The sequence below is a fragment of the Rhodococcus sp. Ni2 genome, from assembly GCF_021352185.1.
GTDB classification, from domain to species: domain Bacteria; phylum Actinomycetota; class Actinomycetes; order Mycobacteriales; family Mycobacteriaceae; genus Rhodococcus_F; species Rhodococcus_F qingshengii.
Window position 1 is genome coordinate 1,762,414 of the sequence record NZ_WOXZ01000001.1, and the last position, 57,671, is coordinate 1,820,084.

Annotated in this window: 52 protein-coding genes (2 of these 52 only partly in view); 31 read left to right on the forward strand and 21 right to left on the reverse strand. The window is 61.5% G+C overall.

Going from position 1 to position 57,671, the window contains the following annotated elements; genetic code table 11:
- A protein-coding gene (locus tag GN300_RS08710) for a patatin-like phospholipase family protein (RefSeq protein ID WP_047269365.1) crosses the window boundary here: on the reverse strand, positions 1-456 show its 5' portion. 408 nt of this gene lie to the left of the window's left edge; only the first 456 of its 864 coding nucleotides appear in the window; the start codon lies at positions 454-456; its stop codon lies beyond the left edge, outside the window.
- Between the two features lie 54 nt (positions 457-510).
- Between GN300_RS08710 and GN300_RS08715 the strand changes: the two genes are divergently transcribed.
- Together GN300_RS08715 and GN300_RS08720 are read left to right on the forward strand one after the other, a co-directional pair.
- Complete coding sequence (locus GN300_RS08715; RefSeq protein ID WP_039973156.1) at positions 511-2,196, forward strand: dihydroxyacetone kinase family protein; 1,686 nt, start codon at positions 511-513, stop codon at positions 2,194-2,196.
- Between the two features lie 101 nt (positions 2,197-2,297).
- Positions 2,298-3,920 (forward strand): long-chain fatty acid--CoA ligase, encoded by a 1,623-nt coding sequence (locus GN300_RS08720; RefSeq protein WP_003943212.1) that lies wholly within the window; start codon positions 2,298-2,300, stop codon positions 3,918-3,920.
- 87 nt (positions 3,921-4,007) lie between these two features.
- Here GN300_RS08720 and GN300_RS08725 read toward each other — a convergent pair whose 3' ends face one another.
- Genes GN300_RS08725 through GN300_RS08735 form a run of 3 tightly spaced genes read right to left on the reverse strand, consistent with a single transcriptional unit; the run spans position 4,008 to position 6,631 of the window.
- The gene (locus tag GN300_RS08725; RefSeq protein WP_063315515.1) at positions 4,008-4,634 is read right to left on the reverse strand and encodes a TetR/AcrR family transcriptional regulator; all 627 of its coding nucleotides are present in this window, start codon (positions 4,632-4,634) and stop codon (positions 4,008-4,010) included.
- Positions 4,635-4,647: 13 nt separating this feature from the next.
- On the reverse strand, positions 4,648-5,409 hold the full coding sequence (locus GN300_RS08730) for a 3-hydroxyacyl-CoA dehydrogenase (RefSeq protein WP_003942978.1): 762 nt from the start codon (positions 5,407-5,409) through the stop codon (positions 4,648-4,650).
- Between the two features lie 28 nt (positions 5,410-5,437).
- On the reverse strand, positions 5,438-6,631 hold the full coding sequence (locus tag GN300_RS08735) for an acetyl-CoA C-acyltransferase (protein ID WP_063315514.1): 1,194 nt from the start codon (positions 6,629-6,631) through the stop codon (positions 5,438-5,440).
- 368 nt (positions 6,632-6,999) lie between these two features.
- On the opposite strand from GN300_RS08735, the gene lanKC reads away from it, so the two are divergent.
- Positions 7,000-9,582, forward strand: a complete 2,583-nt coding sequence (gene lanKC / locus GN300_RS08740; RefSeq protein WP_063315513.1) for a class III lanthionine synthetase LanKC — start codon at positions 7,000-7,002, stop codon at positions 9,580-9,582.
- 671 nt (positions 9,583-10,253) lie between these two features.
- Here the strand turns inward: lanKC and GN300_RS08745 are convergent.
- Complete coding sequence (locus GN300_RS08745; protein ID WP_063315512.1) at positions 10,254-10,877, reverse strand: hypothetical protein; 624 nt, start codon at positions 10,875-10,877, stop codon at positions 10,254-10,256.
- Positions 10,878-11,403: 526 nt separating this feature from the next.
- Here GN300_RS08745 and GN300_RS08750 point away from each other — a divergent pair.
- The gene (locus GN300_RS08750) at positions 11,404-11,523 is read left to right on the forward strand and encodes an LPXTG cell wall anchor domain-containing protein (RefSeq protein WP_117435002.1); all 120 of its coding nucleotides are present in this window, start codon (positions 11,404-11,406) and stop codon (positions 11,521-11,523) included.
- Positions 11,524-11,980: 457 nt separating this feature from the next.
- Positions 11,981-13,219, forward strand: coding sequence for an HNH endonuclease signature motif containing protein (locus GN300_RS08755; protein WP_063316009.1), 1,239 nt, complete (start codon positions 11,981-11,983; stop codon positions 13,217-13,219).
- A gap of 96 nt (positions 13,220-13,315) precedes the next feature.
- Here the strand turns inward: GN300_RS08755 and GN300_RS08760 are convergent, their stop codons facing one another.
- A complete protein-coding gene (locus GN300_RS08760; RefSeq protein WP_374229149.1) occupies positions 13,316-14,158 on the reverse strand; it encodes an SDR family oxidoreductase in 843 nt (280 codons plus the stop codon).
- A gap of 277 nt (positions 14,159-14,435) precedes the next feature.
- On the opposite strand from GN300_RS08760, the gene GN300_RS08765 reads away from it, so the two are divergent.
- From GN300_RS08765 to GN300_RS08780, 4 genes are all read left to right on the forward strand, one after another.
- Positions 14,436-15,443 carry a diiron oxygenase gene (locus tag GN300_RS08765; protein WP_003943163.1) on the forward strand — a complete coding sequence of 336 codons (1,008 nt, stop codon included), beginning with the start codon at positions 14,436-14,438 and terminating at the stop codon, positions 15,441-15,443.
- A 33-nt stretch (positions 15,444-15,476) separates the two neighbouring features.
- On the forward strand, positions 15,477-17,204 hold the full coding sequence (locus GN300_RS08770; protein WP_003943176.1) for an FAD-dependent oxidoreductase: 1,728 nt from the start codon (positions 15,477-15,479) through the stop codon (positions 17,202-17,204).
- 212 nt (positions 17,205-17,416) lie between these two features.
- Positions 17,417-17,893 carry a Zn-ribbon domain-containing OB-fold protein gene (locus GN300_RS08775; protein WP_019745839.1) on the forward strand — a complete coding sequence of 159 codons (477 nt, stop codon included), beginning with the start codon at positions 17,417-17,419 and terminating at the stop codon, positions 17,891-17,893.
- Entirely contained in the window at positions 17,890-19,080 is a 1,191-nt protein-coding gene (locus tag GN300_RS08780) for a lipid-transfer protein (RefSeq protein WP_030536146.1), read from the forward strand. The genes GN300_RS08775 and GN300_RS08780 overlap by 4 nt, the downstream gene beginning before the upstream one ends.
- A gap of 30 nt (positions 19,081-19,110) precedes the next feature.
- Here the strand turns inward: GN300_RS08780 and GN300_RS08785 are convergent, their stop codons facing one another.
- Positions 19,111-19,917, reverse strand: a complete 807-nt coding sequence (locus GN300_RS08785; RefSeq protein ID WP_063315511.1) for an alpha/beta fold hydrolase — start codon at positions 19,915-19,917, stop codon at positions 19,111-19,113.
- Between the two features lie 99 nt (positions 19,918-20,016).
- On the opposite strand from GN300_RS08785, the gene GN300_RS08790 reads away from it, so the two are divergent.
- Complete coding sequence (locus GN300_RS08790; RefSeq protein WP_233405599.1) at positions 20,017-21,033, forward strand: helix-turn-helix domain-containing protein; 1,017 nt, start codon at positions 20,017-20,019, stop codon at positions 21,031-21,033.
- Here GN300_RS08790 and GN300_RS08795 read toward each other — a convergent pair.
- Positions 21,018-21,725 carry an ankyrin repeat domain-containing protein gene (locus GN300_RS08795; protein WP_233405600.1) on the reverse strand — a complete coding sequence of 236 codons (708 nt, stop codon included), beginning with the start codon at positions 21,723-21,725 and terminating at the stop codon, positions 21,018-21,020. The genes GN300_RS08790 and GN300_RS08795 overlap by 16 nt on opposite strands.
- A gap of 50 nt (positions 21,726-21,775) precedes the next feature.
- Positions 21,776-22,486: a FadR/GntR family transcriptional regulator gene (locus GN300_RS08800; protein ID WP_047272293.1), complete on the reverse strand. Its 711-nt coding sequence runs from the start codon at positions 22,484-22,486 to the stop codon at positions 21,776-21,778.
- Positions 22,487-22,702: 216 nt separating this feature from the next.
- On the opposite strand from GN300_RS08800, the gene GN300_RS08805 reads away from it, so the two are divergent.
- From GN300_RS08805 to GN300_RS08825, 5 genes are all read left to right on the forward strand, one after another.
- Positions 22,703-24,142, forward strand: a complete 1,440-nt coding sequence (locus GN300_RS08805; protein WP_058038379.1) for an aspartate ammonia-lyase — start codon at positions 22,703-22,705, stop codon at positions 24,140-24,142.
- On the forward strand, positions 24,142-25,587 hold the full coding sequence (locus tag GN300_RS08810; protein ID WP_063315510.1) for an amino acid permease: 1,446 nt from the start codon (positions 24,142-24,144) through the stop codon (positions 25,585-25,587). The genes GN300_RS08805 and GN300_RS08810 overlap by 1 nt, the downstream gene beginning before the upstream one ends.
- Positions 25,588-25,602: 15 nt before the next feature.
- Positions 25,603-26,565, forward strand: a complete 963-nt coding sequence (locus GN300_RS08815) for an asparaginase (protein ID WP_063315509.1) — start codon at positions 25,603-25,605, stop codon at positions 26,563-26,565.
- 175 nt (positions 26,566-26,740) lie between these two features.
- Positions 26,741-29,440: a LuxR C-terminal-related transcriptional regulator gene (locus tag GN300_RS08820; protein WP_063315508.1), complete on the forward strand. Its 2,700-nt coding sequence runs from the start codon at positions 26,741-26,743 to the stop codon at positions 29,438-29,440.
- 14 nt (positions 29,441-29,454) lie between these two features.
- The gene (locus GN300_RS08825) at positions 29,455-30,276 is read left to right on the forward strand and encodes a hypothetical protein (protein ID WP_003942972.1); all 822 of its coding nucleotides are present in this window, start codon (positions 29,455-29,457) and stop codon (positions 30,274-30,276) included.
- On the opposite strand, the gene GN300_RS08830 is transcribed toward GN300_RS08825, so the two are convergent.
- Genes GN300_RS08830 through GN300_RS08840 form a run of 3 tightly spaced genes read right to left on the reverse strand, consistent with a single transcriptional unit; the run spans position 30,268 to position 33,353 of the window.
- The gene (locus GN300_RS08830) at positions 30,268-31,968 is read right to left on the reverse strand and encodes a SulP family inorganic anion transporter (protein WP_063315507.1); all 1,701 of its coding nucleotides are present in this window, start codon (positions 31,966-31,968) and stop codon (positions 30,268-30,270) included. The genes GN300_RS08825 and GN300_RS08830 overlap by 9 nt on opposite strands.
- A complete protein-coding gene (locus tag GN300_RS08835; RefSeq protein WP_042451601.1) occupies positions 31,965-32,678 on the reverse strand; it encodes a GAP family protein in 714 nt (237 codons plus the stop codon). Before GN300_RS08835 ends, GN300_RS08830 begins: the two co-directional genes overlap by 4 nt.
- 15 nt (positions 32,679-32,693) lie before the next feature.
- On the reverse strand, positions 32,694-33,353 hold the full coding sequence (locus tag GN300_RS08840; RefSeq protein WP_007730384.1) for a GAP family protein: 660 nt from the start codon (positions 33,351-33,353) through the stop codon (positions 32,694-32,696).
- Between the two features lie 258 nt (positions 33,354-33,611).
- Here GN300_RS08840 and GN300_RS08845 point away from each other — a divergent pair, with 258 nt between their 5' ends.
- Positions 33,612-33,824: a hypothetical protein gene (locus tag GN300_RS08845; protein WP_003943015.1), complete on the forward strand. Its 213-nt coding sequence runs from the start codon at positions 33,612-33,614 to the stop codon at positions 33,822-33,824.
- A gap of 95 nt (positions 33,825-33,919) precedes the next feature.
- On the opposite strand, the gene GN300_RS08850 is transcribed toward GN300_RS08845, so the two are convergent.
- On the reverse strand, positions 33,920-34,336 hold the full coding sequence (locus GN300_RS08850) for a hypothetical protein (protein ID WP_003943077.1): 417 nt from the start codon (positions 34,334-34,336) through the stop codon (positions 33,920-33,922).
- A 275-nt stretch (positions 34,337-34,611) separates the two neighbouring features.
- Here GN300_RS08850 and GN300_RS08855 point away from each other — a divergent pair, with 275 nt between their 5' ends.
- Complete coding sequence (locus GN300_RS08855) at positions 34,612-34,764, forward strand: hypothetical protein (RefSeq protein ID WP_063315506.1); 153 nt, start codon at positions 34,612-34,614, stop codon at positions 34,762-34,764.
- Positions 34,765-34,818: 54 nt separating this feature from the next.
- On the opposite strand, the gene GN300_RS08860 is transcribed toward GN300_RS08855, so the two are convergent.
- Both GN300_RS08860 and GN300_RS08865 read right to left on the reverse strand, forming a co-directional pair.
- Positions 34,819-35,490, reverse strand: coding sequence for a cation transporter (locus tag GN300_RS08860; protein ID WP_218959823.1), 672 nt, complete (start codon positions 35,488-35,490; stop codon positions 34,819-34,821).
- Positions 35,490-35,834, reverse strand: coding sequence for a helix-turn-helix transcriptional regulator (locus GN300_RS08865; protein ID WP_063315505.1), 345 nt, complete (start codon positions 35,832-35,834; stop codon positions 35,490-35,492). The genes GN300_RS08860 and GN300_RS08865 overlap by 1 nt, the downstream gene beginning before the upstream one ends.
- 124 nt (positions 35,835-35,958) lie before the next feature.
- Between GN300_RS08865 and GN300_RS08870 the strand changes: the two genes are divergently transcribed.
- Entirely contained in the window at positions 35,959-36,729 is a 771-nt protein-coding gene (locus tag GN300_RS08870) for an acyl-[acyl-carrier-protein] thioesterase (protein WP_003943026.1), read from the forward strand.
- Here the strand turns inward: GN300_RS08870 and GN300_RS08875 are convergent.
- Entirely contained in the window at positions 36,720-37,316 is a 597-nt protein-coding gene (locus GN300_RS08875) for a CHAP domain-containing protein (protein WP_030536161.1), read from the reverse strand. The two genes, GN300_RS08870 and GN300_RS08875, sit on opposite strands and share 10 nt — an antisense overlap.
- A 131-nt stretch (positions 37,317-37,447) precedes the next feature.
- On the opposite strand from GN300_RS08875, the gene GN300_RS08880 reads away from it, so the two are divergent.
- The 4 genes from GN300_RS08880 (at position 37,448) to GN300_RS08895 (ending at position 40,648) form a co-directional block, all read left to right on the forward strand.
- Complete coding sequence (locus tag GN300_RS08880) at positions 37,448-37,963, forward strand: toxin-antitoxin system HicB family antitoxin (protein ID WP_007730367.1); 516 nt, start codon at positions 37,448-37,450, stop codon at positions 37,961-37,963.
- 65 nt (positions 37,964-38,028) lie between these two features.
- A complete protein-coding gene (locus tag GN300_RS08885) occupies positions 38,029-38,904 on the forward strand; it encodes a DUF4097 family beta strand repeat-containing protein (protein ID WP_063315504.1) in 876 nt (291 codons plus the stop codon).
- 14 nt (positions 38,905-38,918) lie between these two features.
- Entirely contained in the window at positions 38,919-39,860 is a 942-nt protein-coding gene (locus GN300_RS08890) for an ATP-binding cassette domain-containing protein (RefSeq protein ID WP_063315503.1), read from the forward strand.
- A complete protein-coding gene (locus GN300_RS08895; protein WP_063315502.1) occupies positions 39,857-40,648 on the forward strand; it encodes an ABC transporter permease in 792 nt (263 codons plus the stop codon). The genes GN300_RS08890 and GN300_RS08895 overlap by 4 nt, the downstream gene beginning before the upstream one ends.
- Here GN300_RS08895 and GN300_RS08900 read toward each other — a convergent pair.
- Both GN300_RS08900 and GN300_RS08905 read right to left on the reverse strand, forming a co-directional pair.
- Positions 40,603-41,397: a 2-phosphosulfolactate phosphatase gene (locus GN300_RS08900; RefSeq protein WP_063315501.1), complete on the reverse strand. Its 795-nt coding sequence runs from the start codon at positions 41,395-41,397 to the stop codon at positions 40,603-40,605. The two genes, GN300_RS08895 and GN300_RS08900, sit on opposite strands and share 46 nt — an antisense overlap.
- A 12-nt stretch (positions 41,398-41,409) precedes the next feature.
- On the reverse strand, positions 41,410-42,237 hold the full coding sequence (locus tag GN300_RS08905) for a transglutaminase domain-containing protein (protein WP_030536164.1): 828 nt from the start codon (positions 42,235-42,237) through the stop codon (positions 41,410-41,412).
- An 88-nt stretch (positions 42,238-42,325) separates the two neighbouring features.
- Between GN300_RS08905 and GN300_RS08910 the strand changes: the two genes are divergently transcribed.
- A complete protein-coding gene (locus tag GN300_RS08910; protein ID WP_231917411.1) occupies positions 42,326-43,339 on the forward strand; it encodes an ABC transporter substrate-binding protein in 1,014 nt (337 codons plus the stop codon).
- Here GN300_RS08910 and GN300_RS08915 read toward each other — a convergent pair.
- Entirely contained in the window at positions 43,314-44,606 is a 1,293-nt protein-coding gene (locus GN300_RS08915) for an MFS transporter (RefSeq protein ID WP_007730351.1), read from the reverse strand. The two genes, GN300_RS08910 and GN300_RS08915, sit on opposite strands and share 26 nt — an antisense overlap.
- A 132-nt stretch (positions 44,607-44,738) precedes the next feature.
- Between GN300_RS08915 and GN300_RS08920 the strand changes: the two genes are divergently transcribed.
- Complete coding sequence (locus GN300_RS08920; RefSeq protein ID WP_063315499.1) at positions 44,739-45,860, forward strand: endonuclease/exonuclease/phosphatase family protein; 1,122 nt, start codon at positions 44,739-44,741, stop codon at positions 45,858-45,860.
- Here GN300_RS08920 and GN300_RS08925 read toward each other — a convergent pair.
- Positions 45,831-46,910 (reverse strand): alpha/beta fold hydrolase, encoded by a 1,080-nt coding sequence (locus tag GN300_RS08925; protein ID WP_063315498.1) that lies wholly within the window; start codon positions 46,908-46,910, stop codon positions 45,831-45,833. The genes GN300_RS08920 and GN300_RS08925 overlap by 30 nt on opposite strands.
- A gap of 106 nt (positions 46,911-47,016) precedes the next feature.
- Here GN300_RS08925 and GN300_RS08930 point away from each other — a divergent pair, with 106 nt between their 5' ends.
- The gene (locus GN300_RS08930) at positions 47,017-47,619 is read left to right on the forward strand and encodes a TetR/AcrR family transcriptional regulator (protein ID WP_003942861.1); all 603 of its coding nucleotides are present in this window, start codon (positions 47,017-47,019) and stop codon (positions 47,617-47,619) included.
- On the opposite strand, the gene pip is transcribed toward GN300_RS08930, so the two are convergent.
- The gene (pip, locus tag GN300_RS08935; RefSeq protein ID WP_007730337.1) at positions 47,607-48,566 is read right to left on the reverse strand and encodes a prolyl aminopeptidase; all 960 of its coding nucleotides are present in this window, start codon (positions 48,564-48,566) and stop codon (positions 47,607-47,609) included. The two genes, GN300_RS08930 and pip, sit on opposite strands and share 13 nt — an antisense overlap.
- Positions 48,567-48,667: 101 nt before the next feature.
- Between pip and GN300_RS08940 the strand changes: the two genes are divergently transcribed.
- The 6 genes from GN300_RS08940 to GN300_RS08965 all read left to right on the forward strand — a co-directional run.
- Positions 48,668-49,126 (forward strand): hypothetical protein, encoded by a 459-nt coding sequence (locus GN300_RS08940; protein WP_003942982.1) that lies wholly within the window; start codon positions 48,668-48,670, stop codon positions 49,124-49,126.
- A gap of 4 nt (positions 49,127-49,130) precedes the next feature.
- Positions 49,131-49,727, forward strand: coding sequence for a hypothetical protein (locus GN300_RS08945; RefSeq protein ID WP_063315497.1), 597 nt, complete (start codon positions 49,131-49,133; stop codon positions 49,725-49,727).
- An 84-nt stretch (positions 49,728-49,811) separates the two neighbouring features.
- A complete protein-coding gene (locus GN300_RS08950) occupies positions 49,812-50,426 on the forward strand; it encodes a TetR/AcrR family transcriptional regulator (protein ID WP_030536169.1) in 615 nt (204 codons plus the stop codon).
- 15 nt (positions 50,427-50,441) lie between these two features.
- A complete protein-coding gene (locus GN300_RS08955; protein ID WP_063315496.1) occupies positions 50,442-51,302 on the forward strand; it encodes a 3-hydroxyacyl-CoA dehydrogenase in 861 nt (286 codons plus the stop codon).
- 184 nt (positions 51,303-51,486) lie between these two features.
- Complete coding sequence (locus GN300_RS08960) at positions 51,487-52,530, forward strand: ParB/Srx family N-terminal domain-containing protein (RefSeq protein ID WP_063315495.1); 1,044 nt, start codon at positions 51,487-51,489, stop codon at positions 52,528-52,530.
- A gap of 182 nt (positions 52,531-52,712) precedes the next feature.
- On the forward strand, positions 52,713-57,671 hold the 5' portion of the coding sequence (locus tag GN300_RS08965) for a glutamate synthase-related protein (protein ID WP_063315494.1). The gene runs 510 nt beyond the window's last position; only the first 4,959 of its 5,469 coding nucleotides appear in the window; the start codon lies at positions 52,713-52,715; the stop codon falls past the right edge of the window.

A 57,671-nucleotide genomic window follows, 5' to 3' on the forward strand; every position in this document is an offset into this window, starting at 1 on the left:
ACCGGTCTGTGCGTTGATCGCCGGGATGCGCAACTCCCGGTCGGGCCACAACCGATTGGGCAGCCTCGCCTCGATGACCGCGCGACGCACGGCAGGTTCGACGGTATCGGCTCTCATCGCTGCTTCGCCGAGCAAACGGAGCTGCTCGGCCCGGTCCTGCGATCCTGCGATCGCGTCGACGAACATCTGACCGAGTACCTCGACATCGACCTTCGGGTCGATTTCGCCGGTCGCCTCCGCTGTTTGTGCGTCGAAAAGCTCTTGCAGTGTCACGCCGCTCGCTATCTGAGCGCTCACCGTGGAACCTGCGGAAGTGCCGATCAACACGTCCGCCGTCAGCAGCGCAGCGGCAGTGTCCGGTGATTTGTCCTGAAGGCCCAACAGAAAACCTGTTTCCCAGGCGATTCCCGCAACGCCGCCACCGGCAAGTACCAACCCCAATTTCACGCCGTCCACCTCTCGTCGATCGTGATCCGTGCCCGAAGTCGACGTTAGACCTACTCTGAAGTGATGTTCATGCGCAGCGCAAAGACATTTGTTCCCGACGCACTCCGTGGTTTGATCGCATCCACCGACGACATCGCGTGGAATCCCGACCCTGGGTACCTCACACGCGCAAGGCCACTTCCCCGCGGACGGGTCGCGCTCGTCTCCGGCGGCGGTTCAGGCCACGAACCCATGCACGCCGGATTCATCGGCGAAGGAATGCTCACAGCCGTCTGCCCCGGATTGGTCTTCAGCTCACCCAATGCACTTCAGATCCACGAGGGGTCCAAGGCTGCCGACGCCGGCGGCGGCGTCCTTCACATCGTGAAGAACTACACCGGCGACGTGATGAACTTCGGTATCGCCCGAGAGTTGCTACGCGAGGACAAGATCGATACGGACGTCGTCCTGGTCGACGACGACGTCGCGACCGAACGCGCAGACGGCAGTGGCCCGGGGCGACGCGGTACTGCGGCAACCATCGTGGTGGAGAAGGTCTGCGGCGCATCCGCCGCCCGCGGCGACGACCTGGCCGAGGTGACCCGGATCGGACAACACGTCGCGCACTCCGCTCGGAGCATGGCCGTCGCCCTTCGCCCATGCACTTTGCCGGGGGCTGACGAGCCGTCGTTCGACTTGCCGGCGGGTCAGATGGAACTCGGTATCGGCATCCACGGCGAACGCGGCACAGAACGCGTGGACGCCCTGCCCGCACCGGAATTGGTGCGGCGGCTGACGGACCCGATCATCAAGTCCCTGAGTCTCGCTGAAGGCGACCGCGTCATCGCCGTCGTCAACGGTCTCGGCGCCACCCACCCGCTGGAGTTGCAACTTCTGTTCGCCGAACTCGGAGATTATCTGGACGAACAGGGAATTCACATCGAGCGGACACTGATCGGAACCTTCGTCACTGCATTGAACATGGCAGGCGCGTCCATCACCCTTGTTCGCACAGACAAAGAAATCCTCGAATTATGGGACGCACCAACAAAAGCGCCCGCCTGGCCGAATGCTATAGCGCGTGAGTACACCGGCATGGGCACGCGCGAATCTTTCGGTCCCACATTCACACCCGACACCTCACGCACCGCCGAAAGCAGCTTCGTCGGAAGCTGGATTGCGGACTGGGCCGAGAAGGTACTGGATCAGGAACCGGCACTGACCGATCTCGACCGACGAGCGGGCGACGGCGATTTCGGGACCAACATGGTGGCCGCACTGGATCAACTCGACATCTCGGCGATCCGTGACACGTACTCCACCGCAACGATATTCGATGCAGTCTCACAGGCGTACCTCGGCCACGCCGGTGGCACCTCCGGCGCATTGTTCGGCATCTGGTTCCGGCATTTCTTCCGCGTTGCCGCAGACTCGGCGGACTCCGAACTCGACCTCGGCGCGATCGCGGCTGCAGCGCGAGCGGGACTCGACAACATCACCTCGCTCGGCGGCGCACGCGTCGGCGACAAGACGATGGTCGACGCGATAGTTCCGGCGGTCGAGTCGTTGGAGCAATCCGTGAGCTCGGAAGCCGATCGAGATGCTGCGCTGGCGAGCGCAGCGGAAGCCGCAGCGGCCGGGGCGGAGTCGACCGAAACCATGCTCGCGAACCGCGGACGTGCAAGTTATGTGGGCGAAGCCGCTCGCGGAGTAGTCGATCCGGGAGCGCTACTCATAGCGTGGTTCTTCGCCAGTGCAGTGGGTCACTAGCGAGCACTTCGGGGCTGTGACTAATCTGGCAGCCACAGCACATCGTTTGTGACGACCCGTGGGCAAAAGCACCGGTCTCACACACCACACAGGAGCAGCCCATGCTGAGCACCATGCAAGACGCCCCCCTCTCCATTGCTCAACTTCTCCGCCACGGTGCCTCCGTTCACGGCGCCTCCGAGGTTGTCACGTGGACCGAGTCCGGCCCGCGCCGTGTGTCCTACGCTGACGTCGGCAAGCGCTGTGCTCAGCTCGCGCACGCCCTGCGCGGGCTCGGCGTCGAGGGCGACGAGCGAGTCGCCACGTTCATGTGGAACAACTCCGAGCACCTCGAGGCGTACCTGGCGATCCCCTCGATGGGCGCTGTGCTCCACACCCTGAACATTCGTCTGTTCCCCGAGCAGTTGATCCATGTCGCCAATCACGCCGAGGACCGCGTGATCATCGTCGACCCGTCCCTGATTCCGCTTCTCTCTCCGCAGCTTCCGTCGCTGACCACCGTCAAACACATCGTCGTCACCGGCTCCTCCACTGCAGGACTCGAAGCTCCCGAGGGAGTGCAGGTTCACACCTACGAGGGCTTGATCGCCGATCAGCCCACCGAGTTCGACTGGCCCGAGGTCGACGAACTGAGCGCTGCCGCAATGTGTTACACGTCCGGCACCACGGGTGACCCCAAGGGCGTCGTCTACTCCCACCGTTCGATCTACCTGCACTCCATGCAGGTCTGCATGAGCGACGGCCCCAACCTCGCGCAGGGCGATCGTGCACTCGCCGTGGTGCCTCAGTTCCACGCCATGTCGTGGGGACTTCCCTACGCCGCATTCATGATCGGTGCTTCGCTGATCATGCCCGACCGCTTCCTCCAGCCTGCCCCGTTGGCTGCGATCATCGCCAGCGAGAAGCCGACGTTCGCCGCAGCCGTCCCCACCATCTGGCAGGGCCTGCACCTCTACCTCGAGCAGAACCCGCAGGACATCTCCTCGATGCGCGAGGTTCTGATCGGTGGGTCCGCGGTACCGCCGGCCCTCATGCACGCATTCGAAGCCGACCACAACGTCTCCGTCCTGCACGCCTGGGGCATGACCGAAACCTCCCCACTCGGATCCGTCGCCCGCCCGCCGGCCGGTGTCACCGGCGACGCGATGTGGAAGTACCGCTACTCTCAGGGCCGCTTCCCGGCATCCGTCGAGGCACGTCTCATCGACGATGACGGCAAAGTTGTTGCACACGACGGCGTTTCCGTCGGCGAGCTCGAAGTGCGCGGCCCCTGGATCACCGGGTCGTACTACGGCGTCGATGCGGAAGACAAGTTCAACGACGGCTGGCTCAAGACCGGTGACGTCGGATCCATCACGGCCGACGGCTTCCTGAGCCTGTCCGACCGCTCCAAGGACATCATCAAGTCCGGCGGCGAATGGATCTCCTCGGTCGACCTCGAGAACGCCGTCATGGGTCACCCTGACGTCACCGAAGCTGCCGTCATCGGCGTGCCGGACGAGAAGTGGGACGAGCGCCCGTTGGTCGCGGTTGTTCTGCGCGCCGGATCCGAGACCACGATGTCCGAACTCCAGCAATATCTTTCGGACAAGGTAGCCAAGTGGCAGCTCCCCGAGAACTGGGCTGTGGTTCAGGAAGTTCCGAAGACGAGCGTCGGCAAGTTCGACAAGAAACGCCTTCGCGCCGACTACCACGAGGGCGGACTCGAAGTCACTCGCCTCTGACACGGAGTGAATGCCGAAGTATGAATACTGAAGGTGGGCAACAGGTTTTCACTCTGTTGCCCACCTTCATTTAACGAGCAATGCACTTTACGGACGATAACCGACCGTGCGAAAAGCGATGTCGACGTACTTCTGCGCCAATTGCGACGGCGACATCGGACCGCCGGTCTGGAACCAACGCGGCAGTGACTGCGCCATACCGAGTATTGCCCGGACGGTCTCTTCGGTATCGGTGACCGCGAAATCTCCCGATGCCACACCGTCGTCGACGATCCTGCGCATCAGCAACTCGAGCCGCTTACGACTGGCGGCGTATCGACTTCGGCTTTCCGGTGAGACATGCCGGATCTCGGTGTCCAACGCAGCATGCCGCGACCGGTGGGTCATATAGAGAACTATCGCCTCCACCACCAAGGCGAAGCGTCGTACCGGATTTTCGCCGGCCTCCGCTTCTGCCGCTTCGGTTCTGGTATTCAGCTCACTCATCGAGACCTCGAACAAAGCGACGAGAATTGCCTCTTTGTTCGCGTGGTGATAGTAGAGCGCGGGAACGGTTACCCCGACACGATTGGCAATCTGGCGCACCGTCGTGCCGTGGTAACCATTCTCGTCGAAAAGCTCGAGCGAAGCCGTCAGGATGTCGGTCATCACCAGCGGCGGGAAGGACCTCCAGTCCACTGCCACCGAGCTCACCGACTCCACCTCGCCAGTCATGTGATAGCCGAAATTACCGCGGTGCCATACGGATTGCACCGTCGAGGCGGATCGTCTCACCATTGAGCATGGGGTTGGAAACGATGTGCGCAGCAAGCGCGCCGTACTCGCTGGGATCACCCAGGCGAGAGGGGTGAGGCACCTGCTGACCCAACGACGCCTGGGCTGCTTCGGGCAGTCCAGCCAGCAACGGGGTCTTGAACAAGCCGGGTGCAATGGTGTTGACGCGGATCAGCAGCGACGCGAGGTCACGGGCGATGGGAAGCGTCATACCGACGACGCCGCCCTTCGACGCGGAGTACGCAGCCTGCCCGATCTGGCCGTCATACGCTGCGACCGAAGCGGTGTTGATGATGACGCCGCGTTCACCGTCGATCGGCTCGGTCTTCGAAATACGTTCCGCAGCAAGACGAAGGACGTTGAAGGTGCCGATCAGATTGACGTCGATGACCTTCTTGAACGCGTCGAGCGGGAAAGCGCCCTTCTTGCTGACCGTCTTGACTGCGTTGCCGATTCCGGCGCAGTTGACTGCCACGCGCAGGGGTCCGAGGGACTCGGCCACGTCGAGTGCCGCGGTGACCGCAGCCTCGTCGGTGACGTCTGCAGCCGCGAAGCGGACCCGGTCGCCAAGTTCCTTGGCGATGGCTTCACCGTTGGACGACGGAAGGTCGATAATGACGACGCTGGCACCGTCGGCAAGAAGGGCTTTGGTCGTAGCCAGGCCGAGGCCGGATGCTCCACCGGTGACGACGGCGACGCTGTCGTTGACGATCATGAGAGTTCCTTTCGAAAGGTTATGTGTTTCAGATGCGTTCGATGATGGTGGCGTTGGCCATGCCGGCGCCCTCGCACATGGTCTGCAATCCGTAGCGTCCGCCGGTGGCCTCGAGGTGGTTGACCATAGTGGTCAGCAGACGAGTACCCGAGGACCCCAGGGCATGGCCGAGTGCAATCGCGCCGCCCCACGGGTTGAGCTTTGCCGGGTCGGCGCCGAACTCGTGAGCCCAGGCGAGTGGAACGGGAGCGAAGGCTTCGTTGACCTCGTAGGTGTCGATGTCGTCGATGCTCAGACCCGCGCGAGCGAGCACCTTGTGGGTGGCTGGGATGGGTGCGGTGAGCATGAAGATCGGGTCATCGCCCGCAACGGAGAAGGAATGGAAACGAGCTCGCGGCGTCAGCCCCAGCTTCGACGCCATTTCTTCGCTCATGATCAGTGCTGCGGACGCGCCGTCGGTGAGCGGCGACGAGTTACCGGGAGTGATCGACCACTGCGCCTCGGGGAAGCGCTGCGCGTACTTCTCCGAGTAGAACGACGGCTTCAAACCGGCGAGTCCCTCGGCGGTAGTAGACGCGCGAACCGTCTCGTCGACGATATGCGAGACGGTCTCACCGGCGGCGTTGGTCACCGGGATCGGCAGAATCTCCTTGTCGAAGAGCCCCTTCGCCGCTGCCTCTGCTGCCCGCTGGTGGGACTGCGCGGAGAATGCGTCGAGAGCGTCGCGGTCAAGCTTCCACTTGGCGGCGATCAATTCTGCAGAGATTCCCTGGTTGACCAGGCCTTCGGGGTAGCGAGTCGCGACGCCCGGACCGGAAGCGTCCTTCCCCATCGTCGTGGTACCCATCGGGACACGACTCATGGATTCGACGCCTGCCGCGATCACGATGTCGTAGGCCCCGGCGATCACGCCCTGCGCCGCAAAGTGCGCAGCTTGCTGACTTGATCCGCACTGGCGATCAATCGTGGTGGCGGGTACCGACTCGGGGAACCCTGCCGACAGGACCGCGCTGCGGGTGATGTTGAGCGCCTGCTCACCGGCCTGGCCGACGCAACCGCCGATCACGTCGTCCACCAGGGCGGGGTCGAGGCCGTTTCGCGAGGTGATGGAACGCAGAACGTGGGCCATCAGTTCGACAGGGTGCGTCCCGGACAGTGCTCCGCCCGGCTTTCCCTTGCCGGACGCGATCCGGACTACATCGACGATCACTGCCTTGGTCATCTTCGTTCCCTTCGAGGACGTGCATTGCTGGGGCGGTCCGGCACCCGTGTTTCGTGGCGCCGGGTACCGGACCGAGATCGAGGGAGCACCCTGACTTAGCGCTCGCTAAAGAACTACCACCGACTTGATCCTCTCGTCAAGAGGGGGCCTCCGAACTCGAAACAAATGCGGCCGACTAAAAGCTGGGCGATCAGTGACCTCGCCTGGCCCACGCCATTCATTAGTACTTTCGAATGATAGGTTTTCAATCTTCGCCCGAAATGTCCGGAATCGGATAACCTTCCGCCACAAGCAATCCAAGCCACAGGGGATTCGGGGCGTGGCACCAATCGATGACAACCGCAGGGGGACTGACTGGGAGGTTTGGCGTGGACCTGCGATACGTTGCCTTCACGCGTGCCGACCCGCATTTCTACGACCGAATCAGAACGGTCACCCGACCAGATACATCAACTGACCAGCACTTTATCCCCGCGAAGTCGGTGGATTGGTCGCTCTGGCGGCGCGGTCCCCAAAGTGGACCGTGGAACTACTTCCAACCGCCCGACGGTCTGCTGCCAGAACAAGGATGGAAGATTCACTGCTCCGCTACCCAAGCCAACGCGCAGGAGCTGCTCGATACCGTTTCCGTGTATTGCGGTCACAATCATGTGCCGTTCAAATTTCTTCGGACGGCAGCAGACCTCATGTTGTCCAACAGCAAGCAGGCCAATCGAACTTCCAGCGGAAAATTCATCACGATCTATCCGGCGGATGGTGTTGCCACACAACGTGTCATCACCGAACTGGACAAGCTTGTCACCGGTGCCGACGGGCCGTACATCCTCAGCGATGTGCGATGGAACCGGGGACCGCTCTACTTACGGTACGGCGCGTATCTGCCCATGCAGACCTACGATTCATTCGGCGATCGCGTCCCCGCAATTCGGCGTCCTGACGGATCGCTCGAACCCGATGTGCGCGGCACTTCCTTCAGAACTCCGGACTGGGTACAAATCCCGGACTTCGTTCGCGCGCAGCAAGACAAGCTGAAATCACATGACGAATTCCCCTATTCGATCAATGAAGCCCTGCACTTCAGCAACAGCGGGGGGATCTACTCCGCGTTCGACGACGCCGGCATCGATCTGGTCATCAAAGAAGGCCGTCCCTTTACCGCCCCGGACGCCAACGGCCGGTACGCAATCGACCGCATCCGTAACGAGTACGACAAGTTGACCCACCTTGCCGACAACCCGTACGCACCTTCTGCGATCAGGTTGTTCGAGCGCGAGGGACACCACTTCCTTGTCACCGAGCGCGCTGCCGGCACTCCCCTGAATCAGGAAGTTGCGCTCCGCCACCCACTGATACGCGCGGACCAGACACTCAGTTCCCGAACGGAATACAGAACCTGGGCACTCGACATTGCACAACAGTTGACTACCGCAGTCGAGAGCTTCCACAACGCCGGAATCGTTCATGCCGATCTTCACCCTGGCAACGTCATGTGCTCACCGTCCGGTATTCGGATCATCGACTTCGAGATGGCCCACAACATCGACGAGCATCCGCCCCGGTCCACCGGAGCCCCCGGATACACAGCACCTCGACAGTTGACAGGAATCGCGGCGGATCGATACTCGTTGGGCTGCATCGAGCTGGGACTCTTTGTTCCACTTACTACATTGTTCCCTCTCGATCGCAACAAGATTCCCGAACTCATCGACTATGCGGTGTCTCGATTCGATCTTCCCCGCGCCTTCGGTGCCTCGCTCTATTCGATGCTCGACGTACAGGCGCCGGCGCCGAAGAATCGCCCGCATCGTTGGGACACGTCGTCGAACGAAACCTTGCAACGCACGGCCGCTCTATTGCGCTGCGGCATCCTCGCCTCGCTTGATCTCGCCCGCGCTGATCGACTCTTTCCCGGCGACATCGCCCAGTTCGAGGTGAACGGCTACGGCATTGCGCACGGCTCGTGCGGAAACCTGCTCGCCGATGTACTTCCCGCAGACACCTTGGAGTCAGTTCTGGAATGGACTGAACATCAAGTTGATTCGGATACTCAACCAAAGTTCGGCTTCTTCGACGGGCTCGCGGGTGCGGTGCACACCTTTCGGCATCACGGGCGACATTCGACAGCCGACAGGTGGGTCGAGACTTTGCGTCGAGCCCCACTCGACGACATCGACTCCAGCCTTTTCAGCGGCCTTTCCGGAATCGGTTGCCTCCTACTCGAGGAATCGGTTTCACGACCGACTGTGTCACCCACTCTCGCTGTCGTGACCGAGACTCTGCGCGAACGAATTTCAGCTGCTCGCTTGCATGTCCGCGACGCCGGCGGAACACCTTGGGCAGTGGCCGGCCGAGGTGGGCTGATGCGGGGACCGAGCGGACAAGCACTGTTCTGGACTCGCCACTACGAACTGAGTGGTGATCCTCGATCGCTGGAACACGCACGCCAGCTCGTCGACATCGATCTGTCTGTGATGTCGATGTGCCCTGACGGGTCGATGCAGCTGAGAGAGGAGCGCCGGACGATGCCGTATCTCGGATCCGGGTCTGTCGGTGTGGGCCTGGTACTTCTTCAACTTGTTCGACATGTCGACGAGCCGCGCTACGCGTCTGCGCTACTTGCCATATCCCGCGCTGCCGCCGTCGAATTCACTGCCCAAGCCGGACTACTCAACGGGCGAGCCGGGCTGATTCTGTTTCTCAGCGAACTCTCCAAGACTCCATACGCCGGCGCCGATTGTGAACAGACGCTTGCACAGCAGTTTCAGCTTCTGGGCTTGCACAGCCTCAATCACGCAGGAGGCCTGCACTTTCCAGGTGAACAGAACCTGAGACTCTCGACAGACTGGGCAACCGGATCTGCAGGAATACTGGCGTTGCTCCGATATACCCGATCGGCAACTGCCCGACAGTCGTTTCCACTGATGTGCGCGTCGAACTGCCACATCGCCTAATTGTTCGGAAGTTATCACCCACGGCAGATTGGAGCACAGAAGTACCAGGCGAAAAACCTGGAATTAAATCAACACCGCAAGCAAACTCGATCGATCAAATCCATCGGCAAGAACGCCGATCAACAAAGGAAATGACAATGGACGCTATTCTCTCCCTTCAAGATCTGTCAGTCGCCGCCGGCAACGTCGGAGATGCCGGCCAACTCGAGCAGAACGCGGCAATCAGTTCCCTCAGTTTCTTCTGCCTCTGACCTCAGGCCGATACCTCGGAGCAAGTCCGGGGTATCGGCTTTCGGAATCCGTGCGGATCATCAGACGAACAATATTGTTTCATCATGAGACGCATCCGCACTTCACCGAGCTGTATTCGCCGATGATGTGTGCGGCCTGGCGGGCAATGCCGAGGGTAGATCGCATGGTCACTGGCGACGATATTCCTACTGATCCTGACAGCCGCACTTTCGGGCTGGTTCGTTCAGCGTTGGGGCGAGAGTTGGGACTTCAGGGACATCTGCTCGCGCTGGTACGACGGGGGGTGGCGGTTGCCGCGCCGCCACCGCCTTGACCTTCACGACGCTTTTCGTACTCCTACTTCCCTTCGCCTCAGGAATGCTGGTCGGCGTCACCACATTCGCCCGAGACTTCGAGCGGAGGGTCTGGTGGTTTGAGTTTCAATAGCTGTCAACGACAAGATGAGGGAATCGGTACCATCCGCCCCCGATGTCTTCCAGCCGGAGCTGATTGAAGGTCTTGTCGGACACACCATCGGGTGCATACACCCAGCCGGGATTGTCCAAGATGTCCAATCCATCTCGTGCGTCATAGAAATAGACGTGGGCTTCACTGCTGACGTTGGCATAGGAGATATCGAATCTGCCGATTCGTAGATCACGATGATACCCATCGGAATAGGGATCGTCAGGTTCTTGAAGTAGTTGCTGTGCAACGGTTTCGAAGTCTGCCCGATACTGATCGAAATGTGGCTGCCCCGCGGCCGCGATCCCGAGTGCGATCACCACGAGAACCGGAACAGCGACATCGGACCACAACCATGGGCGTCGCTGCCACCAGCACACTCCGAGCAGCACGATTGCAACACTCGCCGTGAGGACCCAGAGAACGACCGCACCGGCGATCGAGAGTGCACTATCCGCAGGTTCGGGCCAGGTGAGATGGCATTTCGCTGCGACATACATCGCCGACGCCGACGCTGCGATAAGTGCGTTTACCAAAACAACCCAACGAAGAGCACCGGACCTTCTCGTTGCCTGCGAGTTCGACACTGCCTGATCCATTCGATGAGAATAGCGAGCTGTTTGTCGCGGACTAGCAGTAACCACTTCCCCGATCTCACGATCGATTGTTTCTCGGCACGGAGAAAGTGTCCACGGTGCTATCTTTGCTGACTATGGGAGGCAGGGCTGCGAGGATGGTCGATTTGAACTACCGATGTCAGGAGAGCTCGGCGACTCCCAAAGTCGACAGGTCAATTTTGAGCACGGCTGGATTCGGTGGATCGCAGCAACCAATACCATCGTCACCTCATGATGACGTGACTGTTGCGGGCGAGTCGTGAAGATTCGATTATTACGAGCAAGCCAAGCGTCTTTAGCAATATCGCTGATCGCACTAACCTTGGTCTATTTGTTGGACGCATTTTCTTTGCGCCTCCAACATCAGCCCAGCTGGTGCATTGATCACTATGGAATCCCATCACGATTCAATTATCTCCTTCCCGACCGGGCGGAGAGGGTAGCGGCAGGAATTACAGACTTCTGGGGATGGTTCCCTCCAGGCATAAGCTGTACATTCACTGATGCAGTGACCAAAGAAAGCGAAACGGTGGCACCGGCCGCGGACAGGTCGCACATCGTCGTCGTTCTTGTGGCGCTGATCATGATCTCGGCTGTCGGCGTATTGTTCGGCCGCCGGAAGCGCTGAAGATTGGTTTTGGCTCGGGACTGCAGATGCGCACTCGACACCAGACCGATGAGTAATAAATCGGTGTCCGTCGTGTCCGGCGCTTCCACTACTCGTCGATCTTCGCGAATCCACCAGCCTTGTTCGAGGGCATTTCTTGCGGGTCCTGGTGGTCTTCGTTCCCATCACGCTGGCGATGACACTCCTGGGCCTGGTGCTCGGCTGGACCCATGCGCTTGCCGGGGACAGGCGGCAACATGATCGACGCCGATTACACAATGTGCTGGGGCTCAGACAATTCCGACGTGATGCTGTTGCGCTCCGGGTTGATGGTGGCGCTCGCACTCGTCGGCGCACGTGGACTACGTCGGCGACCCGCCTATAGCCGACTGTCCGAAATGTCGAAATCGATTTGATAGCAGCAATTTTCGATCCACATTCTCTTGTGTTCGAAACTTTGTTCGATTATGCTTTCGGCATGGACAGTCGGGATGCGTGGCAGCTGGATGGTGAGGGCCTCAAGGGTGAGGTTCTGGCTCTGGTGCGTGTCCGGCACGAGTTGCAGTCGCGGTTGGTGTTGTTGATCGTGGAGATGTTTTCCCGGGAAGTTCTCGGCGGGAAGGGTTTTCGGGCGATCGCGCAGTGGTTGCATGGTTCGACGAATCTGGAGATCGGTGAGTGCAGTCTGCTGGTCGGGTTGGCGCGGTTGTTGATGCTCGAACCTGTTGTCGCGGATGCGTTTCATCGCGGTGACGTGGATGCGTTGAAGGCGCGGCAGGTGGCGTCGTTTTGTCAGCATCCGCCGAAGAACATGACCCTGGCGGATGTGGACAAGGCTCGCGGGATTTTGTTGTCGTTGGCGTCGAAGAACATTGCGGATTGCGATGCAGTGCGGGCGGCGATCCGGCGGATCGAGAAGCAGTTCGGCAAGCGTGAGGACGGGGTTCCGGTGGGTGAGGATTCGGAGCGTAACGAGTTCTACGCGTCGAAAGGTTTGTACGGGCGGGTCACTGTGAAGGGGGATCTGGATGCGATCAACGGGGCCCGGTTGATCACGTTGTTGTCGAGCCTGTCTGCGCCGACGCCGGAGAAGGACGGCGTGAAGGACACCCGTACGCCGGCGCTACGACGGGCGGACGGGTTCTGCGAGTTGTTGCGGCGGTACGAGCGGGCGGGGTTGGGTCCGATCGAGGGCGGGGTGAAACCGCACATCACGGTGACTGCGTCGGCGAAAGACATGACGGACCTGCAAGCGTTGAAAGACCTCTTGCCGTCGACTCAGGAACTGGGTTTCGCGTGGACGGATTGGGTGGGCCCCATCAGTATCGATACCGCGCGGATGTTGGCGTGCGACTGCACCGTGACGCGAATTTTGTTGGATGAGAACGGGGTTCCGCTCGACTGCGGCAAGGAAGCGAGAACAGCGACGGTTCCGCAAAGGCGAGCACTGGCCGTCCGGGATGGCGGGTGCGCGTTTCCGGGGTGCGGGACTCCGTCGGGGTGGTGCGATGCCCATCATATTGTTCACTGGAACGATGGTGGCCCAACAGATCTCGACAACCTGATCTTGTTGTGCGGTCATCACCACCGGACGATGCACCACACCGAGTGGCGTGTCGAGATCGGCCCGGATCGAAAGACGGTGTTCTATCCACCCATGTCGATCGATCCGTATCAACAGCCGATCGGCGGGAACAGCCCACCCACAGCAGCCTGAACCGCGACAATCGAATACATCAGCACCGGGGACGAACCATGCCCCGGTGCTGGTGCACGTTTCTGGTCAGATCCCAACCCCTCAAATCCCAGCCCCTCAGATCCCGGCCCTTCGCACGAGAGCGTCAGTGGCAGAAGGGGATACAACGTCAATCGCTCGTAACAGCCCCGCGTACCGCGGATACAGCTCGACGGGACGCGTATTGATCGCCCTCAAGATCCACGATGCAGCTTGATCGGCCGTCAGCGCCGGCTGGCTCACGTAATCCGCCGTCGGCGCGATCATCGGTGTTCGTATGAGTGGGAATTGCACTGTGGTGACATCGACACCGGTGCCGTGACATTCCGCGCCGAGGCTTCGGCCGAATGCACTGAGAGCAGACTTCGACGCGTGATAGGCGCTGAACCTGGGCATCACGCCCGCAGTGACTCCCCAGGTTCCGACGTTGATGATGTGTCCGGACTTCGCCTCGAGCATCGCGGGCAGTAGCCGCAACGTCAGTCTTGTCGGCCCGAAGTAGTTGAGTGCCATGGTGCGCTCGTAGTCGTGGAATCGGTCGACCGAATCCAACGCGGTGCGCCGGATCGAGCGACCCGCATTGTTGACGAGGATGTCGACCGACCCGAATCGATCCGCGATCGTCTCCGCGAGTTCGTCAACGGCTTCACCGCGGGAGAGGTCCGCAGGCACGATGTGTGCCCATCCTCCCCTGCGGTGAATCTCGTCCCGTACGTGTTCGAGGTTTTCCTCACAGCGCGCGACCAGGATCATCTCGGCTCCCCGACGAGCCAATAGATGAGCTGTCGCCTCACCGATCCCCGACGAGGCTCCCGTCAGGACGATGGTCTTGTCGGAAAGCGTGACGCCGCGAGACGGAACAAGGGAGCGCAGACGCGTCGGCGGTCTCAATGCAAGATTGCTGAGAATCGATCTGATCACGTCGGCCTCGGTTCGATCTTCGCGTGCGATTCGGTGCGAACCCGTCCCTGAACAGCCCACTTCGGACGCACCGCGGAAATTACTCAAAAGTAAGTTATGGCGCCGTTTCGGCCGTGTCAAGAATTCGTCGGGATTCAGGAGTATCTGCCACTAGCTTTTCCTGATACCTCGGGTTACATTAAATCCAGACCGAGTGCCAGCGATCACACAACCGGCCCTCGATTCCACCGAACACCGCGAGAAATACCAGCGGTGACCGAAACGAAGAGGAGACGCCATGACGCTCACATCGCCGCTCGACAAGCGCGGAGAAGCATCCGACGACTCGTACAACGAGACGCTTCGACTCCTGTCCGAGGGCTCGGTGCACAAGCACTTCGACCCGTACCTCGACATCGACTGGGACTCCCCCGAGTTTGCCGTCGTCCCGAACGATCGCCGCTGGATCCTCCCGGCCGAGACTGACCCGCTGGGTGCACACCCGTGGTACCAGTCGCAGTCCGAGGCCAGGCAGATCGAAATCGGCATGTGGCGCCAGGCCAATGTCGCGAAGGTCGGTCTCCAGTTCGAGAACATTCTGATCCGCGGCATGATGCAGTACGTCTTCTCACTGCCCAACGATTCGGCCGAGGCGCGCTACTGCACGCACGAGTCGGTCGAAGAGTGCAACCACACGATGATGTTCCAGGAGATGGTCAACCGCATCGGTGCCGACGCTCCCGGGATGAGCCGTCCGATGAAGATGCTTGCGCCCTTCATTCCCCTCGCTGCGGGTCCGTTCCCCGAACTGTTCTTCGTCGGTGTCCTCGCCGGTGAAGAGCCGATCGACCACATTCAGAAGAGCATCCTGCGCGCCGGCGGCCAGATCCACCCGATCATGCAGTCGGTCATGGCCATCCACGTAGCCGAGGAAGCGCGTCACATCTCGTTCGCGCACAAGCTTCTGAGCCGTCGCATCCCGCTGATGTCACGCCCGAACCGGTTCGTCCTCTCGCTGCTGTTCCCGATCGTCATGCGCATTCTCTGTGACGCCATCGTCATCCCGCCGAAGTCCTTCTGGAAGCAGTTCGACATCCCGAAGTCCGTGAAGAAGGACCTGTTCTGGGATCTGCCCGAGTCGCGCCAGACCCTGCGCAACTACTTCGGTGACGTCCGCATGCTGGCCACCGACACCGGCCTGATGAACCGTGCCTCGCGCCTGGTGTGGAAGGCCTGCAAGATGGACGGCCGCGCATCACGCTTCCGTAGCGAACCTCACCGCAGCTCGCACAACGCCGCCGCGTAGCTCCCGGACAGTCGAGATCGGACTCATAGCGCCATGCCACACGTAGTCACGCAGTCCTGTTGCAGCGACGCCTCGTGCGTCTACGCCTGCCCGGTCAACTGCATCCATCCGACGCCGGACGAGCCGGACTTCCTCACCGCCGAGATGCTGCACATCGATCCGCAGGCCTGCGTCGACTGTGGCGCATGCGTCTCGGCCTGCCCGGTCGACGCCATCGTCCCCGAGTCGAAGCTGACCGACCCGCAGCGAGTCTTCCTGTCCATCAATGCGGACTTCTACAAGGAAGAGCGACCCAGGCCGCTTCTCGCCAAGGTCATCCCGGCAGCCCACGTCGACAAGGGCCGACCGCCGTTGCGCGTTGCCATCGTCGGTTCCGGACCGTCGGCGATGTACGCCGCGGACGAGTTACTGACTCAGCCTGACGTGCAGGTCAACGTCTTCGATCGCCTTCCTGTGCCTTACGGCTTGGTTCGCGCCGGCGTTGCTCCGGACCATCAGAAGACCAAGCAGGTCACTCGCTTGTTCGACAAGATCGCCGCACAAAAGGGTTTCGAGTTCTACCTCAACGTCGAGATCGGCAAGCACATCTCGCACAGCGAACTGCTCGAAAATCACCATGCGGTGCTCTACGCAGTCGGCGCTTCGTCCGACCGTGGTCTCGGCATTCCGGGCGCTGATCTGCCTGGCACGGCCTCGGCCACCGACTTCGTAGCCTGGTACAACGGCCACCCCGATCACGCCGACGACGTCTTCGACCTCTCACATCGCCGCGCGGTCATCATCGGAAACGGAAATGTCGCGCTCGACGTCGCTCGCATTCTGACGGCCGATCCCGAGAAGTTGGCCGGTACCGACATCTCCGCTCACGCACTCGCCGCTCTGCGGAAGAGTCGCGTCGAAGAAGTTGTCATCGTGGGTCGACGCGGAATCGCGCAGTCCGCGTTCACGGTCCCCGAGTTCACCGGCCTGATGGCACTGCCGGACATCGAACTCTCTGTCGGACCCGACGACATGGTTCTCGACTCGGCCACCGAAGAACTGGCAAAACGCGGCGAACTCCCGCATGCCGTCGAGCAGAAGTTGCGTCTCCTCGAAGCCCTGAAGAACCGCGATCACGTCGACGTCGGCAACAAGCGCATCACGTTGCGCTACCTGCTCACGCCGACCTCGATCACCGGCGACGATCAGGTCAGCGGAATCGAGTTCGCTCGCAACGCTCTTGTCGACGCCAACGGAACCGTGCAGATCGAAGCAACCGGCGATACCGAGACCATCGATACCGGCTTGGTCCTCACCTCGATCGGCTACCGCGGAGTGCCCATCCCCGGCGTCCCGTTCGACGAGCGTGCGTCGGTCATTCCGAACGAGAACGGCCGAGTCCTCGAAGCTCCGAACGGTGATCCCGCCACCGGGGTCTACGCGACCGGTTGGATCAAACGCGGACCGAGTGGGTTCATCGGCACCAACAAGTCCTGCGCGCAGGAAACGATCAGGATGCTCGTCGACGACTTCAACGACGGACGCCTGACCAACCCGGTCGCAGACGACTCCGCAGTCGATCGTCTGGTCCGGGCGCGACAGTCCGACGTCGTCGACCGCGAGGGCTGGCATGCCATCGACAAGGCGGAACTGGAACGCGGCGCTGCGCACGATCGTGCCCGCGAAAAGGTTCTGGATCAGGTCGAGATCACCTCCATCCTCGACGCTGCGGCCCGGGTGAAACCGACGCGTCGATTCGGTCGACCTGTACGCGTTCGCTGATCCGCTACAGGTAAACAGCTACTTTCACGCACACGGCCCCGCCTGCAGACTCGTCTGCCCGGCGGGGCCGTCTGCGTTCCGGCAGCGTCCCACTCAGCGAAAATTTTTGCCCGTCAGCAGCCGAAATCGTGTAATACTGCAACCTGTTCCAGTAAGCGGCACAGCGGGCCCACGATCCCCCGGATCACGCTCGCCAACCAGATGAGGATTGCATGAGCGAGACTGCAACGCCGGCGCCGAACGGGAGTGTGACACCTGCAGTAGAGGGTTGGTTCACCACCGGCGACGAACCTGCTCTGATCGGCACGAAGTGCCAATCCTGCGGCACCATTTCCTTCCCTCGTGAGGCGACGTTCTGCAAGAACCCGAGCTGCTTCAGCGAGGAGTTCGACGACGTGGAACTCTCCCGCCGCGGCACTGTCTGGTCGTACACCGACGCGCAATACCAGCCCCCGCCGCCATACATCCCGCGCTCGGATCCGTACGAGCCTTTTGCTCTCGCAGCAGTCGAACTGCCCGAGGGCATCGTCATCCTCGGCCAGGTGGCCGACGGATTCGGCGTCGACGATCTCAAGGTCGGCAATACCGTCGAATTGGTTGTCGAGCCGCTGTACACCGACGAAACCGGAGTACGTACGACGTGGCGATGGAAGCCTGTCGCCGCAGCTGATCAGGAGTCGCAGTCATGAGCAAGGACGTCGCAGTACTCGGTGTCGGTATGCACCCCTGGGGCAAGTGGGGGCAGTCGTTCGTGAAATACGGCGTTGCCGCCGCTCGCGCCGCGCTCGCCGATTCGGGTGTGAATTGGCAGGACGTCGACTTCATCGTCGGCGGCGAGACCGTCCGCAACGGGTACGGCGGATACGTCGCCGGAGCCACCTTCGCGCAGGCACTCGGCTGGAACGGCGCTCGCGTCGCCACGTCGTATGCAGCGTGTGCGACGGGAGCCCAGGCACTCGACACCGCTCGCGCACGAATCCTGGCCGGCCTCAGCGAAGTTGCCCTGGTCGTCGGCGCCGACACCACGCCGAAGGGCTTCCTCGCTCCCGTCGCCGGTGAGCGTTGGGACGACCCGGACTGGCTGCGCTTCCGCCTCATGGGTATGACCAACCCGGCGTACTTCGCGCTCAACGCGCGTCGTCGCATCGACCTCTACGGCGCCACCGCGGAGGATTTCGCCAACGTGAAGGTCAAGAACGCCAGGCACGGGCTGAGCAATCCGAATGCGCGCTACCGCAAGGAAGTCACCGTCGAGAACGTGTTGGCCTCCCCCGTGGTGTCCAATCCCCTTCACCTGCTCGACATCTGCGCGACGTCCGACGGCGGCGCCGCAATCTTGCTGACGTCGATGGAATACGCCCGCAAGATGGGCATCGCGGAACCTGTTCGCATCAAGGCTATTTCGACGGTCACGCCGACGTTCCCCCAGACGATCATGGACATGCCGAACTTCTCCACCGATTCCAGCTCCGCCGTTCCCGCTCCGGAGCGCACGTTCAAGGAATCCATCGGCTACGCCGCATACGAAGAGGCCGGGATCTCTCCCGAGGACGTCGACGTCGCCGAAGTCTACGACCTCGCTACCTCCGTGGAACTGGACTGGATCGAAGACCTTGCCCTCTGCAAGCGGGGCGAGGCCGAGCACCTCCTGCGTGCGGGTGACACCAGTATCGGAGGCCGCATCCCGGTCAATCCGTCCGGCGGTCTCGCGTGCTTCGGCGAAGCCGTTCCCGCACAGGCACTTGCGCAGGTGTGCGAGCTCACTTGGCAGCTTCGTGGACAGGCCGAAGGCCGTCAGGTCGAAGGCGCCCGCATCGGTATCACCGCCAACCAAGGTCTGTTCGGACACGGCTCCTCGGTAATCGTTTCCGCCTGACCCTGTTCCACTTTCGTGGCGGTCGCACACTCACCCGTGAGCGGCCGCCACGATCACGTCTGCCACTGCCCCTGGCTGTGAGACCAGCGATGCGTGCGAGGTCGGGAGTTCGCTGGTGTTCGCGCCCATCCGGTTTGCCATGAATCGCTGCGCCGATGCGGGGATCACGCGATCCTCACCGGCAACCAGATACCAGCTCGGTGTGTTCGCCCACGACGGTGGCCCGCCGAGCTCGAGGTTCGCCCACAAAGCCGCAGACTTCTGATGCGCCAACATCGTTGCCGCTGTCTCGTCGGAAACATCCTGAGCGAAGACGGAATGGAAATACTCGTCCGTGACGTAGCCGTCGACGTTCTTCCCGCCGATCGCGTGAGGATCGTCGACGATCTTCAATCCCAGAGCCGGAGGAAGCAATTGGCTGCCAGGAAACCTGATGGGATCGATCGTGATCTGCACCGGCTCACCCTGAACCGGAGCAAACGCCGCGATGTACACCAACGACTGCACCTTCGGGTCGTGAACATTGGTGATCACCGCGCCGCCGTAAGAGTGTCCGACGAGCACGACAGGTCCGTCGATGTCCGCAACCGTCTTCTCGATCACGGACGCGTCGTAAGCGGGCCCGCGTAGAGGATTGTCCGGCCCCACGACGCGATAGCCACGCGAACGTAGGTCGGCGGCAACGCCGTCCCAACTGGTCGCGTCGGCAAAAGCGCCGTGGACGAGAACGACGGTTGGCTTGGGGCTCGCCACCGCAGCGCCGGAGCCGAAGATCACTCCAGCCGCGACTGTCATGAGTAACGCCAGAACTGCGGTGAATACACGTGAGATCTTCATGCGTTTCCTTCACTCTCGTCGAAAAGCGAGAAACTGCGGTAGGCCGGGACACGCCCGTTTCGATCCTAGAAATACCTGCTGCGACGGACGTGACTGTCCGTGCAGACTTTTGAGCTCACACTGCACAACTTCTGGTTGAGCGTCCGCATCGCGGGGTATCAGGGCTGCATGGCTTTGCTCCTGGATACTTCCGTGTTGGAGCCTGACCAACGCGCGGACGCCTTTGTCGACGCGATGGGTCGTGCCTCGGTCCCGTGTGCAATCCACTTGGAGAACCCGGAACGGGTGAGCGCGAGAATGAACGTGTGGAACCTCGGTGCAGCATCACTGTTCCGCTCCGAGTCGACCGGTATGCGGTTGACCCGAACACCACGTCACGTCCGGTCCGCGTCGATGCCCGTCCTTGCGATTGCCCTGCAGGAGATCGGGATCGGCCATCTAGATCAGCACGACGAACAACGCAGAGTGCCCGCCGGTGAGCTGTTGATGACGGACCTGACGTCGACCTACGATTTCTCCTGGCCGGGAACGGGCGCTTCCCAGTGCCTCTACGTTCCGATGGATCGGCTGGGACTGCCGATCGACACCGTGCGGGACGCAGCTACCCGGCCTCATCACAGCAATCTGTACCCCGTGATGATCGCGCACGTTCGTGAATTGTTCCGCAGCGCCGCTCTGTTGGAGACCGATCCTGCCGCCGAACAATTGGGCGAGGCCTCGATCGAACTCGCGCGTGCTTTGGTCGCTTCGATCGCACATGCGAATCCTGACGCACCCGCTCCGAGATCGGCCCTAGCCATGACTTCGATCCGTCGATACATCCGTGAACACCTTCACGATCCGACACTGAATCCCGCACGAATTGCTCAAGCCCGCAACATCTCACTGCGACAGCTGTACAAGATCTGCTCGGACAACGAATTCCGGCTCGAACAGTGGATCATCACCCAGCGCCTGCAGAAGGCTCGGGACGAACTGGCTCGACCCGCTACCGTCGACCTGCCGATCGCGACCGTTGCGCACCGGGCGGGGTTTGTCGACGCCGGACACTTCAGCCGACGCTTTCGACAGACCTACGGGCTGAGCCCGACTCGTTGGCGTCAGCTCCGCGATTGAAGCAGCTCCACAACGTCTGACTGACCACGACTTTCGGCATTGTCCAACGCGGTCTTCCCCGATGCATCCCGGATCGAGGGATCTGCCCCCGCGTCGAGAAGCTGAGTGATCACGTCGATGTAGCGCGCCGAACCATCGCCGTACACAACGGCTTCGAGTAGCGCCGTCCACCCGGGATCGTTGACGTGATTGACCGGAACCCCGGCAGCGATCAGCATCCGGACGCTCTCGACATGCGCGTGTTCACTCGCGGGAATCAGCGCCGTACCGCCGTAACGGTTCACGCTGTCGACGTCCGCGCCGTGGGCGAGCGTGAGCGCCAGAATCTCGTTCAAACCCTCGGCTCCGGAATACAGGAAGGCCGAATCCTGCATGGAATCCTTCGCGTTCACGTCTGCTCCGGCAAGAATCAACGTAGAAGCCGCAGCGACAGCGTCGTTCTTGGTGGCCTCGACGAGTGGAGTCCGTTCGCCCTCGCCGCGAGCTTCGATGTTCGCGCCCGAAGCCAGGGCCGCGGTGATCGCTGCCGGATCATTGCGGTCCACCGCATCGAAGAGTGCCCGTTCGGATTCCGGCGTCGATGGCGGCTTAACGCCCGTAATCGATACAGCTGCCGCTGTCGTCGCTGACGCGGCGATCGTCGACGTCACCGCGGTGTCGGACGAACTGCAGCCGGCCAACGCCCCGGTCACTGATACCGCGAGGATAACGCAGACGAGGACAGACCTACCCGGAAGCGCCGTCACAGCGGATTACTTTCTTGGACAAGAGTTTCAAGCGTCATCCTGACGGCGTCCAGATGTTCGGCCATCGCTCTGGAGGCGTGGTCGTAACTGCCGGATGCGATTCCTTCGACTATTCGTTCGTGTTCCTCGTTCGACCTTTCCTGGCGACCGGCAACAAGATTGAGTGTCTCGGACTGCCTTGTCAACGCTTCACGAATATCGACGATTACCGACTCGAAGACCCGATTCCTACTGGCTTTCGCGATCAGTCCGTGGAACTGCGCATCGAGTGCGACCCATACGAGCGGATCATCCTCGTCACGCATCTGCTGGACCAGTCCGCGGAGGGCCGTCAGCTCCTCCCCTGTGTGCCGTTGGGCAGCCCATCCTGCGGCCGGAATTTCGACATGCGGCCGCGCTTCGACCAACTCGTTGGCCGCGTAGCTGCCGAAGTCGAGGTCTCGCGCTATCGAATCGCTGACGACGAAGGTGCCGAGCCCGGATTTCGTCTCGGTGAGCCCGAGGGCATGGCACGAGCGCAGGGCTTCACGGATGACCGATCGACTGACCCCGTGTCTTTCGGCCAGGGACGCCTCGGACGGGAGACGCTCTCCGACTGCCAGTTCGCCGGAGGTTATTGCGGCACGGAGGTCGGCGAGAACCGCCTCGGCAGCACTCACCCGCGAGGCGACGGGTCGCCTGGTGGCCCAGCTGTCTGACAGGTTCATGCCGTCATTGTTGCGACTGCCGAAGACCCGCGTCAAACATCGCACCTGATGAAGGGTTGACGTGCCGGAGTGAGCGAGGTAACAATTACACCTGTCAGACAGCCTGATAGCCCGATAGCTGGGCGGGACTATAACTCGACCGTCAGCGCTGCGATCCCGAAATACACCCACCGCGCAGAGTGATGCTTGCGCGAAGAGACACGAGGAATTGATCAAGTGCTCGAAACGCGAACAGAACACGATCTGCTCGGCGATCGCGAGGTTCCAGCCGATTCGTACTGGGGTATCCACACCTTGCGCGCAATGGAGAACTTCCCGATCACTGGTCGAACAATCTCCACGAACCCGCATCTGATCCGCGGCATCGCTTACGTCAAGTGGGCCGCAGCCAGCGCAAACGAAAAGCTGGGCATCCTCGACCGCCCGCGCGCGGAGGCCATCTCACAGGCATGCAAGGAGATCGTGGACGGGCGGTGGCACGAACAGTTCGTGGTGGACGTCATCCAGGGTGGCGCCGGCACGTCGACGAACATGAATGCGAACGAGGTCATCGCCAATCGCGCGTTGGAAATCCTCGGCCACCAGCGCGGCGACTACGAACGGCTTCACCCCAATGAACACGTGAACCTGAGCCAATCGACCAACGACGTCTACCCCACGGCCGTGAATATCTCGACGATCTTCGCGATCGATGACCTGCTGGATGCACTTCTTACACTCCAGAACGCATTCACGACCAAATCTCTTCAGTTCGCCGACACAGTGAAGATGGGACGCACCCAACTGCAGGACGCCGTGCCGATGACTCTGGGTCAGGAGTTCGGGACCTACGCGGTCATGATCGAGGAGGATCGGGCGCGTCTGGCTGAGGCCGCTCTTCTCGTTCACGAGATCAACCTCGGCGCGACTGCTATCGGCACTGGCCTCAACGCACCCGCCGGCTACGCCGAGGTGGCCTGTTCCGACCTGGGCGCACTGACCGGACTGCCGCTGGTGTTGGCAACGGATCTGGTCGAAGCGACCCAAGACGTGGGCCAGTTCGTCCACCTCTCCGGCGTCCTCAAGCGGGTCGCTGTGAAGTTGTCCAAGGTGTGCAACGATCTCCGACTGCTCTCTTCGGGCCCGCGAGCGGGATTGAACGAGATCAATCTTCCACCGGTGCAGGCAGGTTCGTCGATCATGCCGGGCAAGGTCAACCCTGTCATTCCCGAAGTCCTCAATCAGGTCGCGTACGAAGTCATCGGCAACGACGTGACGATCACGATGGCTGCGGAATCCGGTCAGCTCCAACTCAACGCTTTCGAGCCGATCATCGTGCACTCACTGTCCGAAGGAATGCGACACCTCGGTGCGGCTTGCCGCATTTTGGCGGACCGGTGCGTACTCGGCATCACGGCTAACACTGAACTGCTGCGCGCCCGAGTCGAAGACTCCATCGGCCTCGTCACCGCGCTCAACCCCTACATCGGATATACCGCGTCCACTCGGATCGCCCAGGAGGCGTTGATTTCCGGGCGTCGCGTCGCCGATCTCGTAATCGAAGCCGGCCTGCTCGACCGCGAGGAACTCGATCGGTTGCTCAGCCCCGAACATCTCGCCAATCTCCGCGTTTCGGGCGAGAAGCCTCATGCCACCGCTGTTGCGGAGGAGGTTTGATGACCGTCGAACGGGAAGAGACAGGCCGCGCCGAAGTTGCCACTGAGGAGGATCTCGGATATCAGAAGGCGCTCGGCCCCAGACAAATTCAGATGATCGCGATCGGTGGCGCGATCGGAACCGGCCTTTTCATGGGGGCGGGAGGGCGACTACAACAGGCGGGCCCGGCCTTGGTTCTCGTGTACGCGCTGTGCGGATTCTTCGCGTTCCTGATCCTGAGGGCGCTCGGCGAACTGGTGATGCACCGACCGACTTCCGGATCCTTCGTTTCCTACGCACGCGAATTCTTCGGCGAAAAGATGGCTTTCGCTGCGGGCTGGTTGTACTGGATGAACTGGGCAATGACTGCCGTGGTCGACGTCACGGCTGTGGCGTTGTACATGAACTTCTTCAAAAAGTACTGGGCGCCACTGGGACACATCGATCAGTGGATGTTCGCTCTGATCGCGGTGTTGCTGGTTCTCGGACTGAATCTCGTGTCCGTGAAAGTCTTCGGAGAGTTGGAGTTCTGGTTCGCGTTGATCAAGGTCGTGGCCTTGACCGCATTCCTCGGGTTCGGTGTCTATTTCGTACTCTTCGGCACGCCCATCGAAGGGCATTCCTCCGGATTCAGCCTGATCGCCGACAACGGTGGGCTGTTCCCCAACGGAATACTGCCGGCAGTCGTGGTGATTCAGGGCGTCGTGTTCGCTTACGCTTCAATTGAACTCGTGGGGACCACGGCTGGAGAGACCGAAAATCCCCGGAAGGTGATACCCAAGGCGATCAACACAGTGATCATTCGGATCCTCGTCTTCTACGTGGGGTCGGTCCTGCTGCTCTCGCTGTTGCTCCCCTACACCGAATACCACGCCGGTGAAAGTCCATTCGTCACATTCTTCGGTTCGATCAACATCCAAGGCGCAGATGCGATCATGAATCTGGTCGTTCTCACGGCGGCGTTGTCTTCCCTCAATGCCGGATTGTATTCGACCGGACGAATACTCCATTCGATGGCGGCGGCCGGTTCGGCGCCTGCCTTCGCTGCCAGAATGAACAAATCCGGAGTGCCGTACGGGGGAATCGCACTCACCGGCGTGGTCATCCTGTTCGGCGTCGGGCTCAATGCTGTTGTCCCAGCGCAGGCCTTCGAAATAGTCCTCAATCTTGCGGCACTGGGCATCATCAGTGCATGGGCGGTAATTGTGCTGTGCCAGTTGAGGCTCTGGCAACTTGCGAAACAAGGCAAAGTCACTCGCCCTTCCTTCCGCATATTCGGCGCACCGTACACCGGGATCGCGACACTGGTCTTTCTTGCGGTCGTTATCGTGTTGATGGCATTCGACAACCCCGTTGGAACGTGGACCGTCGGATCCATCGCGATCATCGCACCGCTCTTGATGATTGGTTGGTACGCCGCCAGGAATCGTATTCGCGAGTTGGCCATCCACCACCCCGCAGCTTGACGTGAAAGGACCACAGTGTCGAAAGTCGCAGTTGTCACTACCGGTGGCACCATCGCCAGCACCCGGGATGCGCATGGAATCAGCCGGCCCGCAATCACCGGTGCAGATCTGGTCGGCAACGAGCAGGCCGACATCGAGCTTCGAGTCGTCGACGTGATGTCGAAGGACAGCTCGAGCATGACCTTCGCGGACATGGATCGTGTTCGCGACGCCGTAGCCGATCAATTGAAAGATCCCGGACTCGACTCGGTGGTCGTGCTTCACGGCACCGACACGATGGAGGAAACTGCGTTCTTGTTGGACCTGCACCACGACGACCAACGCCCGGTGGTCTTCACCGGCGCGCAGCGCACTTTCGACCATCCCGAATCCGACGCTCGTTCGAATCTCGCCGCGGCGATCTCAGCCGGACTGGACATCTCGTCACACGGGCGTGGTGTCCTTATCGCCTTCGGCGGTTCGGTCCATCCAGCCGCAGGTACGCGAAAGTCCGATACGACGGCACTCGATGCCTTCCGCCGCGTGCACATCGATCCGCTCCTGCTGCGTACTCCCGAACCATTGCCGTGGCATCCGATTTCGGACACCCGCGTCGACATCATCGCCGTGTATCCCGGGGCAGACCGCGTACAGATCGACGCCTGCGTGCACGCCGGGGCGCAGGGACTTGTTCTCGACGGACTCGGTTCGGGAAATGCCAATCCGACGATAGTCGAGGCCGTACGAGACTGCGTAGGCGCTCACATTCCGGTAGCCGTGACAACTCGGGTGCCCTCGGGGCCAATCTCCCCGGTTTACGGTGGCGGTGGTGGCGGGCACGACTTGATCGCCGCAGGCGCTGTATTTTCCACCGATCTTCGAGCCGGGCAGGCACGTGTACTTCTGGCAGCCTTGTTGTCAGATCCGGATCTCGTGGGCCTGGAAAAGGTATTCGACCGCTATTCGAGGTTTGCTCGCACCCCGCCGTTCGGGCGGTAGAACTGGCGACACCCTTCATTGTTCGAAATTCACTCCGCTAAATCAGGGACTTTGGTCCGAATATTCGACTTGGACGCTTATTAGGTGTCCGAATTGGGTAGTTTCACATCATCTAACTCGTTCAAAATTTCGATCCAGCGGTCACGTCCAGTGCAGCCAGTCGAACAGGAGTCGGATGAGCAGCCCATTTCGTGATGCCGCTGCAGTAACGCTCGACGCGTCTCACCGCGTCGGGCAAGCGCACGTGCCAGGCGCCGCACTCAACGGTCGTTTTCACCCGCCAACTGCCGTGAAAGGACTGGTCGCGCGTCCGCGCCTGCACCGCAAACTCACCGCATCCACTGCCACCAAAGGCTCAGGCCCCGGGCCTGTCGGGTTGCTCTCGGCTCCGGCCGGTGCGGGGAAGACCCTACTTCTGGCCGATTGGGCTCGCGAATATTCCCGAGCCTCCCCTGATGTTGCGCTGGCCTGGCTGACGTTGGCCGAGCGCGACAACAACGTGTCGATACTGTGTGAATCCCTCGCCGAGGCGATCGCGTCCTCCGTCGATGCGGCCGGCCAGAGGCTCCCCGTGCAGACCGGATCCAGGCCGCCCGTCGAGCAGTGGCTCGCGCACTTTGCGGAAACCCTCGAAACGCACGAGCGCCGAACAACGTTGATCCTCGACGACGTTCACACCCTCCACGATCCGATGTCGATCGGTCTCCTCGATCGGATACTCACACAGACCCCGGGCAACCTGTCGATTATCGTTGCCGCCCGCTACGAACCACCGCTCACGTGGCATCGTCTGGCTCTCGACGGCCGACTCACCCGCTTTGCATCCACCGATCTCGCTTTCGATCGCTCCGAGATCACCGCGATATTCGGCGAGTACGACATCACGCTGCGCGACGACGAACTCGCAATCGTCGAGAACTTCACCAAGGGGTGGGGCGCCGTCGTTCGCCTGACCGCCGCGTTTCTGGCCGGCCGCAGTGACATCGGCGATGCACTGGACGAGTTCACGCACACACCCCGCCCGATCGCCGACTTTCTCGTCGACGAGGTACTGACGTCCTTGCCCGAACATGTCACCTCGTTCATGTTGCGAACATCGGTAGTCGATTCTTTCTCCGCCCAACTGGCGGAAACTCTGACGGACTCGAACGCTCGATCCGAGATCGACTCGCTGATTCAGTTCAACTTCCCCGTGACCCGTACCGATTCCGCCGACCACACAACGTGGTTCAGCTATCACCCTCTCTTGCGCGAGCACCTTCGGGCAGAGTTCCGTCGCGTCGATCACGTCGAGAGAAACCGCGTACACCTGCGAGCAGCAAGCTGGTTCGAAAGCAATCACTTCGAACTCGAGGCACTCGAACTCGAGGTGTCGATCGGAGACCCATGCCGCATTCTCGCGTTTCTCGAACGCTGCGGGCTGGGCCTCGTACTCGACGGGCACTGCGGGGACGTCGTGCGAGTCCTGGAATCCGTGTCGACGCAGGTCTCGGAATCCCCGATCACCCGACTGGTGCTGGCGGCGGCCGCCCTCCACTCCGGTGACGTGACCTCGGCGACCACCTGCCTCGATCTTCTCGAGGCAACTCATCCACCGATTGCAGAAGATCCATTGTTCCTGGCGATGAGCCTGGAAATCTCCTGCGTTACGGCGACTTCCGACAACGAGCCGCTGGCGGCACGTCTGGAGCGGCGTCAGAAAAGCACCCACTCCGACATCGAAGCCTACGCACACATGGAATTGGCGACGGCACACTTACTGCGACGTGAGTTCGACAGGGCGACTGTCGAATACACTCAAGCCGTCGCACTCGGGACAATACGGGGCAGGGCGCGATTCGTCTTGAAGTCGCTGACCGGACTGGGCTACGTAGCTTCTCTCAGCGGAGACATCGGGGCGATGAGGGCTCACTCCGTCTACGCTCTCGACTACGCGGTCGAACATCGCATCACGACGACTGCGGAGTACGAGTTGTCCGCGTCGGTGGCCGCCTTTGCCACATATCTCTGCGCTTCGAGCGAACTCCCGTACCGCATCCCGACAATCGGAAACTACCGGAGCACAGACGTTCTCGGCGCCAGCGCGCCGGTGTTCGGGTGGCACTCCGTCGTAACCTTCGGCCTTCACAGTCTCGACAGCTCGACCGACCGACGCTCGACCGCCGCCGATGTTCGCGACGCGATGCTCAGCGCGATCGAATTACGTACCTTCGCGTTCGCGACCTTGGCTCTTCTACCACCCGTCGTCCACGCATGCCTTTCCGTCGGCGAAGTGGAATGGGCAGCGAGACTCGTGCGTGACGCAGCCGATCAATTCGGAGAAACGTCGGAGATACATCTCGCACGGGGTGCCGTCGCCTTCTCGTCCAACAAGTTCGCGGAAGCACTCGTCGAAGTTTCCGAAGCTCTCGGGTCCTCCGAAATCCCGTTGCTCGCACATCACGTCTACGCCTGGACACTCGAAGCCGGGATCCATGCTGCAACAGGTCACGAGCGCAAGTCGTTTCGCTCCCTCCACAAAGCGCTGCGCGCCGCGGAAGCCGGTAGCCTGCTACGCCCCTTCCTCGACTACGGCGCATCCCTGCGGCCGGTGTTCGACGAGTTCAGTGGACATTTCGGCGATCAGGAAGCATTTGCCGAACAGGTACGTAGCCGCATTCGCCCACAAGAATTGGTGAGTGCACCGATCCTCACGCCAGGCGAATACACCGTGCTCCGTGAACTGGCTTCCGGAGACACCACCGAGTCCATTGCCGACACGCTGTTCCTTTCCGTCAACACCATCAAGACGCATCTTCGCGGGATCTATCGCAAGTTGGAAGTGAGCAACCGACGCGACGCGCTCAAGGCTGCGCGACGCGGCGGACTCATCTGAGCAAGACTGCTTCCATGCCCCCGAAGCTGTATTCCGATACGCGCGATCGATTGACCGTGTGGGCGAGACGTACACCCAGTCGACGGTTGGCGACTGATGCAACCATCGGGGTCTTCGAAGTCGGGCTCGTGGACAGCGCCATGACTTTGGCGGCCCAGGCCTTTACGTCATTGCTCCCGGTCATGATTGCAGCGTCGACCTTGGAGAAGCTGAAGCCGTTGGCTGATGCCGCCAAAGACGACCTCGGCGTCCAACTCCCCGACACCGTATTGACCAGTACCTCTACCGCGGCAGCGTTCGGGATTGTCGGCTTGCTCATGCTGCTGATCAGTTCCACCTCCTACGCTCGCGCTCTCGGCCGGATGTACGGACGGATCTGGAGCGTGCCGACGGCGACACTCCGTCAGGCGTGGCGGTGGTTCGCGGTAGTGTGCGTCGTGGCCGCGTCGGTGGTCGGTGCGGCCCTGTGCCGTGAACTGAATGGTGTTCCGGGAGTAGGCAGAGTCCTGGAATTCACAGCGGTCTACGTCGTGTGGGCACTCGTGTGGACAGCCGTGCCCATGCTGCTGACGGCCAATCGCATGACCACTCGAATGTGCGTCGGGTCGGGATTGCTCACCGCGACGGGCCTGACCGGACTGCACGTGGCCGGCACTCTTTTCCTCCCCCGAATGACAAAGACGTCGCAGGACGAGTTCGGTCTTCTGGGCGTGATGTTCACCGTCATCGGCTGGCTGTTCATCTTCTCGGCCATCGTGGTTGTCGCGTCGTCGATCGTCGGATCAGTGGCCAAAGATTCCGGTCCCCTGGGAATCTGGCTACGGACATCACGCTGAGGTGTTGTCTCGACCTGCAAGCGCTTGCGAGACGGTCGGATAGACGTCGACCTTCAGCGCGCCCTGGTCGGCACCGGACAGAACGTCGCGGAACTGCCCGATGTCGCGTGCCACTCGGAAGCTCACATTCCTGCGTGCCAACGAATCTCGAAGCTGAGCCAACATCTGCGCAGCGCTGACGTCGATGAACGGTGACGTCTCGGCGTCGAGAACGACCATGGTGGTGCCGGCGGTCACCAGACCGGTGATCTGATCACGCACGTGATCGGCATTGGCGAAGAACATCCCCGCTTCGACCCTGACCACTACGACGCCGTCGAGTGTCTTCAGATCAGGATGCCCACTGATGTCGACCCAGCGCGTGCCGTCCTTGGCCAGAGCGGCCACGTGCGGTTTGGAGACCCGATACAGGAGCAGCAACATCGAGACGGCGATTCCGATGATCAGACCGGGCAACGTGTCGAAGAGGAGAACCCCGAACATCGCCGCGATCGCCGCCGCGAAATCGGCCCGGGCAGCGTGCCCGTAGATACTGCCCAACCTCTTCGTCCACACCCGGTACAGCGCTGCGAGGGAGGAGAAATCGACCAGTTCGATCACTGCTGCGATGACCACAGCCGAGAGCGTCGCCTCTGGCAACTTCTCGAACAGGCCGGTGAGAAACAGCAGTGTCACCAGCGTCAGCGCCGCGACCACCAGTCCGCTGACCTGAGATTTGGCGCCCGCTCCTCCGTTGACGGCGGTCTTCGACAGGCTGCCGTTGACCACCATTCCCGAGCAGAGACCCGATCCGAGATTGGCCGCACCCAGTCCTGCCAGTTCACGATTGGCGTCGATGGTGTAGCCGGCTTTGGCCGCGTATGTCTTTGCAGCGCCAAGACCTTCGGCGAAACCGATGAGCAGAACGCCGACCGCCGGTCCGAGAAGGTCGAGGTAGTCCTCGGCTCCCACACCACTCGGCAGACCCATCGACGGCAGGCCCGCGTCGATGTGTCCGACAATGTCGATGCCACGATCGTCGAGGCCGAACAACGCTACTGCGGTAATGCCCAGCAGCACGACGAGGAGCGAACCCGGTACGAGCGGAAGCGATCGCTTGACGCCCAGGACCATTGCCAGGCTGAGCAATCCGATGATCACGGTCGGTAGGTCGACCTCACCCAGTTCCTTCACCACTGTCCACGTCTGGACGAAGAAGTTTCCCTCCCCCTTGTCCACGCCCAGGAGTTTGGGTACTTGACCGATGATGATCGTGAGCGCCAGACCGACGATGAATCCCTTGAGAACCGGCTCGGAGATGAAGGACGCGATGAATCCGAGGCGCATGAATCCTGCGAGCAATCCGACGAGCCCGGTCACGATCGCCAATGCCGCCGACAGCGCGATGAATCGGCCGTCGTTTCCTGAAGCCAATGGCGCGATCATCGCCGCGGACAACGCTGCGGTCGCCGACATCGGCCCGACGATCAGATGGCGCGAACTGCCGGCTGCTGCATACAGAATCAATGACGGAACCGCAGCATAAAGCCCGACCACCGGCGGAACTCCGGCGATGGTGGCGTACGCGAGCGCTTCCGGAACAAGGACAGCCCACACCGTAAGGCCCGCAATGATGTCGGGGCGAAGCCAAGCGCGTTGATAGTCGGACAACGATCCGAAGACCCACCAGGTCCGCGTGTGCGGAGCACTCATAGTCCTTGCACCCCTTTACTGATCTGCATCGCCGCGATCAGGACGAGGAGCCCGACGTTCAGCAAGTGCGTGTTGGTGGCTATCCAGGTGCGGATCTTCAGCAGCGGTTCGGTTGCCTCGTCCTTCTTGATCAGCAGGAGGGCAACAGGTACCGCGACCGAGGTCACGGACACCAACGAGAAGATCACGGCCGAGACGATCTGCGACGTCGGTGCCACGGTGCTGAGACGAAGGTTCATCGCTGCTGCGATGGCACACGACATGTCGATGGGGTTGAGAACGAACAGCGCGAAACCGAGCACACCGGATCGCATTGGTTGGAAGTGCTCAACCGATTGCAGCATCTTCGGCAGCTGAGGGGCCGCAGCCACAACGTCGCCAGGGGCAACTGCAGCCGCCATCGCCTGAACCCCGCGACGACTGCGTGAGTAGACGAACCAGGCACCCGCCAGCAGAGTTGCCCCGAGAACGAGATGGATGATGGGCACCCACAGCGGAGGGTGTGTGCGCTGATGAACCTGGAGTGCGGTCAAGATGACGTACGAACCGGCCAGCGCGACAACTATTCCGAGATACCACCCGATCAGGTACGCAATGCTGTTGATACGCGCTCGTTCGGAAAACAGTACGGCCACAACGGCGACAACCGCCAGCGGGCTCATGATGATCCCGAGCGCCAGCGGGATCTGTTGCAGTAGCAGCGATCCCATAACTACCTCCAGTTGTCAGAGACCGCCGATGCCCTTGCCGATGAGAACAACACCGATAACCAGGATCAACACACTCATCACCGTGGCGTTGTTTTCCTGCAACCACACCTTCAGCTTGGCCAGCGGACCACGCAGTCGCTCCGCGGCAACGAGGTAGCCGATCACGGGCACGCACACTGTGCAGGCCGCGATGATCGTGAAAACCAGAATGGCGACAACAACTTCTCCGGAGCCCAATGACGCGGATCCGATCGAGATTCCGGCCGCGATACACATCATCAGATTCTTCGGATTGATCGCAGCCAGAGCGAAGCCCAAGCCGAGGCCTTTGACAGCGGTCATGTCATCGATGGCGTGCATCCACTTCGGGGTTTCGTGCTCGCCTCCGCGTCCGCGCCATTGCTTGACTCCGAACGCAAGAAGCAATACACCCAACGCCAGCTTGATCCACGACACTGTCGCTGACGGATCACCTTCGGAGTCACCGAGCTTGCTGGACAGAAGCACGAAGATCACGGTGGCGACGACGATTCCCAGTATCCAGCCCAGCGCGAACCCGACGCTCGTGCTGCCGGCACGCTTGGACAACAACATCAAGATTGCCGCGATGATCGGGATCGGCGATACCGCAACGCCGACCGCGAGGGGTAACAGATCCCCGATGACAGATCCCATGCCGACCTCTTCTCTCTCCCGGTCGACACTAGGGGTGGCGACTCTGCGGAGCCTCACACAAAAGGGATGAACGGGCCCGCGACGACATTCACCCGTAGGGGATGACGCCCCGAGCGCGTACGCGAGTAAGACTGGATCCCACGGATGCGGAGTCCTGGATCGGGCAGCGACGCCGATTGCACTTGACGACATGCGATTTCGAGGCTCGGAGCGGCGCCTTCTCGAACCTCATGGCCCTACGAAATGGAGCGGATACTGATGAATGCTCCCACTCGGTATCAATTCCTCATCGACGGCGAAGTGTCGGACCGCGTCAAGGCCGCATTTCCTGAACTCAGTGTCGCCAGTGCGGCCGGCGGGTTCACCAGTTTGTACGGACCCGTCGCGGACCACACGGCTATGCGGAGCATCATGGCCCGTCTCGATTCCCTCGGCCTGACCGTCGCCGAAATGCGTCGACTCCCAGACTGATCCGAGCCACACACTGTCGAAATGTCCCACGCACGAGCGATGGTCCCGACCGAGTCGACTCGGTCGGGACCAACTGCTCTCGGGTTGTTCGGTGCCTAGACTCTGTCCCTGTCCCAGGTCGCGACCGCCCAGATCACAACGACATCGAGCGCGATGACCAGGATCGACCACAGTGGGTAATACGGCATCCACAAGAAGTTGGCGATGATCGAGAGCGACGCAATGACGATTGCCGCCGCCCTGGCCCACACTGCACCGGTGAAGAGGCCGAGGGCCACCACGATCCCGATGATGCCCAAGATGATGTGGATCCAACCCCACGTCGTGATGTCAAACTTGTACGTGTAGTTGATACCCACGACAAACAGATTGTTGTCGGCAACGGCCGCGATGCCCTGAAGCAGAGCGACAATGCCTGCGGTGAGCAGCAGAATTGCTGCTGCAAACGTCGTACCTACCGCGAAACCCTGCCGGACAGGGTGATTCGCGGGTTCCCGCGGTGGAGCAGTCATCAGCGTTCCTTTCGACAGAATGCACTTCCCTTACTCAGTCTCGAGGGGCTGGAAGGCGAAAACATCACCCGTCGCGGATGAACCGCAGGTCACCGACCCGTACCCGTTTGCCGGGATCGCAAACCAGGCCTGACACCCTTTTCCTCGACTGAACACAGGCTGTGGCGTACTTGTGGGGGTGTTCACTCAGCTGAACCTGTGCCCACTCAGCAGTAGTCGCACTCGTCATCGCTCTCCGGCACGTCTTCGACGTTCAGCCGGGTGGGTGGACGCGGATGCATGACCGCTTCACGGTTACGGCCCCCTTCGGAGTGCTCGGACACCTGGCACTGAGGTTGGCTGTCGGCCCGTATCTGCGGCGCCTTCTCGAGCAACGCGCCGCGCACGTCAAGGGCCGCGCAGAAGTCGGCACGCCTTTCATCGAGTGAACACCCGCTCTGACGCACCGCAGGGGGTGCTCACTCGACAAAACCTGTGTTCACTCAGCAGCAGTCGCACTCGTCACCGCTCTCGGGCACAGCCACAACCGGGCAGCACGGATCACCCTTCCACGCGTTGATGCCTTCCTTCACCGCGATGACGGCGATGACCAGTGCAGCAATCGGATCCGCCCACGACCAGCCGAGCAGCGAGTTGAGCAGCAAACCGACCAACAAGACAGCAGAGAGGTAAGTGCAGAGCAGCGTCTGCTTCGAATCCGCGACCGCCGACAGCGAACCCAACTCCCGACCGGCTCGGCGTTGCGCATAGGACAGGGCCGGCATGATCGCCAAACTCACCGCAGCCAAGAGTATTCCGACGCTCGTGTGCCGAGCTTCCCCCAGACCGAACAGCGACCGAATCGCGTCGAACGAGACATACGCAGCGAGCCCGAAGAACGAGAATGCGATCACTCGCAGTGCCGTCTTCTCACGGCTCGTCGGATCCGGCGCCGAGAACTGCCAGGCAACCGCTGCCGCCGAGGACACTTCGATCACCGAATCGAGGCCGAAACCGAACAGTGCTGCGGACGACACCCGTGTGCCCTCCGCCAGCGCGATGATCGCTTCGACGACGTTGTAGCTGATCGTGATCGCCACGAAGATGCGAATTCTTCTCGACAAGAGCGCACGCCGGTCAGTCGAGAGCCCGACACCGTCAACGGGCGCAACCATCAGCAGCACCCCTCTGATTCGCTGTCCGGGCAGTACGACGGATCCACCGCGAGTACGACCCCGAGCAGGTCGTCGAGGGCCCGACCGATATGTACATCGGCGAGTTCGTATCTGGTCCGGCGCCCTTCCGGGACGGCCACCACCAAGCCGCAACCGCGCAGGCAAGCCAGATGATTGGACAGCTTCTGCCTGGTCACAGCCAGTGTTTCAGCGAGGTCGGACGGATACCGGGGCGCGGTCTTCAGTTCGAGCAGTATCCGTGTCCGAGTCTCGTCGGACAGTGCATGCCCGAACCTCGCAAGCACCGCCACGTTGGTCACCACATCTACGCCCGCGATATCCATACGTGCGACAGTACATCGAAAACTGGATTCAGAAAACGATGAACTCCGATGGTTCAAGATCCCACCATCGGGTAACGCAAGCGTGAAGCCACCCAACCAGGCGAACACCGGGAGCTCACATCCGATGAACCGTACAAAAGTCGACGACCACGTAGCGATGGCCGAACTACCGACAACCGGAAGCATCTTCCAGGCCTCGTGGCCGGTGCGTACGGGTGACATCCACACCGACAAACAACTGCGCCTCGACGCGATCGCGCGCTACCTCCAAGACGCGGGCTTCGACAATCTCGTCGACCGCGGCGCCATGGATACACACCCGCTGTGGATGGTACGAAGAACGGTGATCGATGTACTCGAACCGGTCGTCTGGCCGGATCGAGTTCATCTACAGCGCTGGTGTTCAGGCCTGTCGAACAAGTGGTGTTCGATGCGAGTTCGCATCAGATCCGATGGCGGCGGGTTGATCGAAACCGAGGCGTTCTGGATCAACATCGACCCGAAGACGGGAATGCCGGCATCCATCAGTGAGAAGTTCACCGCTGCCCTGGCATCAACGGCCGTGGACCAGCATCTTCACTGGCGTCGGTGGATCGACCCGACCCCGGACACGACGCCGTCAGCGGATACGCCGTTCCCGTTGCGCTCGAGCGATTTCGACCCCTTCGATCACGTGAACAACGCAATCTACTGGCAGCCCGTGGAAGATGCGCTGCCCGACAGATTACGAAGCGGGCCCTTTCGCGCGATCCTCGAGTACACCCAGCCCATCAAGAGAGGTGAGCAGGTGAGCGTGCGAACCGGCACGAACACGCTGCACATCGACGCAGGCGACGAGGCACGTGCGTCGGCGCGGTGGTTCGCCTTGTCTCCGAAGAGCAACGATCAGGGGTGAAGTTTTCCGAATCCCACGACGGCAGAGTCGGATTGCCAGTCCAGGTCATGAACCCGCACCTTGCCGAACTCGTTGCCGCCAACCGTGATCGCAGAGTTGCCGTCCACTGCCACAACGATGTTGGTGTGCTGACCGACCCATCTCGAACTGTCGTAGATCACCACATCACCCACATTCGGGGTGTACCCGCTGCCGTTCTCGGCGTACGCGCCGATCCCTTGGTAATACTCCTGCAAGGTGTACACCCCCGGGATGCGCCAACTTCCGGAGTTCGGGTTGGACAACGGTCGACCCGCTTCCCTCATGATCCAGCTGACGAAGTCGGCGCACCACTCTTCGTCGATGCCGTCGGAATAGAAGGTGCCCGGACGGTCCTGCTCATGCTCGGATTGCAGTAGCTCGAGCACCCGACCTTGATCAGACGTGAGCGCACTCGCGTCCACCGCCGGGAACTCAGCCGTGTCCCAGGGCAGGTACCGCGATGGTGCGATCGCGACGACCACCACCCCAACCACGATCACGACGCCGAGCACCCCGGCAATCCAGAGCACGATGCGGCGTCGGCGGTTCGATTCGGCAGGACTCACCCTTACGAGTGTGCCAGCCTGCCGCGGACCGAATCGCCAACCACCCCGATGACCTGGCAATTCTCACCAAATTCACACGAATGTGCCACCAAACTATTGCGGTGGCACCAAAGTGGTGCCATAGTGATGCCATGGACTTGACACCGTACGTAGACAACCTTCGCCACGAACTCGCGGTGGCGGCCGAAGCAGGCGGAGAAGACGCAAAGGCACTCGCCGATCGTTTGACCGCACCGCTGGAATCAGCAGTGCGACTCACCCTTCTCGACGCATTGTCTGCGGCAGCCGCCGAGATCACGCGTGACCTCGCCCCGGGTTCGGTGGACCTGCGTCTGCGGGGACGCGAACCCGAATTCGTGGTGGCACCAGCCATCAGTGAACCGGTTCCAGCCCCCGTCGAAGAGGACCCGACTCCTGCACCGCGCCCCGTCACGGAGTCCGACGATGCCTCGATGACTCGAATCAACTTGCGGCTGGGGCAAGACCTCAAAGACCGGATCGAGGCGGCGGCCCGGGAAGCCGGTATCTCCGTCAACGCGTGGCTGGTTCGCTCGGCTGCAACGGCTCTGGAAGGCGGCGCGAACAGAAGCACTCCGAGACAGCGCACGTCCCAAGGTTCCGAAAGCTTCAGCGGCTGGGTGCACTGACACCGGCTTCATCTTTCGCACCACCCTCTTTCATCAACCGAGACAACCTCATCGGGAGTATCACCATGCCTACATTCAGCACACCTGACCCCATCACCTTGAACTTCGACGTGGCAGTCGGACACATCCGGATCACGGCGAGCAGCCGCAACGACACTGTCGTGGAAGTGTTGCCCAGCAACTCGTCTCGCGAGGTCGACGTTCGAGTCGCCGAACAAACACGCGTCGAATTCGCAGGTGGCCGGCTGCAGATCAAGACTCCGAAACAGCGCGGCCTCGGCATCTTCGGGAAGACAGGATCTGTGGACATCTCCGTTCAGCTTCCCTCCGGCTCGGAACTCGAAGGCACTGCCGCAGTTGCCAACCTCCGTAGCGAAGGCACTCTCGGACGAACACGGGTGAAGGTTTCCGCGGGCGATTGCACACTGGAAACCACCGGGCCGCTCAACGTCAGCACCGGGGCCGGCGCGATCATCGTCGAGCACGTGGCCGGTGACATCGACACGAGCACCGGGTCCGGAAGCATCCGCATCGGCCGCGTCGACGGCAACGCGGAGGTCAAGAACTCCAACGGCGACATCAACATCGGCACGATCACCGGCGCACTGAAGGCGAAGACCGCCAACGGCAGTGTCGCCGTCGAGCACGCCGAATCCGACGCGAGCGCCGCAACCGCCAACGGCGACATCCGTTTCGAGACCATCGAGAGTGGAGTCGTATCCGCCAAGACGGCCGCCGGGCGAATCCATATCGGCGTTCGATCCGGAACCGCCGCACGATTCGACGCTCATACGTCCTTCGGCCGCGTCGACAACCAGATGAATGCCACGCACGGTCCGGCTTCCACTGAACGCCGGGTAGACGTCCGGGCACACACCAGTTACGGCGACATCGTCATTCGACGTTCGGAGCCCCGAGAAGAATCCAACAAGAAGATCTAGCGAAAGGAACGCTGATGTCCCGTAAACCAGCCATCACCGCGACGGGCCTGAAGAAGGCCTACGACGACAAGACGGTACTGGACGGAATCGACATCTCCGTCGACCGCGGAACCGTCTTTGCGCTCCTCGGCCCCAACGGCGCCGGCAAGACCACCATCGTGGAAATTCTCTCGACCCTCGTTCCGGCAGACGGCGGCAACATCCGCATCGCCGGGTACAACCCTTCCGACGATCCCGACGCGGTGCGTTCGCGCATCGGCGTCACCGGGCAGTTCTCAGCAGTCGACGACTATCTGTCCGGTGAGGAAAACCTTCTCCTCATGGCCGATCTTCACCACCTCGGCAAGGACGAACGACGCACTCGCACTGACGAACTCCTGGAGAAGTTCGATCTGATCGACTCCGCGGACAAGCTGGCGTCGACCTACTCGGGCGGCATGCGTCGACGGCTCGACCTGGCAATGACGTTGATCGGGCGGCCGGAGATCATCTTCCTGGACGAACCCACCACCGGTCTCGACCCCCGGAGTCGACGCACCATGTGGCAGATCATCCGGGAGTTGGTCAAGGGCGGTGTCACCATCTTCCTCACGACGCAATACCTCGAGGAAGCCGATCAGCTGGCCGACCACATCGCCGTCCTCGATCAGGGACGGATCGTCGCCCAAGGTACGGCAGCGGAACTCAAACGGCACATTCCCGGCGGCCACATTCGTCTTCACTTCTTCGACCGAGATCAGCTCGATTCTGCTGCAGCTGTTTTCGACGAATCATCACGTGACGATGCCGCCTATGTCCTCCAGGTCCCCAGCGACGGGGGTGTCCGCTCGCTGCGCTCTCTTCTCGACCAACTCGACGCTCACTCGATCGACGTCAAGGAACTCTCCGTGCACACACCCGACCTGGACGACGTGTTCCTGACTCTGACCGCCACCGAAAGGACCGACGCGCGATGACCACCATGACGCTTGCCTATCAGGACTCGAAAACCATGCTGCGTCGCAGTATTCGACACATCCTTCGATATCCGTCGACGACGGTGATGCTCGTCGGAATGCCAGTCGTTTTCCTACTGCTGTTCGTCTACGTGCTCGGCGGAACGCTCGGGAACGGCCTCGGCCCCGGCGGTGGCGGTCGAGCCGAGTACGTCAATTACGTTGCACCGGCGATCATTCTGATGACCGTGGCATCAGCGGCACAAGGTACTGCCATCTCCGTCGCAACCGATATGACCGCCGGGATCATTGCACGATTCCGAACGATGGCGATCACGCGCACGTCCGTCCTGACCGGTCACGTTCTCGGCAGCCTCCTTCAGACGATCGTGAGCCTCGTTGTCGTCATCGCCGTAGCGATAGCCGTCGGCTTCCGGCCCACTGCAGGCTTCGTGGAGTGGGCCGCGACATTTGCACTCCTCGTCCTGGTCTCCATCGCCATGATCTGGTTGTCGGTCGCCTTCGGCCTCGTCAGCAAGAGTGTCGAGACGGCCAGCAACCTTCCAATGGTGTTGATCCTCCTGCCGTTCCTGGGAAGCGGCTTTGTCCCCACCGACTCGATGCCGACCGTGTTGCGATGGTTTGCCGAGTATCAGCCGTTCACTCCGATCATCGAGACTCTTCGAGGACTTCTTCTCGGCGAAGCCATCGGAAACAACGCGATACTCGCGATCGGATGGTGCGTCGCAATCACCTTCCTCTCCTACCTCTGGGCACGGAGTTTGTTCAACCGACGCCCGGTGCGCTGACCTCGAAACACACGATCTTCGAGAACGGGTACGGTGTCGCTGTCGTCGAGTTCCGAGGCGATGGCGACGTCGTGTGGAAACCCCATGACGATCAACTCGCGCCCTGAGGCGCAGTCCCGTAACCATTCCTCGTACGAATCCGACACCGCCGTCCAGGCAGTCGCCGCCATCTGCGCCTCGGGCGATGGGGACCCTTCCCAACCAGTCACGGTCAACGCCGTGACAACCGCACCGGCGCCCCACAGATCCTCCACCGCCGGACGCAACTCTCCACCGGGCCACTTTTCACCGGACGCGACTATCGCAACCCTCGATCTCGAACCATGTTCGTGCACAATCCAATCAGCGACGGCGGAAGCGTTCCTCAACGAAGCGCCGACACACACCGCAACCTGAGATGCCAACGCAAACGCGATAGTCGACCCGTTCGGCGACGGCAGCACCAGCCGACTCGGCACCTCGGCTTCGCGAATCGTCTTGGGAGACAGACTGATCTGACCCTCCGCGGCTACGCTTCGCCTCACCGCCAGGACCGCATCGGCATCACGCGCGTAATCGAACGCGCGCTCGTCGTTCCAGGAAAAGGGAAGTACGTCGATTCCCGCGTCGGCGGCAACGCTCAGCGTCGTCGTGAACGAGAGAACGTCTACCACCACTGCCACATCGACGCCGGCAGCAATCGCTTCGGCGCCGCGCAACCCCCAGTCGAATCGAAGTCCGTAATCGAGTTGGCGATGCTCCGGATTCATCGCACCAGCATCTCAGAAACGAATCAGCTTGTCCGGCACGCGCAAGTCATCGTGCTCGTACAGTGCTCGCACGGCAACGGGATCGTCGGCGGCGCACACCGCGGCGACATCGTCCAACAGTAGGTCGTAGTCGGCGCCTGTCTTTCCGTCGTAGGCGTCCGTCATACGACCCCACTCGTCCCACGGCAGAGTTTCGACCTTGTTCATCGCGGCAAGATCCTTCACTGCGTTGCCGCGGATCTCGGCAGGCCCCCAGTTCTCGGTGCCGTACACCCCGAACTGGGACCCGTCGATCACGCCGCGTCGATACGCCAGCCACGCCTCACCACCACTGAGGAATTCTCCCGGCTGCAGGTTATGGGCGTGAGGAAGGACGTTTTGTCCGAGGATCTCCGAATCGATGCGGATCCACCGCTTGCCGGCGTCGTCCCAGTACTCGGTGATCCAGTGGTCCACGCCCTGTCCCGGTTGAAAGTAGGTGGCAAAACCACAGCGGACGCGAGCGGCAATTCCGCGATAGCGCAGAAACGCACAACTCAAAACAGCAAAGTGCCGACAGGTTCCGACGAGCCGCTTGTCGGGTTCTCGGGCGGAGGTCACCGGTGCCGGATCGAGCGCAAGCAGGCGTTGGAGCAGAACGCTTGCCGGCCGGATCTGGTTTTCGTCGAATCGGTCGGTGGGCAGATTCAGCGACCGTGCATCGGTGGGTTGGACCACCAGGTACGGCACTACCCGGCATATTTGCATGGGGTCGGTGGGGAGCGACTCGAGGGCGAGCATGTCCACCCCGTCGATGCGGGTGAACGGTCCTGCTGATGTGTAGTCGAGAACCGCCGTCATGGGCGGAGGTTAACAAACACTGCCGACACAGCAACTCCACTATGGTTAGGGTCCCATAACCATGAAACCCGAGGTTGCCGTGAACCCTATGTTGAGCCGCCGTGCCATGCTGTCCGTCACTTTCGCAACAGCAGCCGGTTTCGCCCTTGCTGCCTGCGGCGACAGTGCGAAAGACGAATCCACTCCCGGCACCGAAGGTGCTCACGCCGAGGTCAACGCCTTCCCGGTGACGATCGACCACAAGTTCGGCTCCACCACCATCGAGCAGGCACCCAGCCGCATCGCAGCGGTCGGTATCGGCGACGCGGACGTTTTGCTTTCCCTCGGGCTGACGCCCGTCCTGGTCCCGGTGTGGAAGGGATCGACCGACGACGGAATCGGCGTCTGGGCCGACTCCGCAGTCCAGGGCGCCGAGCCGACGCCATTGGCCAACGCCACCACCGATTTCGACATCGAAACGATCGTGGCTGCAGCGCCTGACCTGATCATCGCCGTCAACAACGCGATCGACGAGGATCTGTACAAGCAGCTCAGCGCCATCGCGCCGACGGTGCTGCACGCCGCCGATCAGACGGATTGGGTTCTGCCCTGGCAGGAAGTCACGACCCGCATCGGTACGGCTGTGGGCGTTCCCGCGCAGGCAAAGAAGGAGGTCCAGGAAGTCGAAGACCTCATCGTTCGCACCCGCGCGGAGAACCCCCAGTTCGAAGGCAAGACAGCAGCTCTCGTCATTCGCTGGAGCGACGGAAATCTGCGAGCGTTCAGCCCCGAGGCAGCGCGGGCTCAGCTGCTCACGCAATTGGGATTCACGGCGCCTGCCGCACTGAAGGATCGGTTCGCGGGCAAGCTGAACTACGAGATCTCCGCCGAGAACTACGACCTCCTCGAGTGCGACTACCTGCTCTTCGACAACTACGAGAAGGCTCGCGCCGAGATGGAGTCGCAGCCGGCGTTCACCAATCTGAACGTGGTCGAGACCGGAGGCCTGATCAGCTTGGACCCCATCGTCAGTGACGCGGTGTCCATGCCGAACCCACTCACCATTCCGTTTGTGCTGGAAGATTTCGTCGCAAAGATCAATCAGACGATCGCTGGTCGATAACTTTCGTTCGGCCTGACCACACCCACAACACCACAGCCGACACGGCCACGCAGAGCGCAACGATCACCCATGGTGACGCCGGCGCTGCGTGGCCGTTGTCGACGAGGTCGTACACGAATCCGACTCCCACGGTTCCCAGGAGCGCGAGCAGACCGCCGATCGTGTTGAGCATGCCGAAGTGCGCTCCGAGGTTGCTTTCACGACCGAGGATCGCGATGGTGTCTCGCATCGGCGGCACCATCAACATCTGTCCCAGGTGCAGCAGCCCGATCCACACCGCCAGACCGACTATCTGCGTCGACGCCGAAGCTGCGGAGTCGACGCCGGTGACCAGCGGAACCAGGAACGACACCGAAATGAGCACAAGCCCGAAGGTGATCGCGCGCCGATGCCCGATGCGGTGGGCAACCGCGACCGTCGGTCCCTGCCCGACGATCACCAACACCGCCGCGCCCACGTAGAACCATCCCAGCGCCGACTGCGAACCGATTCCGCGCTCGAGCTGTTCCGGAAGCATCAGGTACAGCTGGCTGTACGCAACCAGCTGAAAACTGCAGAGCGTCGCGAAGAGCAGAAAGTTGTTGTTGGTCAGGACACTTCGCCAGACGTCGCGCAGCGTATAGGTCGACACCGGGCCGTCGTGGGCATCGCCCGGTCGGGGGAACCAGATGAAGAACCCGACCCACATGATCGCAAAGAGCAACGCGGCGCTCGACGCCGTCCACGAGAACGGAAACATCAACAGAGCAGCTCCCAGCGCCGGACCGATCACGGTTCCCAGGCGGCTGCACATCTGTTCCACTGCAAACAAATCGGTACGACGCATAACTCCGGCGGACTCGAGTTCGCGTCCGTACTCCGCGTTGGCCGACTCCACTGCGGGCGCGAAGAGCGCGGCAGCAAAGCCGACCAGGAGCACGCCGACGATCACGGCGCTCATGCTTTCTGCCAGACCGAGCATCAGAAAACCGACTACACGAACGGCTATGCCCAGCAGGATGATCGGACGCTTGCCGAACCTGTCGGCGAGGCTTCCACCGATGAAGAACATGCCCTGCTGACTGAACATCCGCAATCCGAGGACGAGGCCGACAATCCAGGCCGCAAATCCGAGGTCCTCCGAAAGGTGCACCGCCAGAAAGGGGACAACCAGATAGAACCCGATGTTGAACAGCACCATCGAGAGGAGGAGCAGCTTCACCACCGGCGGCAGGACACGAACCTTCGCGAAGGTCTTGTTACCGGGGAAACGCTCACTGAGTACCACGATCAGAAGACTATTGCCCGCACGGCGTTCTGTGGAAATCTGCCATTTTACAATTGGTTAACTGTCCGTTTAGGTAGCGATGGTAATCATCTTCCGGGGGTTCGAGCACACGACAACGAGAGCCGGGATTTGATGAATGGATTGACGCGCCGCCAGATGGTCAAGGCGATGGCGGTAGCCGCGGGCACAGTCACCGCGAGCGCATTTACATTGGGTGCCAATACCTCCGTCGCGGGGGCGAGCCCCGCGCAGGAGATCAAAGTGCTCTCCCTCAACACCTGGCACGGCGGAACCAAGATCAACGGTGGCCTGCAGCTGATCGCCGACATGATCATCTCGACACAGGCGTCGATAGTTCTCCTGTCGGAAGCCGGCACTGCGACAACTGCATTGGCCGACATGCTGACCAAATCAGGAACCACCTTCTACGGAGCAGCGTCCTCCGACGTGGGGATTCTCTCCAAGTTTCCGATCGAGGAAACAGCCGACCTGAACTCGATGATCAAGGCAGTCGTGACGGTCGACGGCAAACAAATCGCTGCTTACTCGGCACATCTGGCCTACACGTCCTACGCGACGTATCTACCGCGCGGATACGGCGCGGGTGTTCCCAAGCCCGGAGAGTTCTCCGAGTTCGGCTGGAACAAGATGCCGTCCGGTCCGGTCACGGACCCCGAGACGGTTCAGCGCGTGAACATCAATTCGGGACGACCCAAGGCAATTTCGACGTTCGTCGACGATGCGGCAAAAGAACGGGCCAAGGGCAGATCCGTCATCCTCGGTGGCGATTTCAACGAACCGTCGGCCCTGGATTGGACCGACGGCACGCGAAATCTGTTCGACCACAACGGTGTAGTCGTTCCTTGGGAATCCACCCGCCTGCTCGACCAAGCCGGATTCGTCGACGCTTACCGCAGTACGTACCCGAACCCGGCCACACACCCGGGCTTCACCTGGCCGTCCGACAATCCCGACGTCGACACCTCACAGCTCACCTGGGCACCCGAGGCAGACGAACGCGATCGGATCGACTACATCTTCGCCGATCGCGCTTCCGACCTGAAGTTGGGATCTGTCGGGATCATCGGCCCGCGAAAGACGATCGTGCACAACAAAAGAGTGGAGGAGAACTCCCAGGACAACTTCATCGCTTCACCGACGCCGTGGCCGACCGATCACAAGGCCGTTCTTGCGACGTATCGTTTTGCCAGCTTCGGCGGCGGATCATCGACCGGTTCGTGGAGCGGTTCCTGACAGGGCATCTCGTAGCCACTCGATCATCATCGGCGTCAACTCGGGCAGCTTGGTCACTGCGCAGTGCCCCGCATCCGGGATGACGTGTACCTGAGTGTTCGGGCGCTCCTCGAAGAGAGTGGTGTCGGAGAGCGGGATGTGAACGTCGTCGGCCCCGTTGACCACAAGCATCGGGGTCCGGCCGTCGTCGGCGGTCATCAAGACACTGCGATCGAAAGCACGCAGACCCTGTACCAGCGCCTCTTTGGTTGCCGGTGCATCGAAACCCAGTGCGTTTCCGACGATGTCACCCATGCCGTAGACCAGGCGCTCCGCGTTCGCGGTCTCGAACGCGCCCTTGACCGGGGCGCCGATGTTGATCACCGCATCGACGGCGCCGGTCAACCCCGACCGCACGGCGAAGTTGCCACCGAAGGAGACTCCCAGGTGTGCCACCTGGCCATTGCCGAGGGCGCGAGCCGTCGCCACCAGTCCGTCGATCACCTCGTCACCGAAAGCGTCGAGAGGAACCGGTGATTCACCAGTTCCCGGCTGGTCGAAGGCAACAACAGTCACTCCGGCGTTCTTCGCGAACGCACTGACCAACGGATGCATGTCCATCTTCCAGCCGTCGACGCCGCCGCTGAGCAACAGGACGGGTGCATCCTCGTACCTCCCGTCCACGGAGAGAATGTGCACCGGTAGCTCGATCTCGCCGGATCGGTAGGGCAGGGACAGGATTCGACGCTCGAACTCGAGCCCGAATCCCGGTGCTGCCTTGACGTATTCGTCCACCTGATTCTGCAGGGCCCGGCGCCGCGAATCGTTGGCCAGGACGGGGAACTTGGCGATTCCGTAGATCATCGCCGCGAGTGAATGATTGCCGGCCGCGGAGTACTTTGCTGCCAACGCCGACCACTCGTACGACCAACCACCCGGCGCGTCGGCCCAGGTCGAGTGGATGGACGCGCGCAGTTCCTCGAGATCCGAGACGGGGAGCCCGAAGCTCAGAAACTGTCCTGTGCGCTCTTCGAAGAGGCCTCGGTGATCGACAGGAAATTCGTATGACATGGGAAAACACCCCTCAATTCATCTCTAATGCAACGATCAGTTGCATTAGCTCAGTGAACCACGTGCCTCCAGCTAACACAACACCTTGTTGCGATAAGGTTGGCTCATGACTTCGACACCACAACGGCCCGGAGGGCGTAGTGCCAGGGTGCGCGAGGCCGTCCTGGCAGCCACGGCGGCCGAATTGTCCGAACGCGGATTCGCGGCGATGACTATCGAGGACATAGCCGCCCGCTCCGGAGTCCACAAGACCACGATCTACCGGCGGTGGAGCACGCTGTCCCAGTTGGTGGCCGACGCGGCGATCGAGGTATCGGCAACCACCGTCCCCATCCCGGATACCGGTTCCATCGAATCCGACCTGCGCGAGATGGCCAGATCGATAGTCGCACTGGTGACCAGCGAGTCGGGCGGCGCGTTGGTGGCTGCACTGTTCTCCGACGCGGTCCGCACGCCCGAGGTCGCGAGACTCAAGCGCGAGTTCTATTCCGCACGTTACGAACTGGCAGACATCGTCGTCCGCCGAGCAGTCGAGCGCGGGGAGATCTCCGAGAAGGTCTCGGCCGCTGATCTTCTGGCGGCCGTCGCCGCACCCATCTACTATCGCCTGCTGGTCGCCGATCTACCCGTCGACCAGTCGGTTGCCGATCGTGCTGCTGCCGGCGCGCTCGCTGCGGCCCGCGCCGGGGCACTCGATCAGGCCGAATGAGCCAGTGAATTCAGCGCTTCCACGATTGCCTCGTTGAATCCGCTGCCGCCATGCCCGGCGCCGTCGAGTACCACCAACTCACTACCCGGCCAACGCCGGTGGATCGCCCAGGCAGTGTCGAGTGGCCCGGAAATGTCATACCGTCCGTGCACGAGAATCGCGGGAATCTCAGCGAGACGGTCCATTCCGTCCAATATCTGATTCGGCGCCAGGAAGCAGTCGTTACCCCAGTAATGCGTAACCAGCCTGGTCATCACCCGGCGGAAGTCCGGATTCTGGTATCGAACACTCGGAGTCCACCCCGGCATCAGCGACACGTGCACGTCTTCCCAACGGCACCACTGCAACGCGGCATTCTCGCGCACAACAGGATCCGGATCGGCAAGCAGTCGCGCGTACGCCGCGGGGAGGTTTCCGTCACGCTCGTCCACCGGCAACGGCGCCACGAACTCTTCCCATTCACGCGGAAATACCCGGCCCATGGCACGGGTGATCCACTCGATTTCGACCCTCGTCCCGCCGGTGATCGCGCCCAGGGCCATCGCTTGCACCCGCGCGGGAAACGCCTGCGCGTACACCAGACCCAAACTCACGCCCCAGGAAAGTCCCGTCACGATCCATCGCTCGATACCGAGATGCTCACGAAGACGCTCGATGTCTTCCACAATGTGCGCCGTGGTGTTCACGGTCAGATCGACGTCCGGACTGCTCGCTAGCGGAAGACTGCGCCCACAGCCTCGCTGATCGAACAGAACTGCGCGAAAGACTTCGGGATCGAAGAAACGCCTGGCGCCGACAGTGCATCCCGAACCAGGACCGCCGTGGAGGTAGAGAACCGGAATGCCCGCCGGATTGCCGACTGTCTCCCAGTACAGACTCTGACCGTCCGCCACTTCCAACAGCCCCGACTCGTACGGCTCGACGGGCGGGTACAGGACAGCAGTCATAGGCGGTGATTCTTCCATCAAGCTACCTACTCGAGTAGGCAGCACGCGGCCGAGCAATGGCCTAGCGTGGACAGGACACCACTGCGACGGGAGTACACCAGATGCGTGATGGGTTCAGGTTGCCGGGATACGGCGGCGCCGCAGTCTTCCTTCGCAGTCATGCGGTTCCCGCCACTGTCTTCGAATCCGACGTACCCACACTCGTTTTCGACGTCGGGCTGCTCAGCCCCGACCGCTTCAATCAGTATCTCAGCCGACATACGGACGACGGATTCGTCGAACGGCTGGCGGCGTTCTTCTTTCACGCGGCCGCAGACTTCCATCCCGAGAAATCGCTTCCGGCGTTCACCGACGAACGACTCGGGCTGATGATCTCGGTCTGTTCCAGCACCGATCGAGAGGTGGAACTCGACTTCTCACTCGCCGAGGATCCCGAATCGGAGGACACCGAACGCGACGAGATGACCTTCGAGACAAGCCGAGTCGTCCTCGCGACCTCGGCGCAGACGGTTTCTCGACTGACCGGTGGAGTAACCACCCACTTCGACGGGGAGTTGTAGAGACATGGGTTTTCTCTTCGAGGTTCTCGATTTTCCCGAAGGCAGTCGGATGACCGATCTGTGGAACAACACATGGGCTGAGCCGGCAATGGGCGAGGAGATTGCCTCCGGCCACTTCATTCATCTGGGCGACGATCAACACGTCGACGTGGAGACCGATTTTCTCAGTAGCCACCTACCGTTCAACGTGGCAGGCTTCGGTGGAGTCTTTCCCGACGGCAAACCTTGGATGTTCGTCATGCAGAAGGCGCCGGCGGACCTCGCGACCAAGCTTCGCGGCGAGGACGATCCGCACTCACTTCTGCGCGGATCACTCGACCGCGCCATGTCTTTCAACCCTGATGCACTGGTGGCCGAGGAATTGTCCTGGAGGCACGCCGATCTGGTGAAGGTGTACGACGAAGAGGGAATCCCTGCGGTATCCGTCGCGGGCTGGTCGGTTGCGGATCTCCTGCGTGGCCTCTTGGCGCAGTGTTGCAACGTCGAACTTGCCGCCGTCGTCGCCGGATACCCAGAGTGCGCCTATCCCGAATCGGCGCATGCGTGCGAAGCGGACGTGTTCTCAGACGTGTTCGCCGGTTGGGTCAGCGGACTGCGGTGATGTGACGGAGGAGACTCCACCCTCCCGACATTTCGGAGTAGACTCATTTATGAGCGTGATCCGAAATGGAACGAGGTGAGCGGGATGACGAAGCCGGACCAAGAGCTGGGCCGTCGCGAACGCAACAAACTCGAGAAGCAGACACGCATCTTCGACGCCGCTGCCGAACTGTTCGCGGAAAAGGGCTACAGCGCAGTCACAACTCAAGAAATTGCCGACCGCGCCGATGTAGCCGGCGGCACTCTCTTTCGTTACGCCGCAAGCAAAGCCGAGTTGCTGCTCATGGTGTACAACGCGGAGTACCGCAAGCAGATCGAATTGGGAGAAGAGCGTGAAGCCAAGTCGACCGGCACAGAAGATCGTGTGCTCGAGCTGGTTTCACCCCTGCTGATCGCAAGTCGCCGAAACGACGAGAACACCGGCATCTACCAACGCGAGGTGTTGTTCGGTGAGCCCAGCGAGTGTTTCCGGGCCGAAGGCCTGGAACTCTCGCAGCGCCTGCAAACGCGGATTGCGCAAATCTTGCACGAGGCACACCCCAACCACACCACCCGAACCACCACTGCAGCGCGAACGATTTCCAACGTGCTGCACTTCGAAATAGCCCGCGCGGCATTGGACCGGATCACGGCTGACGAACTCACGAACATCGTTGCCGCACAGGTCCGATTGACGCTTGCCGGACTACCCACCGAATAGGATTGAGGATCGAAAATGACTGAACTGAAGCAGATCACCGTTCTGGGTACCGGAGTTCTCGGCTCACAGATCGCCTATCAGACCGCCTATCACGGCTTCGACGTCGTCGCGTACGACATCAACGCCGAGGTCATCGAAAAGGCCAAGGCTCGGTTCGACTCGTTGGCCGCGGCCTACAAGGCCGAGAACGTCGAGGGTTCCAAGGAAGGCAAGGCTGACGAAGCGCTGCAACGTATTACGTACTCGTACGATCTAGGCGAAGCCGTCGCCAAGGCCGACCTGCTCATCGAGGCAATTCCCGAGGACATCGCCATCAAGCGCGACACCTACGAGAAGCTTGCCACGGTTGCTCCTGAGCACACGGTGTTCGCTACCAACTCCTCGACGCTGCTGCCGAGCGATCTCAAGGAGTTCACCGGCCGCCCCGAGAAGTTCCTCGCACTGCACTTCGCAAATCACGTGTGGGTCAACAACACTGCCGAGGTCATGGGCACCGAGTCCACCGACCCCGCCGTGTACCGCGAGGTCGTCGAGTTCGCGAAGAACATCGGCATGGTGCCGATCGAACTCAAGAAGGAGAAGGCGGGCTACGTACTCAACTCGCTCCTGGTCCCGCTCCTCAACGCGGCCTCCGACCTGCTGATCGACGGCATCGCCGATCCCGACATGGTCGACAAGACGTGGCGTATCGGCACCGGAGCCCCGTTCGGCCCCTTCCAGATCATGGACGTCGTCGGGTTGACCACCGTCTACAACATCTCCTCCCAGGGCGGCGAGAAGCAGCGCGAATTCGCCGACTACATCAAGAAGAACTACATCGACGAGGGCAAGCTCGGCGTTGCTGTCGGCGAGGGCTTCTACAACTACAAGGGCTGATCAATTGCAAGGCTGATCAACTGCAGGGCTGATCAACCAACAGGCTCACCGCGCGGTGGTTACGACGTGAATTCACGTGGTAGCCACCGCGCGGACGTCTGTTGTCAGTAAGTCCGAAACCACCCTGAGCGATTGTGACGCAAGCTTCTTCACGTGCGAACCCATCATCAGGAGAGATCCCCACATGCGTCGTTCCGCCATCTCGGCACTCACAACACTGGCACTGCTCGGCGCCGGAACATTGGTCAGCACTCCCGCTGTCGCCGCTCCCCTCGCGTGTGGCGGAATCTCCACCGGTTCGTTCTCAGGCTCCGCCGGCGGATCGGAGTACCTGTGCGCCAAGGAAGGTGATCTCCTGGACGTGCGCATCGGCGACGTTCACGCGACACAACCGTCACTCGGCTACGACGAGGTGTACTACAAGCTCGGGCGATACACGCTCGGAAAAGACACGATCAACAAGAAGTTCGACGACTGGTGTGAGGCGAACGGCCAGATCCAGGCCGCGACCGCTACTGCGGCGTCGACGCTGAAGGACCCGTCGTCCTTCACCTGCCAGATTCCAGTGGGTCAGGAAACCGTCGAGAGCATCGCGCCCATGAAGACCGTGGTCGTCGGACCCCGCGGCGATCTCTACCTGACCGACGGTCACCACACCCTCACGTCCTTCATCGAGACGGCCGACGGCGGTCCCGACCTTCACGTGAGACTGCGGGTTCTCGGCAACCTCAGCGGCTTGAGTGAAGGTGCCTTCTGGACCGAGATGGAGAAGAACAAGTGGGTCTGGTCGCGTGACGTCGACGGAAACCAGGTACCAGTCCAGGCTCTGCCGAAGAGCGTCGGCCTGGCCAACTTCGCCGACGACAAGTACCGCAGCTTGATGTACTTCTCCCGCGACATCGGATTCGCCGCAGGCACGATTCCGTTCCAGGAGTTCTACTGGGGCGCCTGGGTCCGCGACACCGCGCCCGTCGACCTCACCAACTGGAATCGCGATGATCTCTCCAGCTACCTGGGCACCGTGAAGTCGGTGACCAAAGCACAGACAGCGTTGACAGGCGATGCCGTCGTCGACAGCGGATTCACTGCCACCGATCTTGGCGTCCTGTCGGCCTGGAACGACGGCAAAGCCGAGTCCAAGGGCGAGTTCGCAAAGCTGTCCAAGCCGTACACAGACGACAAGCCGGGCAAGATCGCCTACGCACTTGCCTACAAAGCAACCCTCTGACCTGCTCAGATCCAAGTCACACCAAGCAGACTTGACTAAGGTAAGCCTCTACTCAGTAGTCTGAACCCATTCGGGTGCCGCTTCATCGAAGCAGCGACGCCCTGCCCTGACGGAATACATGCCGTCGTATCTGCCCGGTCGAACAATCTCCGGGCAACCAGGACAGGGAGAAGGTTGCTGCAGTGAGCACGTCCATCGTCGGTTTGTACGACCCCGCAGATGACAAGAGCAGTTGCGGGGTCGGGTTCATCACGCGCAAGGACGGCGTGCAGACCCACGATGTCCTGATCAAGGGCCGCGAAGCGCTCTGCTCGGTTCCGCACCGCGGCGGTATGTCCTCCGAGGGCGTCGGCGACGGCGGCGGCGTCTCGGTGGACCTCTCCCTCCGGTTCTTCCGCAAGGTAACCGGGCGCTCCGACCTTCGCGCCGGACGCTTCTGCGTCGGCAACTTCTTCCTTCCGGACGACGACGCCCAGCACGCTCGCGCTGCCGCCCTGGTCGAACGTGAACTTCTCGATCGCGGTTTCACCACTCTCGCAGTGCGCGACGTCCCGGTCGACAACTCGGCGATTCGGCCGGCCGCGATCGCGCATCAACTTCCGGTCAGGCAGTGGATTTTCGAGGTGCCCACTCCTCGCCCCGAGCCTGCGGTAGTCGATCGCCTCGTGCACGAAGCTCTGCTCGCCATCGAGGCAATCGCGTACAACACCCCTGCACTACGCGGGTTGTACCCACTCTCGCTCAGCGCGCGAACTCAGGTTCTCAAGGGTCGCTTGAACTCCGACGAAGTGATCCCGTACTTCCGCGACCTGGTCGACCCCGATCACGCCGTGCACACGATGTACTTCCATACGCGGTTCTCGACCAACACGGACCCGCATCCCACGATGGCGCAGCCGTTCCGGTTCATGGCTCACAACGGAGAACTGAACACGGACAAGAAGAATCGGCTCTCCGAAGCTGCTGTCGCCAGTGCAAAACGACGTGCGATCGTCCGTCCGCCCGGCCAGTCCGACAGTTGCCGACTCGATCAGACCCTGGAAGCACGCGTCATCGAGGACAGTGTCGACCTGGTGACGGCTGTGGTCTCGATGATGCCGCCGGCCTGGGAAAACGACACCACTCTCTCCCCCGCAGTGCGTGCGATGTTCGAGTACTTCTCGCTGTACGAGGAGAAGAACGACGGACCGGCAGCGCTGGTGTTCGGCGACGGCACCATCATCGGTGCGCGCCTGGATCGCCTCGGTCTGCGTCCACTACGCACGATCGAGACGCACGACTACGTGTGCGCATTCTCCGAAGCCGGACAGATCGCGTTCGCACCCGAGACGGTGATTCACCGTGGCCGCGTCGAGGCCGGCGGAATGTTGTACTTCGATCATCGCGATCGCCATACCTACACTGCCCGCGAAGCTCTGGAAAAGATTGCCGCTCAGCGCGACTACCAGTCGTTGCTGGAGCAATCGCGAATCCTGATCGAAGACATTCCCGCCGTGCCAGCGGAGAAAGTCAGCTCCCCGACCCGTTACAACGGCACCTTCGAGATACATCAGCGCTACATGGCGTACTCCCTGGATCAGGAAAGTTTCAAATTCCTGATGGATCCGATGCTCACGCACGGAGCCGAAAAGGTCTCCGCCATGGGTTACGGCAACGCCATCAACGCATTCAGCGACCGCGAAGGCGGCGTGGCTCGTTACTTTTCGCAGCGATTCGCCCAGGTCACCAACCCTCCCCTCGACAGCATCCGGGAAGCGGACGGTATGACTCTCAGGGTTGCATTGGGTGCGAAGATGTCCCCCGGACAGGGCAAGCAGATCGTCATCGCCTCGCCGATCCTCGGGCACCTGGACATGCTCAAGATCCGCGAACAGAACCACACTCCGCACCGCCGCTTCGAAATGCTCTACCCCGCCGAGGGTGACGCGCAGGCAATGGTCGACGCGATGACCGCGCTCGGCAACGCTGTTGTAGCCTTCGCGGCCGAACAGGGCGGAATCGCAGTCCTGACCGACCGCCACGTATCTCACGAGCGCGCAACACTTCCCGCGATCATGGTCGTCGGAGCATTGAACCAACGCCTCATCGACGCGGGCCTGCGATTGCGCGTCTCTCTCATCGTGGAGAGCGGCCAGATCGAGTCCTCACACCACGTTGCGGCCGCACTCGGTTTCGGCGCTTCCGCCGTCTACCCGCTGTCCGTTCAGTTGCGAGCCGAGGAGAAGTTCGCCGCTGACCCGGATGCCGCGTTCCGACGCTTCGCGAAGGCCGCCGAGAAGTCCCTGATGAAGACGATGGGACGCGTCGGTCTGTGCACCGTCGAAAGCTACATCGGCGGAGAATTTTTCGAACCCAACTTCCTCGATACGTCCGACCCTGTTCTGCGCCAGTGGTTCCCCAACATGAAGTCACCGGTGGGTGGCGTCGGTTTCGACACCGTCGCGGTGACCTCGAAGCAGTGGCACGAGCGTGCGAGCGCAGTCGGGGGCGAGAAGGATCTGCCACTGCTCGGCCTGTTCAAGGAGCGTGCAGACGGCGCAGGGCATTCGTTCGGTACCACCGCGGTCCGTAAGTACGTCGAACTCACCGAGGAGAAGATCGCGTTCGACAGTCCCTCCGGAACAGAACAATTCGAGGCTCTACGTCTACTGCCGCTCGGACGGCTCGACGACGCCTTCCGCCTCGACGCCGGGGCATACCGGGCGACGAGCTTCGACCGGTTGACCACCGAGCAGATCGACGACTTCGACATCACCGCCGGGTACCGGGACTTTTCCACTGTCATGGCTGCGGAACGATCGCGTCGTCCCGCCGCGTTGCGCGATGTCATCTCCGTGCCCGGTGATGTCACATTTGCGGTGACGACAGCCGAGTTCACCGACCAGATCAGCCGATTCTCGGTGCGCGGCAATAAGACGATCGTGATTCGTGGAATCCGGTGTGAATCTGCCGCGGACGGCCAGTACACACTTAGCCTGGACGGTCCACTGGCCGACGACACCGCTCGGGTGGTAGCACTCGGCGATGCTCTTTCCGTCGCCTTTGCCGACGACGTCACCATCGAGGCCACCGACCCGGATCTGGTGCTGAATGCAACCGGTATTGCGGCAGAGTTCCTTTCCAAGCTGAGGGTCGCACCGGCAGGTGTACCTCTCTCCGAGGTACAGAGTGCAAGCGACATCACACCGAAGTTGGCGTCGGGTGCCATGAGCCATGGCGCACTGAACGCTCCGGCGCACGAAGCCGTCGCGCACGGCACGAACATGGTCGGTGCGATGTCCAACAGCGGCGAAGGCGGCGAACACCTTTCGCGCTACAACACGATTCGTGCATCGCGCATCAAGCAGTTTGCATCCGGACGCTTCGGAATCTGGGCGGGCTACCTCGCCGATCCGATGCTCGAAGAGATCGAGATCAAACTCGGCCAAGGCGCAAAACCCGGTGAGGGCGGGCAGCTTCCGGCCGCCAAGGTCACCGTCGACATCGCTGCCGCCCGCGGCGGAACGCCCGGCGTCGAACTGGTTTCGCCGCCGCCTCACCACGACACGTACTCCATCGAGGACCTCGCTCAGCTCATCCACGACTGCAAGGCAGCTCGCATTCGGGTGATCGTGAAGTTGGTGTCCTCGGAAGGAATCGGCACCATCGCCGTCGGTGTCGCCAAGGCCGGCGCCGACGTCATCAACGTCGCCGGAAATACCGGTGGCACCGGCGCAGCTTCGGTGACCAGCCTCAAATACGCGGGTCGTGCGGCCGAGGTCGGTATCGCGGAGGTCCATCAAGCTCTGTGTGCCAACGGCCTTCGCCAGAAAGTCGTTCTGCGATGCTCGGGCGCGCATCAGACCGGCAGCGACATCATCACTTCCGCCCTACTCGGCGCAGACAGCTTCGAGTTCGGTACGTCGGCGCTGATGATGATGGGCTGCGTCATGGCCAAGAACTGCAACATCAAGTGCCCCGCCGGTCTGACCACCAACCCGGAACTGTTCGACGGCGATCCCCGCGCGATGGCGCAGTACCTTCTCAACATCGCTCACGAAACTCGGGAACTGCTCGCGAATCTGGGAATGCGGTCCCTTCAGGAAGCGCGGGGTCGAACGGATCTCCTGCATCTGCTCGATCACCCGTCTATTGTCGGCAATCTGAAGCTGGACGCGATGTTCGAGTCCGCCCCGGACATCACCATCGACAATCCTGTGTACCTCGAACGTGAGTACGCGCTCGACGAGAAGATCATGGACGAGGTTCGTACGGTGTTCTTCAACCGTGGCGAGGCCTCGGTCGCCGTGTCCGGACCTGAATTCGCCGAAGGTGCACTGCACCTGGGTAACCGGAACAAGAGCGTCGGTGGTCAGTTGGCGATCGACCTCGAACGCGAACTCAACTACGGAGCGGCCGGCCTTCTCGCTCCGGGAGTACTGACCGACGAGCGTGGGCGACGCTACCTGGCGCCGGGCAGCGTGCGCGTCCTGACGACCGGATCTGCGGGCCTGTCGTTCGGCGCATTCTGCAACGACGGCATGCACCTGGAACACACCGGGACATGTAACGACGGCGTAGGAAAGAGCATGAGCGGCGGCGTGATTGCCGTGCGCAGCCCAGGCGGCGGCTCCAGTGACGCCGGTGGAAACGTGTTGATCGGCAACTTCGCGCTCTTCGGCGCCACCGGTGGACGAGTGTTCGTCGAAGGTGAAGCAGGCGATCGCTTCGCAGTTCGCAACTCCGGCGCCAGTGCTGTCGTCGAAGGTGTCGGAGACTTCGCCGGCGAGTACATGACTAACGGTGCTGTCGTGAATCTCGGCGAGTTCGGCAAGGGTGTCGGCAACGGCATGAGTGGTGGCTTCTTCTACCAGTACGACCCTCGTGGCGAATTGGCACTGCGAGCAAGTACCGATTCCGTACTGCTGGGTTCGATCACCGCTGCGACCGACCGTCTTGCCGCCGTCCACAACCACGCAGTACAACTCCTGCTCGAACTGCATGTGGAGGCAACGGGATCCGCGCTCGGCACCCGACTGCTCGAGAACTGGGAAGTCGAACAGCACTCGTTCGTCTACGCGATGCCCAAGGCATTGATGCTTTACCAGGACAGCGATGCAATCCTGGCTGCGAAGTCGCACAAAGAGCTTCTCGAAGAATTG

What these genes read in the sequence shown, in the direction of transcription:
- GN300_RS08850 (WP_003943077.1), bottom strand. Translation starts at nt 34,336, where the DNA reads ATGACTGCTCCACCGCGGGAACCCGCGAATCACCCTGTCCGGCAGGGT.
- GN300_RS08900 (WP_063315501.1), bottom strand. Translation starts at nt 41,397, where the DNA reads ATGAATCCGGAGCATCGCCAACTCGATTACGGACTTCGATTCGACTGG.
- pip (WP_007730337.1), bottom strand. Translation starts at nt 48,566, where the DNA reads ATGACTGCTGTCCTGTACCCGCCCGTCGAGCCGTACGAGTCGGGGCTG.
- GN300_RS08950 (WP_030536169.1), top strand. Translation starts at nt 49,812, where the DNA reads ATGACGAAGCCGGACCAAGAGCTGGGCCGTCGCGAACGCAACAAACTC.
- GN300_RS08890 (WP_063315503.1), top strand. Translation starts at nt 38,919, where the DNA reads ATGTCCCGTAAACCAGCCATCACCGCGACGGGCCTGAAGAAGGCCTAC.
- GN300_RS08920 (WP_063315499.1), top strand. Translation starts at nt 44,739, where the DNA reads ATGAATGGATTGACGCGCCGCCAGATGGTCAAGGCGATGGCGGTAGCC.
- GN300_RS08960 (WP_063315495.1), top strand. Translation starts at nt 51,487, where the DNA reads ATGCGTCGTTCCGCCATCTCGGCACTCACAACACTGGCACTGCTCGGC.
- GN300_RS08770 (WP_003943176.1), top strand. Translation starts at nt 15,477, where the DNA reads ATGCCACACGTAGTCACGCAGTCCTGTTGCAGCGACGCCTCGTGCGTC.
- GN300_RS08715 (WP_039973156.1), top strand. Translation starts at nt 511, where the DNA reads ATGTTCATGCGCAGCGCAAAGACATTTGTTCCCGACGCACTCCGTGGT.
- GN300_RS08945 (WP_063315497.1), top strand. Translation starts at nt 49,131, where the DNA reads ATGGGTTTTCTCTTCGAGGTTCTCGATTTTCCCGAAGGCAGTCGGATG.
- GN300_RS08785 (WP_063315511.1), bottom strand. Translation starts at nt 19,917, where the DNA reads ATGAAGATCTCACGTGTATTCACCGCAGTTCTGGCGTTACTCATGACA.
- GN300_RS08880 (WP_007730367.1), top strand. Translation starts at nt 37,448, where the DNA reads ATGGACTTGACACCGTACGTAGACAACCTTCGCCACGAACTCGCGGTG.
- GN300_RS08800 (WP_047272293.1), bottom strand. Translation starts at nt 22,486, where the DNA reads ATGAACCTGTCAGACAGCTGGGCCACCAGGCGACCCGTCGCCTCGCGG.
- GN300_RS08870 (WP_003943026.1), top strand. Translation starts at nt 35,959, where the DNA reads ATGAACCGTACAAAAGTCGACGACCACGTAGCGATGGCCGAACTACCG.
- GN300_RS08810 (WP_063315510.1), top strand. Translation starts at nt 24,142, where the DNA reads ATGACCGTCGAACGGGAAGAGACAGGCCGCGCCGAAGTTGCCACTGAG.
- GN300_RS08905 (WP_030536164.1), bottom strand. Translation starts at nt 42,237, where the DNA reads ATGACGGCGGTTCTCGACTACACATCAGCAGGACCGTTCACCCGCATC.
- GN300_RS08775 (WP_019745839.1), top strand. Translation starts at nt 17,417, where the DNA reads ATGAGCGAGACTGCAACGCCGGCGCCGAACGGGAGTGTGACACCTGCA.
- GN300_RS08885 (WP_063315504.1), top strand. Translation starts at nt 38,029, where the DNA reads ATGCCTACATTCAGCACACCTGACCCCATCACCTTGAACTTCGACGTG.
- GN300_RS08730 (WP_003942978.1), bottom strand. Translation starts at nt 5,409, where the DNA reads ATGATCGTCAACGACAGCGTCGCCGTCGTCACCGGTGGAGCATCCGGC.
- GN300_RS08955 (WP_063315496.1), top strand. Translation starts at nt 50,442, where the DNA reads ATGACTGAACTGAAGCAGATCACCGTTCTGGGTACCGGAGTTCTCGGC.
- GN300_RS08855 (WP_063315506.1), top strand. Translation starts at nt 34,612, where the DNA reads ATGCATGACCGCTTCACGGTTACGGCCCCCTTCGGAGTGCTCGGACAC.
- GN300_RS08930 (WP_003942861.1), top strand. Translation starts at nt 47,017, where the DNA reads ATGACTTCGACACCACAACGGCCCGGAGGGCGTAGTGCCAGGGTGCGC.
- GN300_RS08820 (WP_063315508.1), top strand. Translation starts at nt 26,741, where the DNA reads ATGAGCAGCCCATTTCGTGATGCCGCTGCAGTAACGCTCGACGCGTCT.
- GN300_RS08910 (WP_231917411.1), top strand. Translation starts at nt 42,326, where the DNA reads ATGTTGAGCCGCCGTGCCATGCTGTCCGTCACTTTCGCAACAGCAGCC.
- GN300_RS08765 (WP_003943163.1), top strand. Translation starts at nt 14,436, where the DNA reads ATGACGCTCACATCGCCGCTCGACAAGCGCGGAGAAGCATCCGACGAC.
- GN300_RS08895 (WP_063315502.1), top strand. Translation starts at nt 39,857, where the DNA reads ATGACCACCATGACGCTTGCCTATCAGGACTCGAAAACCATGCTGCGT.
- GN300_RS08735 (WP_063315514.1), bottom strand. Translation starts at nt 6,631, where the DNA reads ATGACCAAGGCAGTGATCGTCGATGTAGTCCGGATCGCGTCCGGCAAG.
- GN300_RS08780 (WP_030536146.1), top strand. Translation starts at nt 17,890, where the DNA reads ATGAGCAAGGACGTCGCAGTACTCGGTGTCGGTATGCACCCCTGGGGC.
- GN300_RS08865 (WP_063315505.1), bottom strand. Translation starts at nt 35,834, where the DNA reads ATGGATATCGCGGGCGTAGATGTGGTGACCAACGTGGCGGTGCTTGCG.
- GN300_RS08840 (WP_007730384.1), bottom strand. Translation starts at nt 33,353, where the DNA reads ATGGGATCTGTCATCGGGGATCTGTTACCCCTCGCGGTCGGCGTTGCG.
- GN300_RS08755 (WP_063316009.1), top strand. Translation starts at nt 11,981, where the DNA reads ATGGACAGTCGGGATGCGTGGCAGCTGGATGGTGAGGGCCTCAAGGGT.
- GN300_RS08825 (WP_003942972.1), top strand. Translation starts at nt 29,455, where the DNA reads ATGCCCCCGAAGCTGTATTCCGATACGCGCGATCGATTGACCGTGTGG.
- GN300_RS08835 (WP_042451601.1), bottom strand. Translation starts at nt 32,678, where the DNA reads ATGGGATCGCTGCTACTGCAACAGATCCCGCTGGCGCTCGGGATCATC.
- GN300_RS08925 (WP_063315498.1), bottom strand. Translation starts at nt 46,910, where the DNA reads ATGTCATACGAATTTCCTGTCGATCACCGAGGCCTCTTCGAAGAGCGC.
- GN300_RS08940 (WP_003942982.1), top strand. Translation starts at nt 48,668, where the DNA reads ATGCGTGATGGGTTCAGGTTGCCGGGATACGGCGGCGCCGCAGTCTTC.
- GN300_RS08745 (WP_063315512.1), bottom strand. Translation starts at nt 10,877, where the DNA reads ATGGATCAGGCAGTGTCGAACTCGCAGGCAACGAGAAGGTCCGGTGCT.
- GN300_RS08720 (WP_003943212.1), top strand. Translation starts at nt 2,298, where the DNA reads ATGCTGAGCACCATGCAAGACGCCCCCCTCTCCATTGCTCAACTTCTC.
- GN300_RS08830 (WP_063315507.1), bottom strand. Translation starts at nt 31,968, where the DNA reads ATGAGTGCTCCGCACACGCGGACCTGGTGGGTCTTCGGATCGTTGTCC.
- GN300_RS08845 (WP_003943015.1), top strand. Translation starts at nt 33,612, where the DNA reads ATGAATGCTCCCACTCGGTATCAATTCCTCATCGACGGCGAAGTGTCG.
- GN300_RS08725 (WP_063315515.1), bottom strand. Translation starts at nt 4,634, where the DNA reads ATGACTGGCGAGGTGGAGTCGGTGAGCTCGGTGGCAGTGGACTGGAGG.
- GN300_RS08860 (WP_218959823.1), bottom strand. Translation starts at nt 35,490, where the DNA reads ATGGTTGCGCCCGTTGACGGTGTCGGGCTCTCGACTGACCGGCGTGCG.